55 protein-coding genes, 1 rRNA gene and 2 riboswitches are annotated in these 49,273 nt (G+C 48.6%); of the genes, 4 read left to right on the plus strand and 52 right to left on the minus strand.

Annotated elements, in window-relative coordinates; all coding sequences use genetic code 11:
- Positions 1 to 220, plus strand: a 220-nt coding sequence (locus tag ACESLK_RS22645) for a hypothetical protein (RefSeq protein ID WP_373231983.1), incomplete at its 5' end; no start/stop codon positions are given.
- Positions 221 to 356: 136 nt separating this feature from the next.
- Here the strand turns inward: ACESLK_RS22645 and ACESLK_RS22650 are convergent.
- The 26 genes from ACESLK_RS22650 to pth form a co-directional block, all read right to left on the minus strand.
- Entirely contained in the window at positions 357 to 809 is a 453-nt protein-coding gene (locus ACESLK_RS22650) for a S1 domain-containing RNA-binding protein (protein WP_373231984.1), read from the minus strand.
- Positions 810 to 922: 113 nt separating this feature from the next.
- Positions 923 to 1,243, minus strand: a complete 321-nt coding sequence (locus ACESLK_RS22655) for an FtsB family cell division protein (protein ID WP_373231985.1) — start codon at positions 1,241 to 1,243, stop codon at positions 923 to 925.
- Between the two features lie 139 nt (positions 1,244 to 1,382).
- Positions 1,383 to 1,976 (minus strand): spore cortex biosynthesis protein YabQ, encoded by a 594-nt coding sequence (gene yabQ / locus ACESLK_RS22660; protein WP_373231986.1) that lies wholly within the window; start codon positions 1,974 to 1,976, stop codon positions 1,383 to 1,385.
- Positions 1,973 to 2,254: a sporulation protein YabP gene (yabP, locus tag ACESLK_RS22665; RefSeq protein ID WP_373231987.1), complete on the minus strand. Its 282-nt coding sequence runs from the start codon at positions 2,252 to 2,254 to the stop codon at positions 1,973 to 1,975. Before yabP ends, yabQ begins: the two co-directional genes overlap by 4 nt.
- Before the next feature lie 111 nt (positions 2,255 to 2,365).
- Positions 2,366 to 3,430 (minus strand): lactonase family protein, encoded by a 1,065-nt coding sequence (locus ACESLK_RS22670; RefSeq protein WP_373231988.1) that lies wholly within the window; start codon positions 3,428 to 3,430, stop codon positions 2,366 to 2,368.
- Between the two features lie 70 nt (positions 3,431 to 3,500).
- Positions 3,501 to 3,779, minus strand: coding sequence for an RNA-binding S4 domain-containing protein (locus tag ACESLK_RS22675; RefSeq protein WP_373231989.1), 279 nt, complete (start codon positions 3,777 to 3,779; stop codon positions 3,501 to 3,503).
- 3 nt (positions 3,780 to 3,782) lie between these two features.
- The gene (locus tag ACESLK_RS22680; protein WP_373231990.1) at positions 3,783 to 4,055 is read right to left on the minus strand and encodes an HU family DNA-binding protein; all 273 of its coding nucleotides are present in this window, start codon (positions 4,053 to 4,055) and stop codon (positions 3,783 to 3,785) included.
- 186 nt (positions 4,056 to 4,241) lie between these two features.
- Positions 4,242 to 5,732, minus strand: a complete 1,491-nt coding sequence (yabN, locus tag ACESLK_RS22685; RefSeq protein ID WP_373231991.1) for a bifunctional methyltransferase/pyrophosphohydrolase YabN — start codon at positions 5,730 to 5,732, stop codon at positions 4,242 to 4,244.
- Positions 5,733 to 5,756: 24 nt separating this feature from the next.
- Positions 5,757 to 7,451 (minus strand): putative polysaccharide biosynthesis protein, encoded by a 1,695-nt coding sequence (locus ACESLK_RS22690; protein WP_373231992.1) that lies wholly within the window; start codon positions 7,449 to 7,451, stop codon positions 5,757 to 5,759.
- Positions 7,452 to 7,600: 149 nt separating this feature from the next.
- Positions 7,601 to 8,143, minus strand: coding sequence for a stage V sporulation protein T (gene spoVT / locus ACESLK_RS22695; RefSeq protein ID WP_373231993.1), 543 nt, complete (start codon positions 8,141 to 8,143; stop codon positions 7,601 to 7,603).
- A gap of 229 nt (positions 8,144 to 8,372) precedes the next feature.
- The gene (gene cbiQ, locus ACESLK_RS22700; protein ID WP_373231994.1) at positions 8,373 to 10,025 is read right to left on the minus strand and encodes a cobalt ECF transporter T component CbiQ; all 1,653 of its coding nucleotides are present in this window, start codon (positions 10,023 to 10,025) and stop codon (positions 8,373 to 8,375) included.
- Positions 9,994 to 10,341, minus strand: a complete 348-nt coding sequence (locus tag ACESLK_RS22705; protein WP_373231995.1) for a PDGLE domain-containing protein — start codon at positions 10,339 to 10,341, stop codon at positions 9,994 to 9,996. Before ACESLK_RS22705 ends, cbiQ begins: the two co-directional genes overlap by 32 nt.
- Positions 10,338 to 10,985: an energy-coupling factor ABC transporter permease gene (locus tag ACESLK_RS22710; protein WP_373231996.1), complete on the minus strand. Its 648-nt coding sequence runs from the start codon at positions 10,983 to 10,985 to the stop codon at positions 10,338 to 10,340. Before ACESLK_RS22710 ends, ACESLK_RS22705 begins: the two co-directional genes overlap by 4 nt.
- 3 nt (positions 10,986 to 10,988) lie before the next feature.
- On the minus strand, positions 10,989 to 12,137 hold the full coding sequence (locus ACESLK_RS22715; protein ID WP_373231997.1) for an agmatinase family protein: 1,149 nt from the start codon (positions 12,135 to 12,137) through the stop codon (positions 10,989 to 10,991).
- A gap of 23 nt (positions 12,138 to 12,160) precedes the next feature.
- Positions 12,161 to 12,970, minus strand: a complete 810-nt coding sequence (locus ACESLK_RS22720; RefSeq protein WP_373231998.1) for an ABC transporter ATP-binding protein — start codon at positions 12,968 to 12,970, stop codon at positions 12,161 to 12,163.
- 24 nt (positions 12,971 to 12,994) lie between these two features.
- On the minus strand, positions 12,995 to 13,870 hold the full coding sequence (locus ACESLK_RS22725) for an ABC transporter permease (protein ID WP_373231999.1): 876 nt from the start codon (positions 13,868 to 13,870) through the stop codon (positions 12,995 to 12,997).
- Between the two features lie 6 nt (positions 13,871 to 13,876).
- Complete coding sequence (locus tag ACESLK_RS22730; RefSeq protein ID WP_373232000.1) at positions 13,877 to 14,899, minus strand: ABC transporter substrate-binding protein; 1,023 nt, start codon at positions 14,897 to 14,899, stop codon at positions 13,877 to 13,879.
- 153 nt (positions 14,900 to 15,052) lie between these two features.
- A riboswitch (guanidine-I (ykkC/yxkD leader) is annotated at positions 15,053 to 15,178 on the minus strand.
- A 101-nt stretch (positions 15,179 to 15,279) separates the two neighbouring features.
- The gene (gene urtE, locus ACESLK_RS22735; RefSeq protein ID WP_373232001.1) at positions 15,280 to 15,987 is read right to left on the minus strand and encodes an urea ABC transporter ATP-binding subunit UrtE; all 708 of its coding nucleotides are present in this window, start codon (positions 15,985 to 15,987) and stop codon (positions 15,280 to 15,282) included.
- Positions 15,965 to 16,753: an urea ABC transporter ATP-binding protein UrtD gene (urtD, locus tag ACESLK_RS22740; protein WP_373232002.1), complete on the minus strand. Its 789-nt coding sequence runs from the start codon at positions 16,751 to 16,753 to the stop codon at positions 15,965 to 15,967. Before urtD ends, urtE begins: the two co-directional genes overlap by 23 nt.
- Positions 16,704 to 17,807 carry an urea ABC transporter permease subunit UrtC gene (urtC, locus tag ACESLK_RS22745; RefSeq protein ID WP_373232003.1) on the minus strand — a complete coding sequence of 368 codons (1,104 nt, stop codon included), beginning with the start codon at positions 17,805 to 17,807 and terminating at the stop codon, positions 16,704 to 16,706. The genes urtD and urtC overlap by 50 nt, the downstream gene beginning before the upstream one ends.
- Before the next feature lie 31 nt (positions 17,808 to 17,838).
- Positions 17,839 to 18,744, minus strand: coding sequence for an urea ABC transporter permease subunit UrtB (urtB, locus tag ACESLK_RS22750; protein WP_373232004.1), 906 nt, complete (start codon positions 18,742 to 18,744; stop codon positions 17,839 to 17,841).
- Positions 18,745 to 18,841: 97 nt separating this feature from the next.
- Positions 18,842 to 20,128 carry an urea ABC transporter substrate-binding protein gene (gene urtA, locus ACESLK_RS22755; RefSeq protein WP_373232005.1) on the minus strand — a complete coding sequence of 429 codons (1,287 nt, stop codon included), beginning with the start codon at positions 20,126 to 20,128 and terminating at the stop codon, positions 18,842 to 18,844.
- 308 nt (positions 20,129 to 20,436) lie between these two features.
- Entirely contained in the window at positions 20,437 to 21,513 is a 1,077-nt protein-coding gene (locus ACESLK_RS22760) for a peptidylprolyl isomerase (protein WP_373232006.1), read from the minus strand.
- Positions 21,500 to 25,021, minus strand: a complete 3,522-nt coding sequence (mfd, locus tag ACESLK_RS22765) for a transcription-repair coupling factor (protein ID WP_373232007.1) — start codon at positions 25,019 to 25,021, stop codon at positions 21,500 to 21,502. Before mfd ends, ACESLK_RS22760 begins: the two co-directional genes overlap by 14 nt.
- 243 nt (positions 25,022 to 25,264) lie before the next feature.
- Positions 25,265 to 25,495: an anti-sigma-F factor Fin gene (fin, locus tag ACESLK_RS22770; RefSeq protein ID WP_373232008.1), complete on the minus strand. Its 231-nt coding sequence runs from the start codon at positions 25,493 to 25,495 to the stop codon at positions 25,265 to 25,267.
- Between the two features lie 73 nt (positions 25,496 to 25,568).
- Positions 25,569 to 26,144 carry an aminoacyl-tRNA hydrolase gene (gene pth / locus ACESLK_RS22775; protein WP_373232009.1) on the minus strand — a complete coding sequence of 192 codons (576 nt, stop codon included), beginning with the start codon at positions 26,142 to 26,144 and terminating at the stop codon, positions 25,569 to 25,571.
- Between the two features lie 122 nt (positions 26,145 to 26,266).
- Between pth and ACESLK_RS22780 the strand changes: the two genes are divergently transcribed.
- Positions 26,267 to 26,461: a hypothetical protein gene (locus ACESLK_RS22780; protein ID WP_373232033.1), complete on the plus strand. Its 195-nt coding sequence runs from the start codon at positions 26,267 to 26,269 to the stop codon at positions 26,459 to 26,461.
- A 73-nt stretch (positions 26,462 to 26,534) separates the two neighbouring features.
- Here the strand turns inward: ACESLK_RS22780 and ACESLK_RS22785 are convergent, their stop codons facing one another.
- The 15 genes from ACESLK_RS22785 to ACESLK_RS22855 form a co-directional block, all read right to left on the minus strand.
- Positions 26,535 to 27,179 carry a 50S ribosomal protein L25 gene (locus ACESLK_RS22785; RefSeq protein WP_373232010.1) on the minus strand — a complete coding sequence of 215 codons (645 nt, stop codon included), beginning with the start codon at positions 27,177 to 27,179 and terminating at the stop codon, positions 26,535 to 26,537.
- 54 nt (positions 27,180 to 27,233) lie between these two features.
- Complete coding sequence (locus ACESLK_RS22790; protein ID WP_373232011.1) at positions 27,234 to 28,190, minus strand: ribose-phosphate diphosphokinase; 957 nt, start codon at positions 28,188 to 28,190, stop codon at positions 27,234 to 27,236.
- A gap of 16 nt (positions 28,191 to 28,206) precedes the next feature.
- Positions 28,207 to 29,604, minus strand: a complete 1,398-nt coding sequence (gene glmU / locus ACESLK_RS22795) for a bifunctional UDP-N-acetylglucosamine diphosphorylase/glucosamine-1-phosphate N-acetyltransferase GlmU (RefSeq protein ID WP_373232012.1) — start codon at positions 29,602 to 29,604, stop codon at positions 28,207 to 28,209.
- A 148-nt stretch (positions 29,605 to 29,752) separates the two neighbouring features.
- Entirely contained in the window at positions 29,753 to 30,037 is a 285-nt protein-coding gene (gene spoVG / locus ACESLK_RS22800; RefSeq protein WP_035119511.1) for a septation regulator SpoVG, read from the minus strand.
- A gap of 107 nt (positions 30,038 to 30,144) precedes the next feature.
- Positions 30,145 to 30,543, minus strand: coding sequence for a RidA family protein (locus tag ACESLK_RS22805; protein WP_373232013.1), 399 nt, complete (start codon positions 30,541 to 30,543; stop codon positions 30,145 to 30,147).
- A gap of 44 nt (positions 30,544 to 30,587) precedes the next feature.
- Entirely contained in the window at positions 30,588 to 31,418 is an 831-nt protein-coding gene (gene purR, locus ACESLK_RS22810; protein ID WP_373232014.1) for a pur operon repressor, read from the minus strand.
- A gap of 92 nt (positions 31,419 to 31,510) precedes the next feature.
- Entirely contained in the window at positions 31,511 to 32,374 is an 864-nt protein-coding gene (ispE, locus tag ACESLK_RS22815) for a 4-(cytidine 5'-diphospho)-2-C-methyl-D-erythritol kinase (protein WP_373232015.1), read from the minus strand.
- Positions 32,375 to 32,507: 133 nt separating this feature from the next.
- A complete protein-coding gene (locus ACESLK_RS22820) occupies positions 32,508 to 32,690 on the minus strand; it encodes a small, acid-soluble spore protein, alpha/beta type (RefSeq protein ID WP_373232016.1) in 183 nt (60 codons plus the stop codon).
- A gap of 133 nt (positions 32,691 to 32,823) precedes the next feature.
- Positions 32,824 to 33,096: a biofilm formation stimulator Veg gene (gene veg / locus ACESLK_RS22825; protein WP_373232017.1), complete on the minus strand. Its 273-nt coding sequence runs from the start codon at positions 33,094 to 33,096 to the stop codon at positions 32,824 to 32,826.
- A gap of 149 nt (positions 33,097 to 33,245) precedes the next feature.
- Positions 33,246 to 34,124 carry a sporulation peptidase YabG gene (gene yabG, locus ACESLK_RS22830; RefSeq protein ID WP_373232018.1) on the minus strand — a complete coding sequence of 293 codons (879 nt, stop codon included), beginning with the start codon at positions 34,122 to 34,124 and terminating at the stop codon, positions 33,246 to 33,248.
- An 89-nt stretch (positions 34,125 to 34,213) separates the two neighbouring features.
- Positions 34,214 to 35,089 carry a 16S rRNA (adenine(1518)-N(6)/adenine(1519)-N(6))-dimethyltransferase RsmA gene (gene rsmA, locus ACESLK_RS22835; protein ID WP_373232034.1) on the minus strand — a complete coding sequence of 292 codons (876 nt, stop codon included), beginning with the start codon at positions 35,087 to 35,089 and terminating at the stop codon, positions 34,214 to 34,216.
- A 177-nt stretch (positions 35,090 to 35,266) separates the two neighbouring features.
- Positions 35,267 to 35,818 (minus strand): ribonuclease M5, encoded by a 552-nt coding sequence (rnmV, locus tag ACESLK_RS22840; RefSeq protein WP_373232019.1) that lies wholly within the window; start codon positions 35,816 to 35,818, stop codon positions 35,267 to 35,269.
- A 169-nt stretch (positions 35,819 to 35,987) separates the two neighbouring features.
- A complete protein-coding gene (locus ACESLK_RS22845) occupies positions 35,988 to 37,145 on the minus strand; it encodes a resuscitation-promoting factor (protein WP_373232020.1) in 1,158 nt (385 codons plus the stop codon).
- Between the two features lie 275 nt (positions 37,146 to 37,420).
- Positions 37,421 to 37,640: riboswitch (cyclic di-AMP (ydaO/yuaA leader) on the minus strand.
- Positions 37,641 to 37,817: 177 nt separating this feature from the next.
- Entirely contained in the window at positions 37,818 to 38,591 is a 774-nt protein-coding gene (locus ACESLK_RS22850; protein WP_373232021.1) for a TatD family hydrolase, read from the minus strand.
- 21 nt (positions 38,592 to 38,612) lie between these two features.
- Positions 38,613 to 39,908, minus strand: coding sequence for an HD domain-containing protein (locus ACESLK_RS22855; RefSeq protein WP_373232022.1), 1,296 nt, complete (start codon positions 39,906 to 39,908; stop codon positions 38,613 to 38,615).
- 320 nt (positions 39,909 to 40,228) lie between these two features.
- On the opposite strand from ACESLK_RS22855, the gene ACESLK_RS22860 reads away from it, so the two are divergent.
- Positions 40,229 to 40,483: an AbrB/MazE/SpoVT family DNA-binding domain-containing protein gene (locus ACESLK_RS22860; protein ID WP_256762250.1), complete on the plus strand. Its 255-nt coding sequence runs from the start codon at positions 40,229 to 40,231 to the stop codon at positions 40,481 to 40,483.
- 106 nt (positions 40,484 to 40,589) lie between these two features.
- Here the strand turns inward: ACESLK_RS22860 and rsmI are convergent, their stop codons facing one another.
- The 10 genes from rsmI to ACESLK_RS22910 form a co-directional block, all read right to left on the minus strand.
- Positions 40,590 to 41,525, minus strand: a complete 936-nt coding sequence (gene rsmI, locus ACESLK_RS22865) for a 16S rRNA (cytidine(1402)-2'-O)-methyltransferase (RefSeq protein ID WP_373232023.1) — start codon at positions 41,523 to 41,525, stop codon at positions 40,590 to 40,592.
- Positions 41,522 to 42,346, minus strand: a complete 825-nt coding sequence (locus ACESLK_RS22870; RefSeq protein WP_373232035.1) for a tRNA1(Val) (adenine(37)-N6)-methyltransferase — start codon at positions 42,344 to 42,346, stop codon at positions 41,522 to 41,524. Before ACESLK_RS22870 ends, rsmI begins: the two co-directional genes overlap by 4 nt.
- Before the next feature lie 159 nt (positions 42,347 to 42,505).
- Positions 42,506 to 42,868, minus strand: coding sequence for an initiation-control protein YabA (locus ACESLK_RS22875; RefSeq protein WP_373232024.1), 363 nt, complete (start codon positions 42,866 to 42,868; stop codon positions 42,506 to 42,508).
- An 88-nt stretch (positions 42,869 to 42,956) separates the two neighbouring features.
- Positions 42,957 to 43,757: a PSP1 domain-containing protein gene (locus ACESLK_RS22880; RefSeq protein WP_373232025.1), complete on the minus strand. Its 801-nt coding sequence runs from the start codon at positions 43,755 to 43,757 to the stop codon at positions 42,957 to 42,959.
- 2 nt (positions 43,758 to 43,759) lie between these two features.
- Positions 43,760 to 44,737, minus strand: coding sequence for a DNA polymerase III subunit delta' (holB, locus tag ACESLK_RS22885; RefSeq protein ID WP_373232026.1), 978 nt, complete (start codon positions 44,735 to 44,737; stop codon positions 43,760 to 43,762).
- A gap of 30 nt (positions 44,738 to 44,767) precedes the next feature.
- Positions 44,768 to 45,211, minus strand: a complete 444-nt coding sequence (locus tag ACESLK_RS22890) for a YaaR family protein (RefSeq protein WP_373232027.1) — start codon at positions 45,209 to 45,211, stop codon at positions 44,768 to 44,770.
- Between the two features lie 23 nt (positions 45,212 to 45,234).
- Positions 45,235 to 45,564, minus strand: a complete 330-nt coding sequence (locus tag ACESLK_RS22895; protein WP_373232028.1) for a cyclic-di-AMP receptor — start codon at positions 45,562 to 45,564, stop codon at positions 45,235 to 45,237.
- Positions 45,565 to 45,679: 115 nt separating this feature from the next.
- Positions 45,680 to 46,327 carry a dTMP kinase gene (gene tmk / locus ACESLK_RS22900; RefSeq protein ID WP_373232029.1) on the minus strand — a complete coding sequence of 216 codons (648 nt, stop codon included), beginning with the start codon at positions 46,325 to 46,327 and terminating at the stop codon, positions 45,680 to 45,682.
- Between the two features lie 202 nt (positions 46,328 to 46,529).
- Positions 46,530 to 47,999 (minus strand): aminotransferase class I/II-fold pyridoxal phosphate-dependent enzyme, encoded by a 1,470-nt coding sequence (locus tag ACESLK_RS22905; RefSeq protein ID WP_373232030.1) that lies wholly within the window; start codon positions 47,997 to 47,999, stop codon positions 46,530 to 46,532.
- 185 nt (positions 48,000 to 48,184) lie between these two features.
- Positions 48,185 to 48,370 carry a sigma factor G inhibitor Gin gene (locus ACESLK_RS22910; RefSeq protein ID WP_373232031.1) on the minus strand — a complete coding sequence of 62 codons (186 nt, stop codon included), beginning with the start codon at positions 48,368 to 48,370 and terminating at the stop codon, positions 48,185 to 48,187.
- Between the two features lie 159 nt (positions 48,371 to 48,529).
- Between ACESLK_RS22910 and ACESLK_RS22915 the strand changes: the two genes are divergently transcribed.
- Complete coding sequence (locus tag ACESLK_RS22915) at positions 48,530 to 49,057, plus strand: transposase (protein WP_373232032.1); 528 nt, start codon at positions 48,530 to 48,532, stop codon at positions 49,055 to 49,057.
- Positions 49,058 to 49,153: 96 nt separating this feature from the next.
- Here the strand turns inward: ACESLK_RS22915 and rrf are convergent.
- A 5S ribosomal RNA gene (gene rrf / locus ACESLK_RS22920) occupies positions 49,154 to 49,270 on the minus strand.
- Positions 49,271 to 49,273: the final 3 nt, after the last annotated feature.

A 49,273-nucleotide genomic window follows, 5' to 3' on the forward strand; every position in this document is an offset into this window, starting at 1 on the left:
TGTAGTTTGCAGTATGCAAACTGCACGGCGGGTTATGGCGGGTTGGGGGACTGTAGTTTGCAGTATGCAAACTGCACGGCGGGTTATGGCGGGTTTGGGGGCTGTAGTTTGCAGTATGCAAACTGCACGGCGGATTATGGCGGGTTGGAGGGCTGTAGTTTGCAGTATGCAAACTGCAAGCCGGGTTATGGCGGGGGACTTCGTCATCAAATACAAGTAGTTACTTTTGGTGCTCGATGTGAGGCTCTAGGTACACATGGACACATCTCATCTACAGACTGCGATAAATCATATCATCCTAAACAGAACAAAACCGGACCAAGGGTCCGGTTCCAAATACATGAAACACTTATATCTTACGAGCGACGTCCGCCACGACCGCCTCGTTTGGATTCGGTGCTCTTCTTAAGATTAGAAATGCGTTCTTCGCTATCCTTGAGGAAGCGAGATAATTTATCGTCAAAAGAGGGTGATCTACCAGCACCGCCGCCCTGTTTATTGAATGGACGACCGCCGCCACGCTCACGTGGTCCACGTTGTTGCGGTTGTTGTGCTTGTACTTGCTCCGGCGGTTTATCTACAGCTTGACGAATGGACAGACCAATCTTACCGTCTTTATCCACATTAATAACCTTGACCGTAACCATGTCATTAATTTTCAGATGTTCATGAACATCCTTTACGTAGCTGTCAGCAATCTCGGAAATGTGAACAAGTCCTGTAACTCCACCCGTAAGATCTACAAATGCTCCGAAATGTGTAATACCGGTAACTTTTCCCTCTAATTTCGTGCCCACTTCGATGGTCATAAAAACCGATGTTCCTCCCTGAACCTAAATGTGCCCGAACTACATAAGTTCGGCTATGCCGATTATACCGACAAATGAAAGCAAGGTCAACCGACGTTCAACTAGAAAACGGCTTATGGATCATTTTTTTCAATAGTAATCGGGATCTCCCCGGGAAAACCAAGTCCTTGTTCTTTACGCGCGATTTGGCTGATGTATTCTGGATCATTCAACCGGGCAATCTCCTGCTGGAGGATCTGGCTCTTCGTCTCGGCATCGGTAAGCTTCTTTTTGGATTCCTGCAATTGACCAGAACGATCGCTTATCTGCAAATGTTGAGTGAAAAGAATATATACTGCCCAGCACATGAATAGAACAATGACAACCAGTAATAGCTTCAATCTTCTGCGTGCTCCTGTAATTGCAGGGGTCGCAGATAATGTACCAGAAGACATTCCGATGCCTCCTTTCTTATGTAACTAGGTCGTTTCCCCTTGTTACAAACGAAGGGACGAAATTATTATAGCATAATATGGATTGTTGAAAATATCCTTCTTACGATGCAATTGTCATAAAAATGTTGTCGAACCATTATTAAGGCTTTTTTTTCAATAAATCCCGGATTTGTCGCCAACGCTCCTGAAGGTGTTTAAAGAAACGAGTAATCGGCTCAAAGGTGCGCCGAATGGGTAGAAGCTTAGGCCACAGCCACCTCCCAAACGCAGATAACGGTCTAAGCAACAGCTTCCCTAGCCAAAGCAATAGAGCCGCAGTAATGATAAACAAGATATCAATCAGCTTGGCCAACAATCTGACAATCCAAAAAAATGGAGTCAGTAACATTGTATTAACCATCTTCCAGAGAAATTGAAACAGAGATTTTATAATATCTATGATTATTCCCGAAAGCTTGACCACTAAGTTACTAAACAGACCGAAATAACCCGTAACACCGATTCCAAGTCCCAAAAAAACATACAGCCGTACCTCGCCCTGATTGCTTCCAAGCAAAATGCTGAATACCCCGAGCGTAGCTGCTGCCCAATAAACTACGTCCAATGCAGGAAGCAGCCATCTGGCAACATGGAATCGGTGAGAAGCGACACGATAGACGTCAAAGACGATCCCCATGGCTAGTCCACACATCAACATAGACGCGATCGTCATCCATTGTGCCGCTGCGTTCACTTGAACATCTTCCCGAACAAGCCTTTCGACTTGGCCCCGGTATTCCCATCCAGATAAACGAGAGAGTGAATTGTCCCTTCAATCGAAACAAGCCCCTGCTCTAAGCTCAGGTTTTTCATATGAAGGTTTTGGCCTCGCACAGTTAGAAATCCGCATTCTGTTTCCAGTAGAAATTCCTCATTATCGAAACTATCCACGTTGCTGACTCCGGAGATATCCAATGTTTTGCGATTAAGCATCCGGATTTCCTGGTGCTTAGCGCCCTTCACGTGTTCCATGGCACGTCCCCCCTTACCTTTAAGACTAGCCTATGGACTAGAGGGACGAAATAGAACTTTCAAAGCATGGCAGTCGGGGATTTGACTTGCGCAGCAGTGAAAACCTTGCCATTAGCGGATATGTACACACACAGGTTTACTGATCAATAATTCTACACTGGCATAAATCGGGAGACCCGACTTGGGCTCAATGCTGAACAGCACAACAGAGTCCGATTGCTGATTCGCAGCCACAAGCCACCCGCCATCGGGTGTAATCGAGAAATTCCTTGGACTTTTCCCTCTAGTGGATACGAAACCCGCACCTTCAAGCTCACCCGAGGCTTCATTCAGCTTCATGACGGCAAGGCTGTCGTGACCCCGATTTGAAGCATATAGATAACGACCATCTGGAGATATAACCAGCTCTGCGCATGTGTTCTCGCCAGTGAAGGTGTCAGGAAGTGTCGTTAGACTCTCTTGCTTCTCAAGTACACCCGGCTGCTCATAAGTGAATCGGGTAACCGTACAATCCAGCTCATTCACGACATAAGCGGTTCTGCCGGATGGATGAAACTTGAAATGCCGAGGCCCAGCGCCGGGCGGCAAGCTTACTGCATCGTGCCCAACCCATTGCTGTTCCGAATCGAGCGTATATACCATAATTTTATCTAAACCCAGATCAGGCACGAACAAAAATTGGCCGTCGAGACTGAATACCGCGGAGTGCGGATGAGCCATCTCTTGTCTGTCTGTGTTAGGACCGGATCCAGTGTGACGGAAGCGCACACTTGCCGGCCCGGGAATTCCATTCTCAGATACGGGATATAAAGTGACGGAAGGGCCCATGTAATTCGATACGGCTATGTACTTCTCGGCACCATCCAGCATGACATAACAAGGGGCACCGCCTAAGGTTTGATGCGAGGAAGCTTCACGCAAGGTTTCCGAGGAATCCCCAGGCAGCTCGAAGGTCACAAGTTCGCCCGTCGGGTTGCCATCGGTTTCTAGAACTTCGCTAACAACATGCATATAGCGGCCTTTGGAGTCCGTAGTCAGAAAGGAAGGATTATCGATTCCGCTATATTCGGACACTTTGGTGAGCTTGCCCGCTTGCGTATCAAGCTGCAGCTTCGTTATACCTACTTCATTTCGCTTCGCATATGCACCGATCCAGATGTCGAATAGATGAGTCATTCCTTGAACCTCCTTGAATCTAAAAAACCCCACTCTATGGCGGGGTTGAATTTCACTACCTTGAGCTTGCTCACAAGAACAAATCGTCCTCTTTCTTGCGGGCTTCTTCCTTCAAAATGGTGTAAAGCCCTTGGATGTCCTCTTTGCGATTGGAATCCGTCAACCGTTCAACCTGTACGGTTAATGTTCGCTGTCCGAATTGTATGTCCAGCACATCCCCAATCTTGATTTCGCTGCTGGGCTTTGCCTCTTTACCGTTGAGAAGGACGCGTCCTTGATCGGACACGTCCTTCGCGACGGTGCGGCGCTTAATGAGCCGCGACACCTTCAGAAATTTGTCCAGACGCATGAATTACTTTACAGCGTCTTTCAATTTGTTGCCGGCTTTGAAAGCAGGTACTTTGGAAGCCGGGATCGTGATGGCGTTACCTGTTTGCGGGTTGCGGCCTACGCGGCCCGAGCGGCTGCGAGTTTCGAATGTGCCAAAGCCGATTAGTTGTACTTTGTCTCCGCTAGCAAGAGCGTCAGTTACTTCGCCCAAGAAGCCATTCAATACGGATTCTACGTCTTTCTTCGTCAAGCCGCTTTTTTCTGCGATGTTGTTGATCAGATCGGTTTTGTTCATGGTACTAAATTCCTCCTAAGGGTCATAACCTAAATTTCGTTCCGCAAGGGTTGAAGCCGTTGGAAACGTTGGTTTTTTATACACGAAGTTTACTATTCTGCCCTTTGTTAAAAAAATCCTGCCAAATTAGAAAATATTTTCTCGAAATAGGTAGAAAGTTGGGGTTTTTCGGCGGAATATCGGTTTTTATGGCGCAATCGGCAGTTTTTTTGCTTCCTGCCACCAGAATTCCATCTCTGACAAGTCAGTTTGCTCAAAAGTACGGCCGTTTATACGCAGCTGCTCTTCAATGTAACGGAAGCGTTTTGCGAATTTGCGATTCGTTCCCGCGAGCGCCTCCTCAGGATCCGCCTTGAGGAACCTTGAGGCGTTAACGACGGCGAATAGCAGATCTCCGAGCTCATCCTGCTGGCGCTCCTGATCTTCATGGGCGACAGCATGGCGCAGCTCCTTAAGCTCTTCTTCGATTTTGTCGAATACTCCTTCCAAATCCGGCCAGTCAAAACCTACTCCCGCTGCTTTCTTCTGAACTTTATGGGCGCGAGGCAGCGAGGGAAGATCTTTGGGAATGCCATCGAGAATGGATTGACGCTCGGGGACGCCCTTGCGCTTCTTCTCTTCCGCTTTCATTTGCTCCCAATTCTTCAAAGCTTCTTCCGCATCCCGGGCATTCTCCCCGCCGAATACATGAGGATGCCGGAAAATCAGCTTATCGTTGAGCTCCGCCAGCACATCGTAGACGTCGAAGGCGCCCGTCTCCTCTTCCATCTGGCTATGCAGAAGTACCTGAAGGATCACATCGCCGAATTCTTCCTTCATGCTGTCAGGATCATCGAGATCAATCGCTTCGATCGCCTCGAACGTCTCCTCGATGAAGTTCTTGCGGATAGACTGATGGGTCTGCTCTTGGTCCCAAGGACAGCCATTCGGGCTGCGAAGAACAGAAACGATCTCGTGCAGCCTTTCGAAGGAGCGGCGCCGAAGCTGGTCATCCGTGCTTGCGGGTATGTAAACGAGCGTAAGGTTTCCGTAGGCATCTAAGCGGTCCAGTTCATGAAGCGGCACCTGTTGGATATTCTCAAGCCCTGGCACTCCCAACGCTTGGCCCACGGTAACCGGGTGATCGTCCGGATAGACGCTCATTAGCGTCAGCTTCACCTCGGATGCGGTAAAGGCATCGTAGACTTGTCCGATGACGGTATGTAACCGAGGACGCAGATGCTCTCGCATTAAATCCCCCGCATCCAGAAGCTGGAACCCTTCGATCGGATCAAAGCCTAGACGGGTGAAGGATTGATCCAGAAAGCTTTCTCCGCCAAGAAGAGTTACGGCTATTCCTTCCTCCGGAGTGCGCTGACGAAGTAATTGTACGGTTCTTTCCGCGACCATCGGATGTCCTGGCACGGCATAAACAATGTTCTCGTCCGGATTTTTCTTTGCTGCTAAGATGAGCGCGCCGGTGATTGCCTCATAAACCTGCTCGAAGGAGTCGGATTGCTCATATATCGCGTCAAAAGCTTCGAAAGTAATGCTCCGCCGCTGCAAATCAGCAACCGCCGGATGATAGGCAGTGCGTACATAGCGATGGATGGATCGCTCCAATACCTTAAGCGTGCCTAGCGTTAATTGATCTTCTCCTCCGGAACCTAGTCCGAGGATCGTGATTGAGGGTGGCATATGATTACATCATCCTTCCCGGGATTATGAGACTTTATGGTTTCGATGTGCTGCCGAATGCAAACGGGTTAGCCAGCGTTCGATGCGGCTGCCGGATAAACCCGGCAGCTCGCGCCACTCCTGCGGAGCGATGGCGCCCAAGGCGACAAGCGCCGCTGCAAAGACGATGGCACCGACCATGACGCCGGGCAGGGCGACAAGGAGGGCCTGCAGGCGCTCGGGCAGGGCGGCGGTCAGCGCGCCCAGACCTAGCGCCAGTAAAGCGACCGCTGCCGCCATGGCGGCCAGCGCAGCGGCAGAGCGCCACGCGATGGCTAGTCGCGGGGCTGGCAGTTGGACGCGCTGGCGCAAGGACAGCGCGTTAAGCACGGCCGCGGCGGCGAAGGCCGCGGCCATGGCGGCGGCGGCGCCGACTATGCCGTACGCGGGCACCAGCACCGCGTTGAGCGTGAGCTTTAGCAGCGCAGCGGCGGCGAGGTTGACGGCGGGCGACCTCAGGTCGCCCATGCCCTGCAGCAACGCCGCGCTCACGGCTTGCAGCGTGCCGCCTGCTGCGGCAAGGGCAATGATAGCCATGGCGGCGGTACCGCTCCCGTTGGCGAATAACGCTATGTTGATCGGCGAGGCAAGCAGCGCCAATCCTACCGCAGCCGCCCCGCCGATCCACCACGCAAGGCGCATGGCGAACCGTGCGCGCGAGGTGAAGGCCGCCTCATCGCCGCGAGCCCGGGCCGCCGTTAGCGCAGGCACAAGCACTGCTGCCGCACCCGCCGCACCCATGATAACGAGCTGAAGCAGGGCAACGCCCCGATTGTATATACCGAACTGGGACAGAGATAAAGCTGTATCCATATCGTCTTGCTGCAGGAGCCGAGGAATAGAGAAAGCGTCAATCAACCCGAGCAAGGGAGCAACTATCGAAGCGATGGCAATCGGAAAGGCAACGGTGATTATCCGTTTCAGCAATGACCTTCGACTTTCAGGAAGCTTAACTAGCCGAATAGGCGAAGTCGCAGCGCCGAAGGTTTTTCTTGTACCGGCGGCCCGAATGAGAAAGGGCTTGTTACGCTTTCTGCCAGTGTAGCATAACATCGTAATTAGCCCTGCTATTGCACCAACCGCTAATCCACCGTGAACGGCAGCTGCCGTAGCCGACGGTGACCAAGCTTCTTGAATCGCCCAGAAAATCGCAATAAGCATAAAGGCGACGCGGGCGGTTTGCTCAATCAGCTGGGACAAAGCCGGGGGCTGCATTTGCATCCCGCCTTGACGGTAACCTCTTAACACCGCAGTCGCAGGGGCAACGAGCAGTGCTAACGATGACATTCGAATCGCTGGAGCCGCGGACTCCAAGCCAAGCAAATTAGCAAACCACTCTGCCCCAACCCATAAGATCACGAACATAAGAAGTCCACTCCAGCATAGGAGTCCTAACGACCAACGAACCACTCTTTGTGCACCAGACTCGTCACCGTTTGCAATCCTTTCTGCAACCAACACGCTAACGGCAACCGGAATCCCCGCGGATGCAAGCGTCAGCCACATGACGGATAGTGCGTACACAGCGCTATAAAGACCGAACACTTCATCTCCAGCCAGATTTTGCAATGGGATCTTCTGCATGGTTCCAATCAGCTTAGACAATAACGCCGCTCCCCCAAGCAGTGCCGCCCCTTGCCATAAAACCTTTTTCCCGATTTGATTCGACTCTTGTTCCATTCCCTTAATGCTCCCCATTTCGCCAGCTAGCTGAAACCCGCTCCATCTCTTGATGTTCTGATTATACCCTTTCTAATGCACGCAAAAAAGCTTCCCATGCGAACAGTCGTCCTTCGCTCGGGAAACTTCTCTGAGAGGTCTGTTTCAGCTTACTGCTCCATTTGTTTACCCAGAAAACCAGCAGCCGTTTCCACCATCTTGCTTTCCATATCCGCCATGGTTACCTGCTCGTCCTTACTGATCAAAACCACTGTACCAATAGGGTCTCCGCCAGTCACGATCGGTGCGGCAACGAAGGAGCTAAAGGTCTCATGAATATCGCGGAAAATCTCGTAAGTCCCCGAACCTGACTCCATAATGATTTTGCGATTGTCCATGCACGATTCCAATAAATTTCCAATTGCTTTGTCCTGATAATCTTTCTTGGAAGCCCCGGCAACAGCGATGAAGATATCACGATCAGAGATCATCGCAATGTGACCAGTGCTTTCAGATAAAGACTCGGCATATTCCTTGGCAAACTCACCTAACTCACCGATTGGAGAATATTTTTTAAGAATGACCTCCCCATCCCGATCCACGAAAATTTCCAGCGGATCTCCTTCCCGGATGCGGAGCGTTCGGCGAATTTCTTTCGGAATGACGACCCGTCCGAGGTCATCAATTCGGCGTACAATACCGGTTGCTTTCATAGCTGTGTTGCCCCACTTTCATTGGTGTATTAACGCTGCAGCTACCGGCGCAAATGACCTGCCGGTCTTTATGACGCACGTTAGAACAATCGGAAAAAGGTGACATTGAATCGTAAATGTAGTATTCAACCTCTCCCATTTTCTTATGCGTTCACCCAGCTACTTGTGGGAATATCCATTTCAATAAACCTCAAACTCGCAACCCGCCGTTGTTGTTCTACAACCCGCATTAGGGCCGTTTGCGCAATTTGATTCCATTAATTTCCTTTTTTGGTCCCACTTCCTTCAACGAGCTAATCGGCTCCGCAGCTGGAGCCGCGCTCTTCACCATCAGTTTCCAAATTATTTGCGCCGCCTGCCTTACTGTCCGCGGACGCTGATCTTCTGCTTCCCTAAGCAAGCGGAATGGACGCGCAAGCCGTGGCAGATGAAGCGAAGCCTGCTCCAGGAGCTCATCTTCGAACAATAGCTCGGTGGTGCCCGAGGCCAGCAGCTTGCCATCCTTGAGCAGCAGCACCCTGTCGGCCCACTCCGCCGCGAAATCAACGTCATGTGTCGCAACCATAATGGTCATTCCCATCAGATGCATGCTTTCCAGCAGCGCTTGAAGCTCATCGCGGCCTTTAGGATCCAAGAACGACATCGGTTCATCGAGAATAATAAATTCAGGCCTCATCGCAAGTACGCCCGCTATGGCAACACGTCGCTTCTGTCCATAGCTGAGCTCGAATGGGGACCGCCTTCTCATCTCCCTCATCCCGACACTGCCAAGCGCCGTTTCGACACGCTCCATCACTTCCTCTTCGCTGAGTCCAAGATTGCGGGGGCCGAAAGCCACATCTTCTTCAACAGATGTCGAGAAAATTTGGTCGTCTGGATCCTGATAGACGACTCCCACCCTTCGGCGAAGTCGATCTCCATTATCACGCTTCACGGCGTCTCCGAACAATCGGACTTCACCTGACTGTGAAAGCTCTAATCCATTCAGTAATGAGATGAGCGTCGATTTCCCCGCGCCGTTCGGCCCCATAAGGGCAACTTTGCATCCGACGGGAATGTCGAAGGACACTCCATTTAAAGCTTTAATATTCCCATAAGAAAAGGTCACTTCTCGAACCTGGACGGCAAGCCGCGATAAACCCGATCCAGCCCCCGGAACGGGAATGCTCGCCTCTGCAGCTTTCGATCCATTGTCAGAAATCAACGGTATCTCCCCCTCCAAGCCGCCTCTTGCCGACATCGCGATATAAATCCTTTGACTGCGCTGATAGGCCCGCAGGAACAACACTCCCACGAGTTGACCGAAGCGCCGGTAGGTCCTTGCACTCCATGCCCAGCCGTTAAGCTTCATGCCCCGAGCACGCTGCGCCCTGGACATGCTGACCGCTTCGTCCTTGATCAGAAAGAAATATCTCATCATCAGCATCATCAATTCCAATAAAATGGCCGGTACCCCAATAGAACGTAAGCTTCGGAGAAGAACAAACAGGGGGGTAACGGACAACAAATAGGTAAGTAATAAGTTGGCATTCACCAGTTTGAGCAAGATAACGCTTGCCCGCTGCACTCCTTCTTCCGTCGCCATGAAGCCTAGTAGCTGGAAGGCAGGAATTCCAGGTGTATGAAAAGGGATAAAAACAACCGCTCCTGCACCAAAGGGCAAGAGCAGCAGCATTCTTCCCAGTATGTTCTGAATCGGAATGCCGCACCAAAGCAGCACGAACAAGAACAACCCGGCCGCTGCGGATAGGACGGCGGGCTGCCATAGGATAACAACTGTGCACAAAAGGGCCAGAACCGTCCACAAACGATGGGACGGCTTGGCGATTAGAGGATTAACGCCTTCCGTCTCATGAAGGGTGATGATCGCTTTCCCCGACATTGTTGTCCTCCTCGCGGCGCGTCAGCGTCTTTGTCAATCCATACAAAACCAAGAACATCAAGGCAACCCCAACAATTCCCGCCAATCCAACCTTCAGAATCGGCACCTGAATGCCGGGCAGCTCATAGCCTTGAATCCATGCAATCCAGGAAGGTTCCTTAGCCTTATCGATAAAACCGTTATTTTCTGCCACCCTCTCCAGCCCATCGGGATGCGGGGAAGCGAAATAAGAGATCACTCCTGCTACAATTACGGTAAGAATAGCCATAATAAGCCATTTACGTTTATTGCTCGTTACAATCGGCGGTTTACTCATGACAAGTGTACCTCCTGTTGCGACCTCAGCCCATCCACAACATTGCGTTCCGTCAAATAAGCAACCACTAATGCAGTAATTAAGCCTTCGCCAACGCCGATGAGGCTATGCCACCCCGTCATCGCCTTAATTGCGATTCCTAGGGGGAACGTATTCGACCAAGCGAGCAGTAAAGCCACCCCGCAGGAGGCCGAGACGATAGAGCACCAACCAGCTAGAAACGTGGTGACTTTCATCGCGCGTCCTCGCAACAGGCTTAGCCCCAGACGATATACGCCATAACCCGCATATGATCCAATAACTCCGGTGCAGATAATGTTCGCCCCAAGAACCGTCAACCCGCCATCCTGGAAAACTAAAGCTTGGATAATAAGCACAGCGGACATAATGACAACTGCAACCGCCGGTCCGAACAGGATAGACGCCATCGTACCGCCGAGGAAATGTCCCGATGTCGCACCGGCAATCGGGAAATTAACCATCTGAGCAGCAAAAATAAAAGCACCTGTCAACGCAATCATGGGCACCTGCTTCCGAGACAGCGAGATCTTTGTTTTCCTAAGACTGTAGGCAACCGCACCAATCCCAAGCAACCCCGTGGTCACGCATGATTTGACGTCGAGAAATCCGTCCGGAATATGCATATATTACTTACCTCCGATTTTTCCGTTATCCACCATCGTCGCCAATACATCCAGAACGGCACGTGTCGCTAACAATGCTGTCGTATCACTGATGTCGTATGCAGGCGCAACCTCGACCACTTCCATGGCGGCAAGCCCTTCTTTGGCTACAAGATGCATGAGCTTCAATGCTTCTCGCGGCAGGAACCCGCCCGGCTCCGGCCAGCCGGTTCCCGGTACAAAGCCGCAGTCGATAGAATCGATATCAAAGCTTAAGTATACAGCCTTTGCACCCTTCCAGGCTACTTCTAATGCCATTTCAGCCACTTTCTCGATGCCCAGCGTTTCCACGTCATTGATAGTCATAATAGTCGTTCCGCGCTCGCGGCCGACCGTTACGCCGGCGCGCGGCACCTGCCAGCCCCCAATTCCGATCTGCACTAGGTTAACCGGAGGGGCGTTCTTGATATTGGTTGCATGGAACCATGGAGTCGTATGCATCCGCTCGTCCATATCCTTCTCTTGAATATCGATATGACGGTCCAAATGAATGATTCCGATGTTTCCTTCCACGTTCTCCGCGACCCCCCTTACGCAAGGGAATCCGATGGAATGATCTCCGCCCAGTATAATCGGCATCGTTCCTTTGCCCATGACATGGGAAACGGCTTTCGTAATTTGGTCAAAGCTTTTCTCGATGTTGGCAATGGTGAACACATCGCCAAGATCGCAGATTTTAAGCTGCTCCCGCAAATCCACGCCCATCTCATAATTATAAGTTTGATACAACGCCGATATGCGGCGAATCGCTTGCGGGCCGAACCGGGTTCCGGAACGGTAAGTGGTCCCGATATCGAAGGGAACTCCCATGACTGCGACATCGTATTCATCAACCTTATTTACGTCTTCAAGATACGGCATTTTCAGAAAGGTGTTGATTCCGGCGTAATGCGGCAGCTCCCCGCGGCTGAAGGTTGAGATAGTACGGTCTCCAATGCTATCGGCCGCCTCAAGGCCAAGCTTGAGATTACGCTGAATTTCTTCTTGCGCTCTCGTCTGCGGCAGCGTGCCTTCCTTAACGGCGGCTTGAATGCCGTGCAAATCTTCTTTATTAAAGCTAGCCTCATTCTGAATGCGGCGATAGTTCTGTCCATGGTTATCAAAGAATCCCATAATCGATAGTCCTCCAATATGCGTTAATTGTTGTCACGATGTTTAAGCAGAGCGGCAAGCTCCCGCTTTAGCTTCAGAAACTCGGGGTGCTCGCGAACCTCCGGCGTCCTTTCCGCAGGCAGAGCGACAGAAAACTCCTTTAGAATGCGGCCTGGCCCTGCGGCCATGACGACAATTCGTTGGGACAGGAAAATCGCTTCGTCGATATCATGGGTAATGAACAGAACGGTCGTCTTCTCTTTCTCCATAACGTCTAGAAGGCATTCTTGCATTTCCAGCTTCGTCTGTGCGTCCAAAGCGCCGAAAGGCTCATCCATAAGCATCACTTTGGGCCCGTTAGCAAGGGCCCTTGCTATGGCTACCCGTTGTTTCATTCCTCCCGACAATTGTTTCGGAAACCGGTTCGCGAACGACTCCAATCTAGTGATGCGCAAATAATGATTGGAGATGGCCCGGCGTTCCAGAATCGATATCCCTTTGAGCTTCGGGCCATACTCGATATTCTGACGAACGGTCAACCATGGAAAAAGCGTATAGCCTTGAAACACCATGCCGCGATTGGCACCTGGACCCACGACATATTCGCCATCCAGCCCTATCTCTCCCTCATTGGCTTCTTCCAATCCGGCTACAATACGCAGCAACGTGGATTTCCCGCAGCCAGACGGACCTAGAATGGTGACAAATTCATTCGCGCCGATTTCCAGATCAATATCATCGAGCGCACGGAAGGTTGTTTTCCCTGACTGGTATGTTTTTCCGACACCTTGTATGGATATTGCGCCTAGACCGATATCTTTGACAGCTGCCGCCGCTTCCGCCGTTTCACTCATGATGTCGTCCTCCTTCAAATAATTTCACGCCCATGGGTACAGCCGGCGGTTCAGGAAGGCAAAGATACGGTCGCTTATTAATCCGAGCAATCCAATAACAATGATCCCGACAAAGATTTGTTCCGTATTCATAAACCGCTGGGCTTTCATGATGGCGTAACCGAGACCGGTGTTGGCAGCGACCAGCTCGGCGACAACCAGATAAGTCCATGCCCAGCCCAGAATCAGCCTTAACGTATTGAGCAATCTCGGCTGCACGGCCGGAATGATGACAGTTTCGATCGCTTGCCAACGGCTCGCCCCCAGAGTGAAAGAAGCTTGGACCAGATCCTTAGAGACGAGGCGCGTATCGGAGGCGACCATTAACACTAGCTGGAAAAAACATCCAATGAAGATAAGCAGGATTTTGGCCCATTCCCCGATTCCCGCCCATACCATGATGAGCGGGATGAAAGCCACCGCTGGCATATAACGGATGAACTCCATCGGCGGTTCAACTAGCGCTTCCCCATAACGATAAGTTCCTGCGAACAAACCGATCGGGATGGCAACCAAGCAGGCGAGTGTAAATCCGGCAGAGACCCGGAAGACGCTAATGCCGATATGATGCCAGTAGATACTTGATCCGAGCTGATTGAATAAGCTGACCAACACTTTGTCCGGCGTAGGCAGGAAAATCGGATTAACGAACTCCCCATAGCTGAGCACGGACCAGAAAGCTAGCAGAATGAGAAAGGAAAAAGCTGCGGTCATCCCGAAACCGCGCTTCGGGATGTCCTCAAAGATTTGCATGGCATGCCGTTTTCTTCTCTTCGAGCCGGACGATGGAGGAACCAGAAGGCCTGGGTCCTTGAGAGCGATACCCGGCTGTCCCCCTGACGATTCAATCGGCTTACTCATGAGCGATCACTCCCCGGCTGCTTTTTGTACGAACTTCGGCTCCAATAAAGCGTCGACATCGGGAATTTCGCTAATCATTTCAAGCTTCTTGAGGAACTCGGCTGTTTTCTTACCCGTAAAGGAAAGCGAGGTGTATTCATCCCGTTGGCCAAAAGCAACAACGTTGTCCTCGCGAGTGAAAAGCTTAATGCTATCCAACCCTAGCTTGAAGTCTTCCGGAGTCGTCTCGGCTTTCTTCGCCATCAATTCAATGGATTCCGTCTCATTCTCCTTGAAATAATCCAATGCATCGAACCAAGCATCTATGATTTTCTGTACATCTTCAGGACGGTCTTCTATGACGCTCTCTTTAAAAACGAGTAAATCCGGAATGAGTCCCGGCGTTTCTTTCGAGGAAAAAAGAATTTTGCCATTACCCTCTTTGACAGCCTTCGTCTGGAACGGCTCCCACAGGACGGAAGCATCCGTGTTGCCCGCAATGAACGCTGGACCAGCGTCATTAACCGTCATGTTCGTATAGTTGATATCGTCCTCAGACATACCGTTCTGCTCCAAAGCGGTCAGCAGAAGCAGATGATCGACCGTTCCTAGCTCCGTTGCGACTGTCTTGCCCTTCAAGTCCTTTACGGATGTGATGTCAGGCTTGCTGACAATCGCATCTCCGCCATCGGAATTGTCATTGACAAGAACAGCTTTTAATTTGATTCCTTTGGAAGCGGGAGGAAGCGAATCGGAGAGCGTCTGACTGTTGGCATCGACTTTACCCGTAGCCAGCGCTTGTAAGGAATCACTGTAAACCGGGAACCATTCCAGCTTGACGTTTACTCTGTGTTTCTCGAAGAACCCCTTTTCCTCGACCAGGAACCAGAAGAACCAGCCCGGCCATGGGCTAAGCGCAATGGTAATCGGCTCGTCCGAACTCCCGGAGCTTTCTTTTTTGCCGCAAGCGGACAAAACACAAACAAACAGCAGTACAACGGACAAAGCGATGAACAGCGCGTTACGCGAACGTCTCCAACCTTGCTTCATGACTCTCCCACTCCTTTGTTTTTAACTCTTTAACAAGTAAAACGGCTTCGCCGTCCTTGGGACGGCAGTAGACGTTTGTATCAGACGATTCAGAGAAGGATAAACCTTAACCTATCCTACCTGTATCGTTAAACAGAAAAAGCCTGAGAGAGGGTCTCCCAGGCTTTTATCCTTCCGTGTGATATGGCGGAGGTCGTCGATTTCCAACTCCCTGCCTGCCATACGCCGTCTCTCGGACCAGCTTGACCTTCGGCCAACGGAACCCTAGACGACTTTCGTTCCCCAAATGCAGAACGTCTATGCAATTGTCACCTTTGTTTACATTGTACCAACACAATTGTAAAATCGTCAATGTTTATGTTAGGTATTATTACATATTATTATATCGTTAAATGCTTCATTATCGCAGGATCATCCAAATCCTCTCGTCCACCTTGCCACACAATAGAGCCTTTCTCCATGATATAGAAGCGGTCCCCAACACTTCGAACAAAATCAAGACTCTGCTCTACCAAGAGAATTGCCGTCTTCCCTTCATTGCGTATTGAACGGATAACATCCTGTATGTCATCTACAATCGACGGCTGAATGCCTTCCGTTGGCTCGTCGAGCACCAGTAATTCCGGTTCGGAAATAAGTGCACGCGCAAACGCAAGCTGCTGCTGCTGCCCGCCGCTTAAGTCTCCTCCACGCCTCTTGTACATCGTCGGCAGCACAGGGAATTTTTCGATGGCTTCAGGAGGAATCTCCCGACTTTTTCGCTTGGCAGAATCACGAACAGCCTCTAGGCCTAATCGCAAATTCTCATATACTGACAGCTGAGAGAATATCTCACGCCCTTGCGGAACATAACCAATACCTTTCTTAGCTCTTTCTCCAGGCGCACGCTTCGTCACATCAGTCCCCTTAAAGGTTATTGAGCCGCTGCGCGCTTTAAGCAGCCCCATAATGCTTTTCACTAATGTCGTCTTCCCTACGCCGTTGCGCCCCATGAGACAGACAACCTGACCTGGCTCCACCGCCAAAGAAACATCACGCAATATGACACTCTCACCGTAACCCGCTTCAAGCTGGTGAACTGATAACATCGTAATCCCGCCTTTTCTTGCCTAGGTAGACTTCCGCCACGCGATCGTCTCTTTGCACTTCGTCCATGGAGCCTTCCTTCAGCAATCGACCCTCGTGCATGACGGTTACCTTGCTTGCGAAATTACGGACAAACTCCATATCATGCTCTACGACAACAACGGTCCGCTTTTGGACAATCTGCTGCAGCAGCTCGCCGGTTTTATCGGTTTCCTTATCAGTCATACCTGCCACAGGCTCATCAAGAAGCAAGATCTCAGGCTCCTGCAGCAGCATCATTCCGATTTCCAGCCACTGCTTTTCCCCATGGGACAGAAGTCCAGCACGAAGCATTCTTTTATCCCCAAGCCCGATAAGCTCAAGCTCAGCGTCGATTCTTTGAACATCTGTCTTGGTCATAGATGCGCGCAAGGTTGCCCATACGCCGCGGTTCTGCGACATGGCAATCTCCAAATTCTCCTCAACGCTGAGACCCGCGAAGATCGAGGGTGTCTGGAACTTGCGCCCGATACCGAGCTGTGCAATCTCATGCTCCTTACGTCGCGTAACGTCAATAGTGCCCTTCTGGCCATAGAACGAAACCGTACCCGCAGCAGGCTTAACCTTGCCGCAAATGGCATCAAGCATCGTTGTCTTCCCCGCTCCGTTAGGCCCGATCAGAAACCGCAGCTCACCCGCGGCCAACTCTAAGCTCATGTCCGAAACCGCCTTGAAGCCATCAAACGATACCGTTACCTTTTGGCATGACAGAATTGAGGTTGATGTCATCTGAACTCCTCCTTCTAGCTAATGCTTGGCGCAGCTGTCGGATTAGACCGACAATTCCGCCGGGTAAGAACACCGTGACCACAATGAACAACGCACCGAGAAAGAACAGCCAGAAATCAGGATACGAGGCGCTAAGCTCACTTTTGGCTTGAGTCATAATAACGGCTCCAATAACAGCTCCAATTAAGGTTCCCCGACCGCCAATGGCGACAAGCAGCACCATCTCAATTGACGGTACGATCGCCATCATCGTTGGCGAAATGATCCCAACGTGAAGCACGAACAGCATTCCCGCAAGTCCCGCAAGCCCTGCGGATATGGCAAATACGGCCATTTGATACATAGCGGGATCGTAACCGAGAAACCGAGTTCTGTTCTCTCCGTCTCGAATGGCTCTTAACACCTTGCCGAACCGGCTTTTGACCAGAAATCTGCACAAAAGAAAAGCCGCTATAAGCGCGATAACCGTAGCCAAGTAAACCATTGTCTTACCGGTGTCGGATTTTAAGCTATAGCCAAAAAGCTTTGTATAACCCGTCAGTCCATTCGTCCCCCCGGTGTATGCTTGCTGCCCTACGAACAAAGTCACCGTAATGATAACGAGAGCTTGAGTCAGAATAGTGAAGTAAACGCCTCGAATCCGATTACGGAAGGTAAAGAAACCTAGCAACAGAGCCAAACACGCAGGAATGGCAATCCCCATCACTGCTGCGAAGGCAAAGCTCTTGAAGGGCTCCCAAAACCATGGAAGCTTCGTTAAGCCCATCCAATCCATGAAATCCGGAAGCCGCGAGCCCCCAGCCTCCAGCTTGAGATGCATCGCCATCGCGTAAGCGCCTAATCCGAAGAATACGCCATGACCCAAGCTCAAGATCCCCGTATAACCCCAGAGCAGATCCAAACCCAATGCGACTATAGCAAACGCAAGACATTTCGCCAGTAAATTCAGGCGGAAATCACTCAAGTACAGAGGCGCGGAGAACAAAACAGCCGCAGCCGCAGCGTAGCCGATTAACAGCCAGATACGGCGCGGAATAACGATAGTGGATAGCACCGCGATCACCTTCTTCCTTACGATAATCTGATTAATCGAGAGACCGGGTCCTCACCGCGAACATCCCCATCGGCTTCCACTGCAGGAAGGCGACGATGCACAGGAACACCAGCACTTTGCCAAGAGAGGCATCCGTCCACCATTCGAACAAGGTATTGAAAACCCCAATACCAAGAGCCCCAACAACCGTACCCACCAGCTTGCCAACACCGCCGAGTACCACAACCATGAAAGCATCAACAATGTAATAGGTTCCGATAGAGGGCCCGATAGGCCCGATCAACGTAAGCGCACAACCCGCAATACCGGCGATGCCGGAGCCAATCGCAAAGGTAAAAGCATCCACGCGTCTCGTCGAGATGCCGAGGCAGGCCGCCATGTCCCGGTTCTGCATGACTGCCCGCATCCGCCGCCCGGCGTTGCTCCGATAAATGTACAAATACATTGCAGTAAGACAAACAGCTACAAGAGCAATGATAAACAAACGCTTATAAGGAAGCACCACTCCCGAGAACAGCGTCAATCCTCCTTCTAACCAAGAAGGACTTGCCACTGCTACATTAGGCGCTCCGAAGATGGATCGCGCTAACTGCTGAAGCATGAGCCCGACTCCCCAGGTGGCAAGCAAGCTATCCAGAGGGCGCCCGTAAAGAAAACGAATAAGCGTTACTTCAAGTAAGTAGCCAATGGCAAATGCGATGATAAAGCTAATCAATATCGCTATAGGGAAGTAGGCGTCAAAAAAACTCTTAGGAAAAGCCGACTTGAAAACCTGCTGCGTCATATACGCTCCATAAGCGCCGATCATAATGAATTCTCCATGCGCCATGTTAATGACTTTCATTAACCCGAAGGTAATCGCGAGCCCAAGAGCGATAAGGAGTAGAATCGAACTAACGCTGAGCCCATTAAATAATTGCGATAACCATATTTCCATTGCGCTACCTCCTGATCCTATTGCCATAAGGGTATAAGCGAGGGGAAGCCCCGGTTTTCACCGAACACTTCCCCCAGCTCATGCAATGACTAATCTGCTATTTGTCGCTCAGGCCTTTAGCCCAATCATAGGTGGTAAGATATGGATCCGGTTTTACAGGTCCGCCGGAATTCCATAATTCGATGATTTGGCCGTCTTCTTTGATTTCACCAATTCGAACGGTTTTGTAAATGTGCTGATTCTCGCCATCGATCGTAACTTTTCCTTCAGGAGCATTGAACTCAATGCCTTTGGCGGCTTCCTTCACCTTATCAACCTCAAAGGAGCCTGCTTTCTCAGCAGCGGCAGCCCATAAGTAAACTGCCACGTAACCCGCTTCCATCGGATCGCTTGTCACGCTGTCGGCGCCATACTCTTTCTTGAAGTTCTCAACAAACACTTTATTCTCCGGCGTATCTGTCGTTTGGTAATAATCCCAAGCTACCAGGTGACCGGTTAAGTACTCAGGTCCGATTCCTTTTACTTCCTCTTCCGCAACAGAGACGGATATCGTCATCAGGTCAGCAGCGGTAATGCCAGCGTCCTTCAATTGCTTGAAGAAGGCCACGTTGCTATCGCCGTTGAGCGTGTTATACACAACATCCGGCTTTGCTTCTTTGATTTTCGCAATAATCGTCGTGTAATCGGTGTGTCCAAGCGGAGTGTACTCTTCTGCTACCGTCTCTCCACCTTTGGCAGCTAATTGCGCCTTGATGATTTTATTGGCGGTACGCGGGAATACATAATCAGATCCGAGCAGGAACACCTTTTTCTTGCCCTTCTCGAGAAGGAAGTCTACAGAAGGAATAATTTGTTGGTTAGTAGTCGCGCCTGTGTAGAAAATGTTAGGGGATGATTCCAGTCCTTCATATTGAACCGGGTACCAAAGCAGTCCGTTCAATTCTTCGAATACAGGGAGCATCGCTTTTCGGCTCGAGGAAGTCCATCCTCCGAATACCGTTGCGACTTTATCTTCTGACAGAAGCTTACGAGCTTTCTCTGCGAATGTCGGCCAATCGGAGGCGCCATCCTCCACTACCGCTTCGATTTGTTTACCGAGCACGCCGCCCTTAGCATTAATTTCTTTAATAGCCATAAGTTCAGAGTTCTTGACCGTAACTTCACTGATTGACATTGTACCGCTAAGTGAATGAAGAATACCTACCTTGACTGTCTCTCCACTCGCAGCCATCGATGATGCAGGTGCTGATGAGGCCGCCTCTGAAGCTGGTGCGGATGAGGAAGCTGAGCTGCCACCTTCATTATTGTTGCTGCCGCATCCTGCCAACACCAAACTTGCAGTCATTGTGAGCACAAGTCCTTTTAACCAATTCCGCTTGCTCATTCTTCCACTCCCCAATCTTAGTATGTTTTTCTCTCTAAAAAACCGAACGTTAGGTTCTCTCCATAGCCAAACCGTTCGTAAACTCATTATATTGTTATGTAAGCTTTCGTGTCAATATAACTGACATAATAAACCTTTAATCTCTGTTTTTCATTAATTTTTTTGTTTACATCGACATTTTGATGTTATATTTTCTTACATAACAACCTCTTGAAACCATTTATTGATGCAAAAAAGACGTGTTTGGAGCCGATCGATTATCTCGATCGAAAATCCAATACACGTCTTTGCTTGTATGCTTGTCCGAATTATTTAGCTGCAGGGGATGCGTCAGGCACTGGAGACGGTAACGCACTCGGGGAGCCAGTCGCGGTTGGCGATGGTTCTTCCGGAAGTGTAACCTTGATCTCCAGCTTGTCCTGCTCAGCGGTTAAGAAATCGCTAATTTTAGTATTAATAACCGTCCCAATAAGTTTATCTTTACTTTCTTTACTAAGCTTCTCATACGTCATTACTTCGCGATTTTCGACCTTCATGACGTGATAGCCGAATTGTGTCTTAACAGGTTCGCCAACTTTGCCTATTTCTTGCGTGTTAGCAGCTTCCTTGAATTCAGCTACCCAGCCGCCGGCAGCTTGCTTCTCATATAGGCCTCCATTGTCCTTGGAGCCCGTATCCGTGGAATATTCCTTCGCCAAAGCAGTCCAATCGCCGCCATTATCTAACTTCGCTTTAACCTCTTTGGCTAACTTCAGGGCTTCCTCCTCGGTTTTCAACTCCGCTTGCGTCTGCGGATCAACCGTTCCGATTAGGATATGACGAACGGAGACGATATTGAAATCAACTGGCGCTTTATCAAACTCCGCCTTGATTTCAGCCTCTGTAACGGAAGGCTTTAGTTCTTCGCCTTTTGCTGTATAATAACTTTGGAAAGCGGAATCATTCTCGAAGAATGCAACCGCTTCATTAACGGAAAGGTTATTATCATCCATATGCTTTTTCAATTCAGCCTGAGTCTTCATGGCTTCCTCCAATTGCGTTTTGAAGGTTGCAGACGCAGTTTCAGCAGCTTTCTTATCCTCATCGGAAACATTCTTAACCATTTCTTTAGTTACAATGTATTGCTGAATGAATTGCTCCTTGAACTGAGGTATAGACATATACATTGCCTTCTCTGGACTCATCAATGCCGCGTAAGCCGCATACTTGTCGAATTCAGTATCCGTAACTTCTCCACCCTTATAAGTGGCAATTACAGTTCCTTTACCGGCACCTGACGTGCCCTCTTCTTTCTTGCCGCAAGCGGAAATAAGTGCGACGAGCATGACCGCTGCCAGCATCAGTGTAGCGAGCCGGCGGTACGGCATGCGATTATGGTGCAACATCTTGCAGTTCTCCCTTCGATTTTGTCGCTTCTTTGTATTGTATCAGAAAGTCCTCCACGAGTGCCAACAAAGCATTCTCATCGAGTCCTCTGACCTTAAAGCGAATGAGTAATTGCTGGGCTGTAACCGCAGTAACCATTCTTCCTTGGAATTTAGACTCGAGCGCTTTAAGCTTACTCAAATCCAACTCCTCTCGGCGTCGTTCCTCGAGCTTCAGCGTCATTTCATCGCCTCGGCGAATAACAGACTCGACCCCATATTGACGGCCGTATACCTTCAGCCTAGCAACCGCCATGAGATTCAGAACAGCTTTAGGCGGATCACCGAAACGGTCGGTGAGCTCTTCGTACAGGTCTGAAACATCCTCAAGCGAGGATGCTGTAGCGACTTTCTTGTAAATCTCGATCTTCTGGATGCTATCATAAATATAATCAGGGGGCAGGTAAGCATCTACGCCCAAATCCAATTGCGTATTAACCGGCTGCGGAGGCAGCGCAACTCCGCCCATCTCCAGCTTACGGCTTTGCACCTCTTCCGCGAGCATCTGTGAATACATGTCGAAACCGACGGAAGCAATGAACCCATGCTGCTCCGCGCCTAGCAAATTACCCGCTCCGCGGATGGACAAGTCGCGCATGGCGATCTTGAAGCCCGAGCCGAGCTCCGTGAATTCTTTGATTGACTGTAGTCGTTTCTCAGCAACCTCAGTCAATACCTTGTCTCTCTGATACGTAAAATAAGCATAGGCTATCCGATTGGAGCGTCCGACACGTCCACGAAGCTGATAAAGTTGGGAAAGCCCCATTTTATCCGCATCATGAATAAGGAGGGTGTTAACATTCGGAATATCGACGCCGGTCTCGATAATACTCGTACTAACTAGAACATCGTATTCTCCATCGAGGAAATCCAGAATCGTCCTCTCTAGCTCTTGTTCTGACATCTGGCCATGCGCGACTGCTACGCGCGCGTCCGCTACAAGAGCACTGATCTGCTCCGCCATCTGATAGATGCCTTGAACCCGATTAAATAAATAATAGACCTGTCCATCCCGTGCCAGCTCGCGCTCTACAGCCTCCCGTATAAGAGTGGGGCTATATTCCACGACATAGGTTTGGACAGGGAATCGATTCTCCGGGGGTGTTTCTATTACAGACAAATCCCGTACACCAAGCATGGACATATGAAGAGTGCGAGGAATAGGGGTTGCCGTTAGCGTCAGCACATCGACACTGGTCTTAATTCTCTTCAGCTTCTCCTTATGAGACACACCGAATCGCTGTTCTTCATCCACGATGAGGAGTCCGAGATCCTTAAATATAACATCCTGCGAGAGTAATCGATGCGTACCAATGACGATATCAACAGTTCCTGCCCTTACGGCTTTAATCGTTTCCATCTGTTCCTTGCGCGTCCTGAAACGGCTAAGTACTCTGATCTGGAAGGGATATCCTGCGAAGCGTTCCCTGAATGTCTCAAAGTGCTGTTGCGCCAATATCGTCGTCGGAACGAGTACGGCCACCTGCTTGCCTTCTATTGCTGCCTTGAATGCCGCACGGATGGCGACCTCCGTCTTTCCATAACCAACGTCGCCGCATAGCAACCGATCCATTGGTCTAGGTATTTGCATATCTTCCTTAATCTCTTGAATCGCTCTCAGTTGATCAACCGTCTCTTCATAAGGAAACAACTCTTCGAATTCCTGCTGGTAAGTCGTATCCTCCCCGAATCCGAAGCCTAACGTTGATTGTCTAGCTGCATATAGCTTAATTAAATCATCCGCAATATCCTGAACAGAAGAACGAACCTTGGATTTAATCCGATTCCAATCGGCACCGCCCAGCTTGCTAACCTTCGGCTCCTTTTCCTCAGAACCAATATATTTCTGTATGAGATCGAATTGCTCCACCGGAACGGAAAGCCTGTCTCCCGCGGCATAGACGATATGAAGATAATCCTTATGAATGCCTCCAACCTCTAGTGTTCCAATGCCCAGGTATTTGCCAATGCCATGGTTTTGATGCACGACAAAATCACCGACTTTGAGCTCGGTGTAGCTTTTAATGCGCTCCGCATTGTCAAGATGGCGATCGACTCGACGAGCTTTGCGTTGCTTCTGGGTGAACATCTCACCCTCGGTAATGACAACTAGCTTAATAGATGGGAGCTCGAAGCCGCTTTGTAGATTGCCTTGCAGGATGTCCGGAATATCAATCGAATAATCCTCCAGCACCCGCTTCATCCGTTCCGCACGTTCCGAATTGCCCGCCAGCATGAGAATTCTTGCCCCGCTTTTACGCCAGCGTTCCATTTCCGCTTTCAGTAGATTCATCTGTCCATGAAAGCTTTGCATAGAGCGACAAACGAAATTAACGATATTTTGCGGCTGCGTATGGGGAATCTGCCTAACGAACAGAGACATATAAACCGTCTGGAAGACTTTCGGATACAGCGCTTGCTCCGCAGATACTGCCAATACGAAACTAGGCAATGATTTGCCTTGCTGCAGCAGATGCGTTGTCCATTCCGACTCGTCACGCTCTAGCTGACGCGCGGTTTCACCGAGTCGATTCGGTTCATCCATAAGCATGACGGAATCCTTCGGAATGTAATCCAGTAAAGTCTGTCTTTCTGGGTAGAGCAAGGAAATGTATTTGTAAATTTCGGAAAAATAAACATATTGTCGTAAAAGCTCAATTTCCCGGGAAATTTCGGAGCTAAGACGTTCCTTCGCCTGCCGGTCAACCATTTTCTCTAACTGCTTCTCCAGTAAATCCTCAGCATGCTGAGACGCATTCTGGAATCTTCTCTCCGTCGCTATCCATTCCCGGCAAGGCCGAACCGTATACGCTTCCAGCTTATCGATAGAACGTTGATCATCCGGATCAAATGTGCGGATGGAGTCGAGCTCATCGTCGAACCATTCGACCCTATAAGCACATGCGGAAGCCAGCGGGAAGAAGTCGACGATCCCCCCGCGCACGCTCAGATGACCCTTCTGCTCGACGCGATCAACTCTCTCGTATCCCATCTCAATCATGCTGCGCAGGAACTGTTCCATAGGCAGTGTATGGCCAACATTTAAATCGATCCGAGCCCCAGCCATCGTCTGACGGTCAGGCTGGAACCTCCGAATGCCTGCAAACGGTACAACAACAACGCCACGAAAGCCTTCTGCAAGCTTTAACAGAACTTCTAACCGGCGTGCAGAAGTTTCGGGGCTCGAAATTGCGGTTTCAGCTGCAATTAGCTCGTTGGCTGGATAGAGAAGAACATCCTGAGGTGAAAGACACTCCTGCAGGTCGTCCGCCATCTTCTGCGCCGAGAACATATTGTGAGTAATGACAATAATGGGACGATTTATCTCCCTGTATAATGCGGCAATCGCTGCTTGACGTGCGGAGCCGGACAATCCGGCAACCAGCTGCTCACGCATTCCGCCCTTCAGCCCTTGTATGATACTAATTAAATCGGGATCCGTAACCAGCGATTGAATTAGCGGCTTCATGGCATTTCCCCTTCCCTTAAATCAACTATCATGAATCATAGCTAAATGGCATCGCCGTCAGTTAGACGGGACATAGGTATCTTTATATGATTCAGAAAAGTTTTGGTTAATATACGGCGTAATTCCGTTATTTCACCAAATCAGCCAGTTGACCTAAGCTGATCTCAGCCTTTCTAAATCATGAAAAAAGCCCCGGCACATGCCTAGGACTCCTTGAGGATGTCGGAACGTGAAGTTCAGCGACTATTGCAAGGGATTAGACAACAAAGCCAGCTCCGGATTGTTATCCAAAGTCTGGTTGCAATAATCGCATATCACCCGTACGGTCACGTCCCCGTTGGAATTATACGCTATTATACGCTTTCGCTCCTCAGGGGTCAAGAAATGTAAGCCTAGACGATACTCCGACACCTCAGCGTTCTCAAACCGGCCCAGAGTCGTGTTACAGTGTCGGCAAATATAGTTTACAGCCATATGTATGCCTCCTGAAGTTATGTTATGCGGCAGTTACCGCCACTCCCTTCAGTATTGCCGTAATCCTCCTATTTTAAGCATCGCTGCTCCGAGCGTTATACTTAGCCATCGTTTGCTCGAAAGAATGATTTAAGGAGAATTCGATCGCTTCACATGCGTCCTCCACCATACGACGCAAATCATCATACTCTGCTTTGGCAAAGGGCGAGAGCACATAATCCGAAATAACCATCCCAGGCTTAGGTCTGGAAATGCCTATCCGAACACGGTTAAAAACCTGGGTTCCAGTATGTTGGATAATAGACTTAATACCATTGTGCCCGCCCGGACTACCTTGATATCTGAGCCGAATCCGACCGACCTCTGTATCTAGATCATCATAAACAACAATAAGATCCTCCAGCTTTACTTTATAGTAGTCCATGAAAGCCCGGACGGACTCACCCGAGAGGTTCATGTAGGTCATGGGCTTAAGCAGCGCTACCTTCGCATCTCCCAAACGCGTTTCTCCGATGAGTGCTTTGCATTTATTCGTACTCACATCCATATTGAACCGTCGTGCTAATTCATCTATAACCAAAAAGCCCGCATTATGCCTTGTATTCGCGTAAGCAGTTCCGGGATTCCCCAGACCGACAATCCATTTCATGAATTCCTTCAGCCTCCATCTCATAATAAACAAAAAAAATTTGGATGATGCAACGATTTGAACTCGTCATGTGTCTTACTAGTACAAGACTTCAATAAAAAGGAGGGGACATTGAAGTGTACATGAACGGACAAATGATTTACGATGACCGGCATTTCTTGGATCATATGAGCTCAGAGGTACCTGTACAAATTTATTTCGGGCGGCGTCACAGCGATATTGGGTTCATCGAATATTATGGCAAAGAATTCGTTCAGGTCAACAACATTTTCTACAGCCGTAAGCAATTTACCTTTGTTTCTCGTCCCGGTTACTAATTGAAACTTATACTTTCTGATAGCGGGAAAAGGAGTCGCGCAGAAGCGCGACCCCTTGATGTTGTATAGATTCCTAATCCTTCTCCACTGCTTGTGCGGCATCCTCATGCTTTGCGTTTTCCTCGGCTTTATCATCCATAGCTTCCACTTCATCCTCCGCGATTGCTTTCTGAGGAGCCAGCACAGCAATGATCACCATACTCGGGTCTTGCGTGATTTCGATTCCTGATGGCACCTTCAGGTCGTTGATCGTTAGATTCTCACCCATCGCCAGATCGCTGACATCTACAGAAATGGAATCCGGAATGTCCTTCGGGTAACATTGAATCTCAACCTCATGCAGTACCATCTGAAGCATGCCGCCTTCTTTTTCTCCCGGTGAAGTTCCGGTTACTTCCAAGCGAGCAAGTGTTGTTATTTTTTCATTCATGTTAATCCGAAGGAAATCGATATGCGTGACCTGGTGGGAGATCGTGTCTCGTTGCAAATCTGTCATCATAACCGGATGCCTGCCCGCTCCAGGAATTTCTACCTCTACCACAGCGTGGGGATGGGTTCTAAGCATATTCATGAGTTCTTTATTATCTACGGATATATTGGCAGGTACATCTAAGCCCTTGCCGTAGATTACCCCTGGCACTTTACCCTCGGTACGGATTCGGCGCAATTCACTTCTAGTAGAAATATCGCGATGCTGAACCTGTAATGTCGTACTCATAAGAATACCTCCTCAAAATACGTATAGCCTATTGTTACCCTTATGGGGAATCGGCTAAACATGAGGCTCGAACAGTTTGCTAAGCGATTGCTGCTCGTGAATACGTATAATAGCTTCTCCCATTAGAGGAGCAACGGAAAGCACCTTTAGCTTGCTTATAGACGTGGCATCATGGATGGGTATCGTATCGGTCACAACAATTTCCATAATAGGTGAAGCTTCCAACCGTTCAATTGCCGGACCTGAAAGTACGGGATGCGTACAGCAAGCATAGATATCGAGCGCACCGGCTTCTTTCAACGCATTAGCGGCCAGCACAATTGTACCTGCCGTATCAATGATATCGTCGATTAGAATAGCGTTTCGCCCGGACACATCGCCGATGATATTCATGACTTCGACGACACCCGGTTCTGGTCGTCTCTTATCGATAATGGCAAGAGGCGCTTGCAATGTATCCGCTAATCTGCGAGCCCTCACTACGCCGCCATGATCAGGAGAAACAACGACCGGAGCAAGTAAGCCTTTTTCGTGAAAATAATCTCCTAAAATAGGCACGCCTAACAAATGGTCAACCGGAATATCAAAGAAGCCTTGGATCTGCATCGCGTGCAAGTCCATTGCGATAACACGATGGGCTCCTGCGGTTTCGATCAGATTAGCGACTAGCTTAGCCGTAATTGGATCTCTCGATCGAGCTTTACGATCCTGCCGGGCATAACCATAGTAGGGAATAACAACGTTAATCGTCTTAGCTGATGCACGCTTAAGGGCATCCACCATAACAAGAAGCTCGATTAAATGATCGTTAACGGGCGCAGAGGTAGATTGGATTAAGTAAACATCGCTTCCTCTAACGCTCTCGTCAAGCCGAATGTGAATTTCTCCATCACTGAACCGGCCCATGACGACATTACCCAGCTCCAGTCCGATGTAACGTGCAATAGCTTCCGATAGCTTCGGATTAGAGCTGCAGGAAAAAATTTTAAGTGTCGGGTCCGAATAGGACATCGTTTAACCGCCTTTGCTAATCGGTTTCTCTATCCTTCTTGGCTCGAGCACGAGCTCGAATTTTCTCAGCATAACCCGGTTTGTTGACTTGACGCTCACGAGCGATAGCCAAATCGTTATCAGCAACATTCTGAGTGATGGTTGAACCCGCGACGATATATGCTCCGCTGCCGATCTTAAGCGGTGCGATAAGATTGGCGTTGCTGCCCACAAATACGTTGTCGCCAATTTCGGTCTTTGATTTATTATACCCATCGTAGTTGGCTGTAATCGCACCACAGCCAATGTTGACGTTGGAGCCTACAACAGCATCCCCAACATAACTTAGATGCGGAACCTTGCTATTCTCGCCAATAACCGAATTCTTAATCTCGACGAAATCCCCAACCTTTACATGGTTTCCCAGCTTTGTTCCCGGTCGCAGGAAGGCGAACGGACCTATGTTACATCCTTCTCCAACCTCTGCGTCTTCTGTAACGGTCTGCCGAATGGTTGTTCCGTTACCGATAATTGTATTCGTTAACTCTGAAGCAGGACCAACTACGCAATCCTCGCCTATCGCTGTGTGTCCGCGTAGAATAGTGCCAGGATAGATGACCGTATCCGCCCCTATCGTTACCTCTGCGTCAATATACGTGTGCTCCGCATCAATCAACGTAACACCACTCGTCTGGTGCTGGGCGTTTATTCTCTGCCTCATATGGCGTTCCGCCTCGCCCAACGCTATACGATCATTAACTCCGATAGCCTCTGCCGGATCATCCACTAAACAAGCTGCAATAGCATTACCTTCTCGTTGCAGGATTCCGATTACATCCGTTAAATAATATTCCCCTTGATTGTTCTGGTTCGTAACCTGTTCCAATGCTTGGAATAGCTTGCGGTTATCGAAGCAATACGTACCCGTATTAATCTCACGAATAGCCGCTTCTTCCGGCGAGCAGTCCTTGTGTTCCACGATACGTAATACACCACTGTCCGAACCTCTTATGATCCGGCCATAACCAGTTGGATTATCTAACTTCGCTGTTAATATAGTCGCCGCTGCTCCCCGCCGTGCATGAAGGGTGATCATAGCCTCTACTGTTTCCGTACGAACAAGAGGAGTATCTCCGCAGATAACTACAGTTATGCCATCCTCCTCACCTAACATGGGTTTTGCTTGCATAACAGCATGCCCCGTGCCAAGCTGCTGAGCTTGTAATGCATATTCCACGGATTGTCCCAGTACGCTCTGCACGACATCCGCTCCGTGGCCAATAATCACAACAGAACGCTCACACGCAGCTCGATTTACCGTATCTAATACATGACTAACCATAGGCTTTCCGCATACGGGGTGAAGCACCTTGTATAATTTCGATTTCATGCGTTTACCCTGTCCCGCAGCAAGCACGATCGCCATCTTTTTCATCGGGTTAAATTGCCCCTTTCAAGTCCCTGTTCATCAAAATTCACAGCATAGAAAATGAATACTTTCCAAGTGTCTCAAGAAATCATAGCTTATTCTTATACAAATGAAAAGAGAGCCTGCAAGGGGCCCTCTTTTCAGAATTTCATTATTATGCCCCTTCGACCATTACTTCTTCATCCTGCGCAGCCCGCTCATATTCAGCCAATACCGCAGCTTGGATTTTCTCGCGAGTACCGGAGGAAATCGGGTGAGCAATATCCCGGAACTCTCCATCTGGAGTCCGTTTGCTTGGCATGGCCACGAACATCCCATTGTTGCCATCAATGACACGAATATCGTGTACTACGAATTCATTGTCAATTGTGATTGAAGCAATGGCTTTCATACGCCCCTCCGAATTGACGCGGCGGAGTCTCACATCTGTAATTTGCACTTGTGTTCACCACCTTTGCCTTCAGAAGACTTGGTGTAATATTCCACAAACCGATGCAAATTCCTTCTTAAATCTGGAAAAACTACTGTAAAATTTGAAATTATTTTTTAATAATTGTTGCTTTCGACATCAATCGCCGCGATCAATTCTATTTCGACAAAAACATCCCTTGGAAGCCTTGCCACCTCTACAGTCGAACGGGCTGGCGTATGCTCACCGAAGTAGGTTGCATATATCTTATTGAAATCGGCAAACTGGTTCATATCTTTCAGAAATACGGTCGCTTTAATGACATTCTGGAAGGTAACTCCCTCAGCCGCTAGAACTGCTTTCAGATTTGTTAACACTTGGTGAGTTTGCTGCTGAATTCCCCCGGTAACTAGCTCACCAGCAGGAGTCAGGGGAATCTGTCCGGATGTAAATAATAGTTGTCCAGCTCTTACAGCTTGCGCATAAGGTCCGATTGCTGCAGGTGCTTCTGAAGTTGAAACGATCTTAAGTGCCACTTAGCTAACCTCCCTGTGATATGTAGAGCTTATTGGATAGATCCTCAGTCATTTGTAAAAAAATTGCCCGGTTGCACCGTGATGTGGCGAGTTTTCAAATCAACCTCAGTTAAGCGTGCCAGTGACACATAATCATGTAACAAGCGCTCTTCAATATCCACCTCACCGGATTCAACGAATACACCGACTCCGGCGACAACTGCGCGGAATTCATGAAGTAAATCCACCATGCCCTGTATGGTCCCGCCAGCCTTCATGAAATCATCAATAATCAGAACTCGCGATTCTTCCTTCAGTGCGCGACGAGCAAGCGACATCGTCTGAATCCGTTTTGTTGAACCAGATACATAGTTGATGCTCACAGCCGAGCCTTCCGTTACTTTATGATCTCTACGTACGATGACTATCGGTAAATTCAAAAACAATGCAGTCGCATGAGCCAAAGGAATACCCTTAGTCTCAACTGTCATGATGACATCAATCTGCCGATCCGCGAATGCTGAAGCGAACATTCGTCCTACCTCTTGCATCATTGCAGGTTGACCTAATAAATCGGTCATATATAGATAACCGCCAGGTAGAAGTCGTTCTGGCTGCTCAAGCTCACGGCAAATCATAGTCATCTTCTCTAGAGCCTGATCCTTACGACATTTCGGAACGAATCTGACACCTCCGGCAGCCCCTGCCAAGGTGTTCAGTTCCCCGATGCCTTCATCCTCGAATACCTCTTTAATAATCGCCAAGTCTTCGCTAATCGAAGATTTGGCCGATTGATATCGTTCTGCGAAAGCTGTCAGGGAAATTAACGTATGAGGACGTGTTAATAAATATTGCGTCATTTCAACGAGCCTAGCGCTGCGTTTCAACTTTTTCACGATCCTCTCTCCCGTCCAAATCCGAATATTTTAGGAGTATCATAACATTTTTATACGGTTTTGAGCAAGATAGTCAAGAGGAACACGCAGCTCTATGTCAGCATTCTTACCACGTATACTTCTTTACAAAAACCTCTAAGCGCATTATATATCCTAGCAACTTTAATTTCCTTGGATACCAAACCAAATACAGTTGGGCCGCTGCCGGACATTAATACACCATCTGCACCTGCTTTTATCATACATTCTTTGATCTGTTTAACTTCAGAATACCGATTAAGCGTCACAGTTTCTAAAACGTTCCCTAGTGCTGAGCACATATCGGGAAAGGATTGCCGCGTTAAGGCAGCTCGCATGTCAGGAATAGAGGGATGCTCCTTTATATCATTCGCTCGCAGCTTTCCGTAGACATCCGCAGTCGATACGTTTATCGGCGGTTTTGCAAGAATAACCCAGCATTGCGGCGGCGGCGAGATGTTCTCCAGCTTCTCTCCCCGCCCTCGGGCGATAGCCGTGCCGCCGCGTACGCAGAATGGCACGTCGGAGCCAAGCTCAGCTCCCATATCTTCTAGCTCATCCGTAGAGAGCTCGAGCTTCCAAAGACGATTAAGCCCGCGCAATGTTGCAGCCGCGTCGCTGCTCCCGCCTGCCAATCCGGCTGCAACCGGAATTTGCTTATCCAGATGGATGTAGACACCCTTCTTGACCCCGTGCCGCTCCTTAATGAGCTTAGCCGCTTGGAACGCAAGGTTCTTCTCATCCAACGGAATAAAGCCCACTTGGCTGGACAGCACGATCTGATCACGCGGAAGCTCTTCCATCTCCAAGCGATCAGCTAAGTCCACCATTGTCATTATCATCTCTACTTCATGAAATCCGTCATCCCGCTTACGTAATACATCCAATAACAGATTGATCTTGGCAGGTGCTTTTTCATAGATCTTCGACAAACTCATCACCACTTCCTAGACGTCCTTCGGCCAAAAACCTTTACATATTATAACAAACCATGCCTCTAATTGCGAAAAAAAAGAGGTCGAATTCCTCGCGATAGGAACCCGCCCCTGTCTTACCTTATATTACTGCTTATTACGATTGCGGAGGTCGCGCTGCTGTCTGTTCAGCTATTTGAATCGCGCGCTTCACCATGTTCCCAGCATCCTTCGTACGGATTCCTCCCCAGCCTTCACGCTGGACAGTATCATAAAACCCAAGATCCTTAGCTAACTCGGCTTTGAATTGCTCGGACATGACACTTCTTCTGCGGCTCATTTTTCTGCCTCCTATGCGGTTAGTGACACCAAGCGGCGTTCACACATAGGATGCCTATTTTGGAGCCTGTACATGCAAAACGGGCAGCCGCGCGCTGTAAATGTGCGCGATGCTGCCCGTGCTATTAACCGTGTCAGTGCGAATAGTTGATACGAACCTGGCCCTCTTCATTGCACAGCATAACTTCCACGGATTCAGTCAAAATATCGGCGTAACTGTATGAAACCCGCTTAAACGCATGCTGTTCCTGGTCCAATTTAACGATGAACACCGATGGGTAGATCTCTTCTAATACTCCCGTGCGTTCGATGGTTTTGCGGCGTCCACCGTTGGCGCGGAGCATGATTTTGGAGCCGACGTGCGGTTCCAAGCTTCGTTTGATCTCTAGAAGCGCGTTTTTAGCCATGATCCACTACCACCTCTTTCCCTGTAAATTATAACTAAAAACAGGGGAGGTGTCAAATGAGTAGAATATTATATCAACGTTTCCGTTTTACTGTCAACGGTCATTTTCCTTATCGTTTAGGGCTTTTTCCAGATACCCCTTCTTTTTCGTCACACAACGTTCACATTTTGGTCAGATTTAGCGACTTTCATATTCGGGACACCTACGCGATATCGACCCATCGTTTCGATGCCTCCCACCCCTTGCCTTCCACTGATCGTATGAGCGATGACATCCGTTATATTGATCGTATCACGGAATGGTGTAAACGAGGCGCGTATGGCGACATAAACGGGATCGAGCGCATGGATCATAATCCGCCCAGGAGAGCTGGCGAAATTCGCCCCTGCCTGAAGTAGCGCTTCGAAATGGGATTGGCATGCGCCTGCGATGATCACGAGCGAATCGCGGTTGCGTTCATAATCTCTTGCAATATTTACCGCTTGAACGAAATTTAGAGAATTTTTGTAGCTGCTTAGCTGCTGAAGGTCCTCACGTTGCTTGAGAACTCCGTCATGACCGGTTATGACAACGATATCCGGATGAAACTGGGGAAGCATTCTGAGCAGCACCTGGGACATCTGAGACTCGTGACAATGAATACCCTCGGCTGGGACTCTCAGTTGGCCGTAAACCTGCATACTTTTTTTCAAATAGTTGGCATCCCCGTCTAAATGAAGAACCTTGCCAGGCAACTCAAAAAAGGGCTGCCGCCTATCATCAATAGCGGATATAAATCCCCCGCGCTCGGCCTGCCGCTTTCTTTCTTCATTCATCCTGCGCAGTGATTCATCCGCATGATCGCGCGCTTGGCGTGATACACCAAGCTCGTCCGGATTTCGCACCGTTTGTAGGTCCTCATAGGGTGAGTCGGCTAATAAGCGATAGTCCATCCCTCTAAGCACAGCTTGACGACCAGCGAATGCCGCAATTCGGAACAACACATCCCCGCCATAGGATTTGCGAACGACTAGATCCCCCTGCTTCATGGGCAAATCACCTCTTCGTCTATCCTATGGAATTAATGGACTCCGGGTGCGCGTCCGGGTGCGGGAGATATGGAGATTAAGGTTTTCTGTTAGTTCATCATTCCACTTTTCGTCAGCGCTTCGCTTACCCTTGCGAACTCATCCAAGGAGAGCGTCTCAGCTCGACGCTCTGGCTGAATACCGATTTGGAGCAGCAATTCAGATAGCTCTCCCTTACGTTCCTTGCCGGAGAATGCCGACAGGTTGTTAGCAAGAGTTTTGCGGCGCTGGGAGAATGCGGTTTGTACCACATGGAAAAACTTCGCTTCATCCGGAACGGATACAGCGGGTTCAAGGCGGCGCTTCAGCTTGATAACGGCCGAATCTACATTGGGAGCAGGAATAAACGCCTTTCCTGGAACGATGCATACTAGCTGAGGCTCACAGTAATACTGAACGGCAATGCTTAGGCTCCCGAAGTCTTTTCCGCCGGGGTTAGCTGCCATTCTCTGTGCGACCTCCTTCTGTACCATGACCACGATGTTCTCCAGAGGAAGTTTTTCCTCCAGCAGCTTCATGATAATAGGTGTAGTTACGTAATACGGAAGATTAGCGACTACACTTACGCCTTCACAGCTTGCGAATTGGTCCTGCCAAAGCTGCTTCAGATCCGTCTTGAGAATGTCTCCTTGTACAATACTTACGTTCTCGTAGGGGGACATTACTTCCTGCAAGATCGGAATAAGGCGTCTGTCGATTTCTACAGCCGTTACTTTGCCAGCAGCCTTAGCCAACTGCTCCGTAAGAGAGCCAATTCCAGGTCCAATCTCTAACGCTCCCCGAGATTCATCCAATCCAGCTGCTTCAATAATTTGGTCAAGTACATGACCATCGATTAGAAAGTTCTGTCCAAGACTCTTCTTGAAGGTAAACCTATGCTTGCGGATGATATCTCTCGTACGGCTGGAGGTGACGATTTCCTTCATGATATCCTTGGAAGGCTCCTGAGACGACGTGTTTTGTTTAGAAGACGACAATGGCTTGGCGGGTGGTGTGAATGGCTTGGATGGTCTGGCGGACTTAGACGTTTTGTCCGAGCTGGTCTTGCCTCCGAATCCATAGCTCTTTGCTCCTCCGCTTTTCCCTAACGATTTCTTCATGATCTATAATCCTTCCCGCTCCAGTTGCTCCAGCGCAGACAGAAACTCTTCCCGCGTAATCCGGAACATGAGACATCTTTTGTAGAATTGTTTACCGTTCGCATAACCTATTCCTAGAAGCTCTCCCATTCGCTCTCTGCGGCGTGCGGATGAAGCATGCACAATTAACCCCGTAGTCAGCAAATCGCTCCATTCGATCTCACTTAGGTCACCATCATCGCTATCCGGGCTGCGAACGCCCTCTAGCGCTCTACAGATCGCCTCATCAGAAGCATGCTCAACTCCGATTCCCCGTCTTCCTCTTGCTTCATCCTTTGTCAGAAAGGCATGCTTACAGCCTGGCACGCGTTCCGTCACGATCTTGCGGATACGTTCTCCCGGCGCGTCAGGATCGGTAAGAATGATAACGCCCCGCCTTGCTTGTGCGAGCTCAATGCGGCGCAGCACATCCTCGCCGATAGCCGAGCCGCCCGTTTCAATCGTATCGGCCCCTACAGCCCTCTGGACTGCTGTTGTATCATCTTTGCCTTCAACGACAATCATTTCTTTAATCATCTATTTTCATTCCGCCTTTTCAAGCCAATAATACAAGCGTATACGAGATTAAGGTAGACAGCAAGGAATGTGATGAATACAGCGGTGCAACGCAAAATCGGGAAGAAGCCCTTTTGGCCTCTTCCCGATCCTATCCTGCAACAGAATAAATCTTAACAATAGCGTCTGTTTAGTCCGCGGATGGCTTTACCGGACCGATTACGTAAACGGTATACCCGCTTTTTCTTCCAAACTTGTTAGCGCGTGACTCGCTATCGTAGTAGATATCGATTTTCTTGCCTTTAATCGCACTGCCTGTATCTTCCGCTCTTCTGAATCCGATACCTTCAATGTAAACCCACCAGCCAATAGGAATAACCTTAGGATCCACGGCGATTGTACGTCCTTCTTGAACGACAGATCCTGATGCGGTTATGCCATAACCGGCATCACCCTTGGATTTACCTGTCGAAGCAAAGCCCGCGGAGTAAGCAGTCATAGTAACATTGCTCAGCATTCGTTTAATCTTGACGGTTTTTCCGTTTAGTTGAACGGTTTTGGCTTCGGCAGCTGAAGGAGCCCCGTTATAAGAAAGCTTCACCACTTCCGCTTTCTTCTTGGTTCCAATCGCAACGATCTGCTGCACCGCTGGCTGTGCAACGGTTTTCTCGATCATTTCCTTGCTGACTAGCTTGCCATCCTCAAAGATTTTTTCTGTCTTGAATACGACAAGTCCGTTCTTGCCGGTCTTAACAACCTTTTGTTTACCGAACTCTAAATCTTTGTTTTTCTCCTCTACGACAGTGAATGCGATAGGGTACTCGGTCTCTACGACTTCTTTATGAACCCTTACGATAGATACGGTCATTCCCGCTTCCAAGGAACTGTTAAGCGCTGGACTTACCCGGTCATCGCTTCCTAGAGAAATATTCAGTTCCTTTATGACTCCCCCGACGGTGTCTTCTGTCGTATACGTTACATCCTGTTTGCCGTCCGCCTTAACTGTAACTCCTATTGCTCGATCGATGACGATCTGGCTTCCCTCATGGAGAGGATCCGTAGTCAATAAGGAGAGACGGTCATTCGGTCCAACGTGTATTTCCTGCTCTTCGAGAAAACCAAGTACATTCGAAGTACGGGTTTCGAGAACGGAAGCTACTCCGTTGTCAATGATCGTTATGTTTTTCATTGCTGCCTTCTCTAGCAACGACATAAACATGATCGTGATGGCAAAGACGAGAATTGCGCCTAAAAGTGCTGCGCGCAAATGCTCATGCTTCCATCGCAGTGCGAAAAGCTTGCCGGTCGGTCGTGGATCATGGGTTTCCTGGGCAGGAATAACTCCCATTTTCTCGCTCCTCCTTCATAGCCCCGCCGTCGACTGTGATGCATGACTGCTGTCTGACGCGACTAATCCAATTTTGGTTACGGCAACTTGCTTCAGCCCAAAAGTTAAGTTCTTCCGGCTTGAATTCAAGCGCCGCCTTATCCAGTTCGTGCAGTTGTTGCTCTATACACAAGCACCCAACACTCTTTTTTTCAACACAAAAAGCCATCGAGACAGAGGACCTGTTCGTGGCTTCCGCAGTAGAAGAATAAAAGAAAATAGCGCGGCACGAGGTTGACCTCTCTCTATAACGCTTGCGGGGTTAGCTGTCGGGTTCGGGCGAAGAGAGTTGCCCTATTCACTGCATGATATGACGAGTCACTCAGATAGAGCCGCGTCACTATCACTTGCGAAATTCACCCCAAGATTGCTCGGACCGCTTTGGACGTTAGTACTCGATCGTCGCCGCGTTGGGTCCCCCACTCTCCTGTTCAGGAGATTAAGCGTACTGGAAAAGGAATGTCATATTCGAACATCTGTTGTTGATGATAACCTCTACCTGCCCGTGGTGTAAAGAAGATGCATCGGACGAATTTCCCCATTTTTCCGGAAATTAACCAGTACTTTAGGATTACCCGCAACAAAAGCCAGTTTTTTCTACCTCAAAGTCTGTTTTCCTCTGTTGTTATCGGTTTATCTCGTTATGCTCAAACAGCGGCGTCCATTCTCACTCGTAATATTTGCCATTTCTTCCAATGTAACCCCTTTTATTTGAGCTGCCGTCTCTGCAACTATTCGAACATAAGCCGATTCATTTCTCTTCCCGCGATGAGGATGCGGTGTTAAATAAGGGGCATCCGTTTCAAGAAGGAGACGATCTAACGGAACACGTTCTAATACCTCTTTGGGTACTCTTGCGTTTTTGTAAGTTACGGGCCCGCCGAAGGAAATATAGAAGTTTAGATCCAGGCATTGCTGCGCGGATTCCCAGCTTCCTGAGAAGCAATGCATAATACCGCCTACTTCGGATGCTCTCTCTTCCTTCAGCAAACGCAGAATATCCTCATGCGCATCCCGATTGTGGATAATGATAGGTTTATTCAATCTCCGGGCTAATCGAATTTGTTCACGGAATACCGTATGTTGGATTTCTTTAGGTGATGTGTCCCAGTAATAGTCAAGTCCAATTTCGCCGATGGCCACAACCTTAGGGTGTCTGCTTAGCTTTTCAATCCAAGCAAGATCCTCTTCGAGCCTCATATGAATGGCATCTGTGGGGTGCCAGCCTACCGCAGCATATATAAATTCATATTGTTCTGCAAGTTCCATGGTTGAAGGAATCGTTTCGCGGTTAAAACCTATATTAACAATAGTGTCGATTCCCGCCTCTCGTGCACGAGAAATGACCTCTTCCCGATCGTTGTCGAACTTCGGAGAATCAAGGTGGGCATGGGTGTCGATTAGCATGTCGTTATTTGTCTCCTTCTATTATAGAGATAGTTTTTTACGTGTTTCAAAACTTAGGGAATGGGTATGTGGGAGTATGCGATCCTCTGGATAATAAAAGTAGTATTTTCCCCTTTGCAGCCCTGCAATAGATTGGATAATATCCGACTTCACGGATATCTCCGTTAATTGCTCCTGCTCATCCAGTAATAGGATCGGAGGCTTGTCATTCTCGTCCGGCAACGCTCCAGGCTTATAAACATCATAGGGTGAATCCATCGGGGTATCCACCTCCATGTGATAATCTGGATTTAAACCAATCCTTTGCCACTCCTGCCTGACTTTCTCGAGCCATGGCTGATCCTTCTGCTCCAAGGGAATATACTTATAAAGCATGCGGTTTAAGAACCGCTGGCATAAATCGGACAATAGCTCGTCCTTCTCTTCTGACCACTGTCCGAATGCAGTCTGCAGCATCGCTTCATCCAGCATTAAGTAATGGTGAAGGCCTATTGAGCCTTCCAATAATCCACGAATAGGCGGCAGCATAAATGAAAAGCTGTAGCCTTCCTGGCAAAGCTCGCTTGCTCTGCGCAGAATTTGTCGCAATACGATCTCCGAGCTGCGAGTCACTGGGTGAAAATAGACCTGCCAATACATCTGGTAACGCGACATTAAATAGTCTTCCACCGCATGCATTCCGCTTTCCTTCACCACAATTCGACCTTTAAAGGGTCGAAGCACGCGAAGAATGCGGTCTAAATCAAAGGTTCCATAATTTACACCCGTGAAATAAGCATCTCGCAGTAAATAATCCATACGATCTGCATCCATTTGACTCGATACAAGGCTGACTACAATCGGTTTCTCATATTTCTTATTGATGACGGAAGCTACTTTATCCGGGAACTGGGGATCGACCTCTCTCAATACCCGATTAACACCGGTATCACCTAATATGATGTCCTGTGTCCATTGCTCATGATGAGTATGAAAAATCTGCTCTAAGGAATGAGAGAATGGACCATGACCGACATCATGCAGAAGCGAAGCACAAAGGCTAAGCAATTTTTCTTCTTGCGGCCACCCAGCATATCTATTACGTTCAAATTGAGAAATGATTTTTCGAGTAATTTCATACACACCCAAGGAATGGGATAACCGACTGTGCTCTGCCCCATGGAAGGTTAGATAGGAGGTGCCTAATTGACGTATTCTTCTAAGCCGTTGAAACTCCGGCGTATTGATGAGTTTCCAGATGGTCAGATCCTGAACATAGATAGAATGATGTACAGGGTCCTTAAACACCTTTTCCTCTTGTAATTCGTCGTTAAGCATATTTATCACCTCGAATGGATTCAATATTCGACAAAATAACAGAATATGTGATGGTTTATGTCGAATTATGTCGTTAATCTATTTCCTTTAAGTCTAGCTGCACATTTCGGTCATGAAGTTCTCAATATCGCCTTGCATATTAGGGTTTCGAGGGATTATAAATCTTAAAGCTATCAAATATGGTTGACTTATTTGGGAATCGTTGGTACGATAGGAATCGGAAAACAGAGAACTTTGTCGAATACTGGCGAATACGGACAAGCTCTGGAAGTCGTGGTCCGTTTGATTTTATTTTAACCTTTTGAGAGGGGTAATACCAAATGATGAAATCCACAGGTATTGTAAGGAAAGTCGACGAGTTAGGTCGAGTGGTTATTCCCATCGAATTGCGCCGTACTTTAGGTATTGGAGAGAAAGATGCTCTAGAGATTTACGTAGACGGCGAGCGCATTATGCTCAAGAAATACGAGCCTGCATGTATCTTCTGCGGCAATGCAGAGAACGTAACTTATTTCAAAGGAAAAATTATTTGTCGAGAATGTTTGAAGGATTTGCCTTCACCTGTGACAAACTAAATAAAATAAGTTATAATAAAAAAGTATTCTGACAATTGTTAATTCTAACCTTTTCTATACTCCTTGAAAACCTCCCGACATTGCTATCGGGAGGCTTTTTTTTGCTCTAGTCCTCTTCCTGTTGATCAAGTAAGGACTGATAGACATCTCTGCGGGAAATCCCGCGATCTATTGCTGCAGACTTCATCGCTTCTTTGGGTTTAAGCTTAAGGGCTTCATAATGCTTTACATGCTGTTCAAGTGTTAGGGAAGACCACCAGGAGGAGGCTGCTTTTCCTTCTTCCCCCGATCCGCTCATCGTTTCATTATACCCTTCTAGGACAATACAGCATTCACCGAGCAACGAGAACTCTTCCACATGATTCAAGCAAGCCTGAACAGTTCCTCTTATCGCTTCCTCATGTCTTTTAGTAATCTCACGCACAATCGCCGCTCTACGTTCGCCCCAGCGCTCAGCGATCACTGCGAGTGTTTTTTTGATGCGGTGAGGAGATTCATAGAAGAGGATGGATCCACTTTCATTTTCTAACCCATCTAGAAGCTTATTTAATCCTTTGCGTTCTCGAGGCGGGAATCCAACAAACAGAAATCGTTCTGTCGGCAGACCCGAGATTATCAAGGCAGAAAGTGCTGCATTCGCTCCCGGAATAGGTACAACAGGAATACCCTGAGCCACCGCATCGCTTACCAAGTGTGCGCCAGGATCAGAAATCGCCGGCAGTCCTGCATCGCTGACTAGAGCAATACTCTGTCCTTCTGCAAGCAAACGAATAAGCTCGGGGCCGCTGGCTTCCCGGTTGTGCTCGTGATAGCTGACCAGCCGGTTCTGGATTTCGAAATGTGTCAGAAGCTTACGGGTTTGTCTGGTATCCTCTGCTGCAATCAGCTGAACTTCCTTTAATGTACGGATAGCGCGAAACGTCATATCCTCCAGGTTGCCAATCGGTGTCGCAACCAAGTATAAAGTTCCCGGCAGCTCACGGGGAGTGAAGCTGCGCTGTACCGTTGCGCTAGCTGCGTAAACTGATTCATCGATAGTCACCGTTTATTCTCCTCTCCGTGAGCTGGTTTGGATAAGTCGTGATCTCGTCCATTTTGACGCTTGAAATTCGGCAGCTCTGCGGCTTTTCCGTAGAATACAGCCAGCAATTCAGAAGTATAATCTCCGTCTTCCCCGTATACAAGAAGAGGCGGTAATAGTCGAACCTCCGGTCTGCCTTCTCGTGTTCCTTCTATTAATATCATATTCGCTTCCGCATCTTGGCGAGGATGGACAAACCGTATTCTCTTCGGCTCGATCCGGTACCTCCGCATTAAAACAATGATATCAACGAGTCGCGAGGGACGATGCACCATGGATATCCGTCCGCCCCGGCGAACCGCTCTCGAGCATGCCGCAATGACATCCTCAAGCTTGCAGCCAAGCTCATGACGCGCCATCGCTTGGTGATGGTTGTCTTTGTGATCGCCACTTTGCACCGGCAAGTAAGGGGGATTAACAGTTACAGCATCATATAGCTCGCCTTCGACGCTCCACTCGCGCAGGTCATTTTCTATAATATTGATTTTATGGTTTAGTCCATTTAGTTGTATGCTGCGGCGTGCCATATCCGCTAACCTCGGTTGAATCTCCACTCCGTCGATCGACGCCTCGGTTCGTGTGCTCAGCAGCAGCGGGATGACCCCGTTACCTGTACAGAGATCGAGCAACCGACCGCGCGGCGGTACTCCAGCAAACCTTGCAAGCAGCACCGCATCTAGTGAAAAGCTGAACACTTCAGGGCTTTGGATGATCTTCAACTCATGAGTGAGCAAGTCATCCAGTCGTTCCCCGGGCAGCAGAAGAGGTTCCTTTTCCTTCATTGAATGGGAATCCTTCAAGTAAAGCACTCCTCTATCTTTAATGAATGATACACGTTCCTAAGCTTACTTGATTCACCCTTCTATCGCAATGTTTAGTGTTCCGTGCAAACAAGAAAAAGCAGCAAGCCCGCTAAGGCTGCCGCTTCTATTTAAAAACCGTTATTTACTTAGAAAAGATAAACAGAACAAGCAATCGCCTTCCATACGTAAGTGACCATAATACACATTACAAATATGAAAACCCTCGTGGTATAGCCGGGCTAAGTTATCATAACCCTCTCCTACTCCCATAGCGGCAAGTGGTTTGTCTCCCTTGATGGCAGCCGGTTCTTCCGCCGTCTCTTGGGTCTGAGCGGGGTCTGTTTCCCGCTTCAGAACTTTTCTTAGCTGATGATTCTCGATCTGAAGCCTTTTATTCTCTTCCAATAGTTCTTTGATCATCAGCTTGAGAGCCCCGAAGTCGGCATGGATCGTGCCCATGTGCGATTCGAGTTCATTCACGCGAAGGAAAATGTCTTTCATAAACAACTATCCACCTCATGGCATCCGATTGTCTCGACTAATATGCAACTGTAGTCAGCGATGTCTCATCGAATACAGTCGTCATCAGTCATTTGAGGACTACATCGTCAAATGGCAACTCTTTCACTTTGCCAAGTTCGAACAACTGAACGTGTACGCTTCGGCTTCCTGCGTTTATTCCAACGACTTTGCCTTCGCCCATCGAAGTAACAACCAATCTGCCTACCGCAGGCAGCTCTTCCTTGGCGCTCTCGTAATTATCATGCTCATATTTCAAGCAGCACATCAGGCGGCCGCATAACCCTGAGATCTTCGTCGGATTTAGTGATAAGTTCTGGTCTTTAGCCATCTTAATGGAGACCGGTTCAAAGTCACCGAGCCACGAGGAGCAACACAGTACACGCCCGCACGGTCCTATTCCCCCGAGCATCTTAGCTTCGTCTCTCACGCCGATTTGCCGCAATTCAATGCGAGTCCGGAATACGCCAGCCAAATCCTTGACCAATTCCCGAAAATCGACGCGTCCTTCAGCCGTAAAATAAAAGATGATTTTATTTCGGTCAAACGTGTATTCCACGTCCACGAGCTTCATCTTAAGCGCATGGTCCTTGATTTTCTGCAGTCCAACGGTAAAAGCATTCTTCGCAGCTCCACGGTTCTCTTCCACTGCTTTGGCATCTATATCTCCCGCTACCCGTATAACCTTCTTGAGGGGCAGTACGACATCAGCTTCTCCTACCGTCTTCGGGCCAACAACGACTTTGCCGTATTCTACGCCACGCGCCGTCTCCACAATGACATGCTCATCCTTGGATACCGAATGCTCAGCGGGGTCGAAATAATAGATTTTACCCGCTTTCTTGAAGCGGACACCAACCACATCGTACAAATCTATCCCTCCCGCACGTTCACAAGAAATTGCTCTAGCGCCAATTGAGGCGGCACATGAGCCTTAATTCGCCTCGCTGCCGTCAACGCAGACTCCATCACCGATACCCATGAGCTTATGGACCTTGTCCAGGCCTGCTTAGAGATCCATTCTCCTTGATCCGGAAATACCATCTGGTTATGACGATCAGTCATGGCGTAAACCATATCTCTATACCACAAAGCTAACAGCCCCAACAATACGTCAACATGTTCAAGAAGATCCGTTTTGAATACTTGCTGCTGCGCTTGAAGCAGACTCGCGGTGAACTGGTTCGGATTTTCCCTACCTAATTGTATCACTACGTTTCGGATATCTGCAAACCAATTCTCTTCTACCAATAGTCTGCTTGCTTGAAGTCCGGATGCCAGATTGACGGCAGCTCGCGCTAGAAGCGCAGGTTTGCCTTCTTTAACGAGAACGGTTTCCAGTGCTTCCCGATCTCCCGAAGCAAACGCTATCAGCTGTGATCGCGATAATATCGTCGGAAGTACGGCTTGGGCGCTCGGTGCAAGCAGGATGGCGACTACAGGAGAGGGCGGCTCTTCCAGAAATTTAAGTAAGCTATTGCTAGCTTGTACGGTCATTGTCTCGGCGCCTTCTATAATATAAATCTTGTAGCCGGATTGGACGCTCCGATAAGATAACTCTCGCTGCAGCGTACGAATCTGATCAATCTTGACGTTTGCACCGTCCGGGGCAATCACATGCAGGTCCGGATGATTGCCGTGCAGCACCTTCCGGCACTCCAAGCATTCTCCGCAAGAATCATTACCCCCGCGCTCGCAGAATAGCGCTTGGGCAAAGGCTTGAGCCATCTCTCGCCGCCCGGATCCGCTTGGACCGGCGAACAGATAGGCATGTGCGATCTTTCCTGAGGCGATAGCGTTCTTCAGTAAGGCTTTCGCCCGATCTTGCCCCATTATTTGTTCAAAGCTCATCAAACGTACTCCTTTAGGAAACCCATCATGCTAAAAAACCAAATTAATCAGAATCCCACGGATTTCCCCTACTTTATGAAGGAGATCGATCCGTCCTTCTTCGTTCTGCAGCAGCTCTTCTCCCATGCTTACGAGCAACGAGTCTACTTCTTCGAGAAGCTTGTACCGCTTGCCGCGACCTCGACGATCCCAGCCTTTTGTTTCCTTCAGGGCAATTCCTCTGCGTACAGTATCCTCTAGGAATCCTTTAACCAGCTGTCTATAAAGCACGAGCTCTCTTATGGTCATCGAACGAGATAACCGATCACCTTGCAGACGAATGTCCTCAAGCTTACGTCGCAGCTCCTCGTGCGTCCTCTGCTCATCCTGCTGCTGCATAAGGTCGCCGAAGTTCTGCGCCTGTGTTGGCCGATTAGCAGACTCTCCTCGCTGCAGCGTCTTGCCAACAGGGTAAAACCCCGGTTGGATCTTCATTTCCGGTCACCGCCCATTGCCATTTAGAAGTGCTCAAACCGCTCTACTGGAAGCACGAACACAGCCGCTCCGCCTACCTGCACCTCAACCGGGAATGGAATATAGGAATCTGCTGCACCGCTGACGGGAGATACTGGCGTTACAAGCTGATCGCGTACTTTACAGTTGGCACGAATAACATCTAAAGCACTTTGAATCCGATCATCCTCCATGCCTATTAGGAAAGTCGTATTCCCTGCACGCAGGAATCCTCCGGTACTCGCTAACTTAGTCGCCCTGAATCCTTCCTTGATCAAAGCATTGGACAATCTGTTGCTGTCCTTATCTTGAATAACCGCAATAAGTAATTTCATTGTTCAGGCCCTCCTTAATCTCATAAAATGGGGTCTGTCTCTTCTTATTTAAATTGGACACTGTACCGCCAAAATCCTCTTTTTTAATCTCTTATCATATTTCTAATATGATAAGTCAAGATAGTTTACCCATTGAGACAAGAAACCGATCAAATACTTGTTTCACATCTTCAAATACTTCATCCATCTTTTGGTTCGCATTAATCTTAACGATCCGAGCAGGAAATCTTCTCACAAGCTCCAGATAACCCTCTCTTACCTTCCGATGAAAGGCAAGCGATTCTAAGTCTAATCGATTTATTTCGCGATCTGCGTTCTCATTTATACGTCTTAGCCCTACTTCCGGGTCTATGTCCAGATAAATCGTTAAATCAGGAAAGACATCTTCTATTGCGAACTCATTAATGGACAATACCTTATCGATACCCAATCCCCTCGCGTGTCCCTGATAAGCAAGGCTGCTATCGATAAACCTATCGCAAATAATAGATTTACCTTCGTTCAGTGTTGGCACTATTTTTTCTACATAGTGCTGCCTTCTGGCCGCCGCGTACAGCAGAGCCTCCGTCCGTCCGTCCATCTCTGTATTTTCTTTATCTAAAATAACAGACCTGATTTGTTCGGCGATGGCTATTCCACCCGGCTCTCGGGAAGTAATGATTTCGAGCCCTCTTGAATCAAGATATTCACTGAGCCTTGAAACAATTGATGATTTCCCTGCACCCTCGCCGCCCTCTGCCGAAAAAAAATACCCTCTCTGCATACCTCTAATTCCCCGATCAATTGTTGGATTGAAGAAAACTTTTTCTCTTTAGAATAGCACAAAAATATTTTTTACTAAATGCAGAGGTTAGCAATGAGATGTATAACTAGATCTCAGCGCACTCCGCGAGCTTTACTATACCATATGCGACTCCAGTTATAATGCTAATTACCCAGGTAATAAGGCCGAATAAACATAGCGTTTACTTTTTCATTTGAACTTGAATGCTGGCTAACTCGCTATCCTGCGCCCCTTGAATCTGAACTCCCGCACGTCGCCAATATTGCAGCTGTTCTATAATCTCTAAAGTAATAATTTCCCCAGGATATAGAATGGGTATACCCGGAGGATAAGGAATTATCCATTCTGCGGACGTAAATCCGCTGCAATTCTCGAGTTTTATCGACTTCGTTCTGTGCTCTTCTCGGCTAAATGCCACAGCCTCAGGGATTTTGCTGTCTGGAACAGGGCTGTTATCTGTTAGGGGTATTGAAGTTAGTCTCTTCGGTTGGTTATTTATTTGCTTTGCAATTTCTTCTAATGCGTTAATTAACGCTATACCATCCGCTTGTCTCGAGCCAATCCCGAATGCCATAACCACATACCTGGAATCTGACATTTCCGCCACACAATTGTGCCGAAGCAGCTCATTCCGCAGCTCCAAGCCGCTAAGCTTGGCAGATTCATCGAACAGAACCATTTTTAACGGGTCATAAGCAAGCTCACTATTCGCATATTGGCCATAACCTAAAGCCCGAAACGGTGTTTCCTTTAGTTGGTTAATCACATACTCCACCGCTTCAAGCGCAGGTTGAAACGCTGCCGCCCCTGCCGTATGGATCTGCTGCCTTGCAAGATCCAGTGAAGCCATTAACGGAAAAGAAGGGCTCGAACTCTGAACCATTCTAAGCGCTTGTTTAACCGCTGCCTTGCGGATAAGGTTGCCTTGCATATGAAGCATGGCACCCATTGTCATTGCCGAGAGCATCTTATGCGTTGACTGAACAACAAGATCCGCCCCAGCCTGTAATGCAGGACCTGGAAATGACGGATGAAAACCGAAATGCGGACCGTGTGCCTCATCCACTAATACAGGAATTCCACGATTATGCACGAGCTCTATAAGAGTTTTCAAGTTATGCCCCATCCCATAATAATTGGGCGAGGTAACGATGACCGCCTTGGACTCCGGATAGCGGGAAATTGCTGCTTCTAGGAGTGCTTCGCTCGGGACGGTAGCCAAACCTGATATCGAATCGATATGCGGCGGTAATAGAACGGCTTTGGCCCCTGCAATCATCAAACCATGAATAATCGATTTGTGGACATTACGCTGGACGATGAATATCTCTCCGGGATTACATGTTCCCAGAATCATCGCTAAGTTGCCTGCCGTACTGCCTCCGACAAGGAAACTGGTGTCCTCGGCCTGATAACAGTCCGCTGCAAGCTTCTGGGCTTCGGCTAAAGGCCCTTGAGGATGATGCAGGTCATCAGTATCCGATAACTCAGTTACATCCAGTGCAAGCAGCGCATCGAAGTGAGCGATTGCTTCTTCATTATGCCATGCTGCTTGCTGCTTATGTCCCGGAACATGGAACGCGTTCCCTTGTAACCGCTTATGTGCGACTAGCGCTTCGAACAACGGTGCCTTAAACTTGTTAAGCGACATATCCACACACTCCTAACACTCTTAACATGGCACATACAGGTTCCTTTCATTATAACAAACTACTTCGACAAGAATGCAAAAGCACTAACGCCTAAACGTCAGTGCTTCGTAAGTAATCTATATAAAAGAAGCAAATATAAAAAAGAGAAGAGTTGGATAGGTTAATACCTGTTCCAACTCCTAACTTATGTATGAAATCGAAGCCATAATTGCTTCATCTGATGGACAAAAAAAGGATATCTATCATCTTCTACCTTAGTATGAACCATTTCTGATTCGCAGGATGTACATATAAATTCGGTCACAATCGTGATTCCGTCTTCTTTCGGTTCGCCACAAACGATACATATTTTTCGTTCGGTTTGGTCCATGTGTATCCCTGCCTTTCCCTATGATGTTTTTAATATGCCCTAATTCTATGAAAATATACGTATTCATAGCAACAGATATATACTAAACATAATAATATTCACGCTTTCGTCCGATAGTAATGAACAGAGCGTTTTTTTGGTAATGGAGGAGATGGAAGCTTGAATACCCCGACAGCGACTCGTGATGCGACTTTCTATCATTATACGCTCATACGTAAAGTCGCACTTCGCCCTGAAAGTAAATATAGTTATATGGCGACAGCCTTATTGGTTATTTCAGCCTTATATTTGATATATGGATGGATTGGATTAATCTATTCAGCGGCCGCGATTGTTCTTACATTGCTCGTTCATGCACTAGTTTTACGCTTAACCTTACGTCGAGTAGATGAGCAGTCCGAGAAGAGATGGACCTTCCGTCTGGACTGGCCATGGATTGGGCCTTTGCCTATTATGGATACGCAGCTCTCCCTTTTTCGTCGTCTTCACTTTCATCTATTCTTAATTGGCTGTTGCGTTGCCGGACTATTCTATCCTTGGGCACATTCCTCTCTCGTTATTGCAATGGTCTATTGGCATTTATGGTTATTGACACCACGCATACGATTATTGATAACCCTGCGCCGCGAGCGCAGTGATGGTGTCATCCGCCTAGAATCGAAGGAAGTCTCTTACTATCATCAGTAACCTCAGTCACATGGGTGCTTAATCTTAATCAAACAACTTACGGTCTAAATAGACGCAAAAAAGCACCCAGCGATGGGTGCTTCTCTCTGTTCTCCGGCCTGGCAACGTCCTACTCTCCCAGGACCCTGCGGTCCAAGTACCATTGGCGCTGGAGGGCTTAACGGTCGTGTTCGGGATGGGTACGCGTGGAACCCCTCCGCCATCATTACCAGACCA

Source organism: Cohnella sp. (assembly GCF_041640265.1).
In the GTDB taxonomy this organism is placed as follows: Bacteria; Bacillota; Bacilli; order Paenibacillales; family Paenibacillaceae; genus Cohnella.

What these genes read in the sequence shown, in the direction of transcription:
- ACESLK_RS22650 (WP_373231984.1), bottom strand. Translation starts at nt 809, where the DNA reads ATGACCATCGAAGTGGGCACGAAATTAGAGGGAAAAGTTACCGGTATT.
- ACESLK_RS22655 (WP_373231985.1), bottom strand. Translation starts at nt 1,243, where the DNA reads ATGTCTTCTGGTACATTATCTGCGACCCCTGCAATTACAGGAGCACGC.
- yabP (WP_373231987.1), bottom strand. Translation starts at nt 2,254, where the DNA reads ATGGAACACGTGAAGGGCGCTAAGCACCAGGAAATCCGGATGCTTAAT.
- ACESLK_RS22670 (WP_373231988.1), bottom strand. Translation starts at nt 3,430, where the DNA reads ATGACTCATCTATTCGACATCTGGATCGGTGCATATGCGAAGCGAAAT.
- ACESLK_RS22675 (WP_373231989.1), bottom strand. Translation starts at nt 3,779, where the DNA reads ATGCGTCTGGACAAATTTCTGAAGGTGTCGCGGCTCATTAAGCGCCGC.
- ACESLK_RS22680 (WP_373231990.1), bottom strand. Translation starts at nt 4,055, where the DNA reads ATGAACAAAACCGATCTGATCAACAACATCGCAGAAAAAAGCGGCTTG.
- yabN (WP_373231991.1), bottom strand. Translation starts at nt 5,732, where the DNA reads ATGCCACCCTCAATCACGATCCTCGGACTAGGTTCCGGAGGAGAAGAT.
- ACESLK_RS22690 (WP_373231992.1), bottom strand. Translation starts at nt 7,451, where the DNA reads ATGGAACAAGAGTCGAATCAAATCGGGAAAAAGGTTTTATGGCAAGGG.
- spoVT (WP_373231993.1), bottom strand. Translation starts at nt 8,143, where the DNA reads ATGAAAGCAACCGGTATTGTACGCCGAATTGATGACCTCGGACGGGTC.
- cbiQ (WP_373231994.1), bottom strand. Translation starts at nt 10,025, where the DNA reads ATGTCGGGGAAAGCGATCATCACCCTTCATGAGACGGAAGGCGTTAAT.
- ACESLK_RS22705 (WP_373231995.1), bottom strand. Translation starts at nt 10,341, where the DNA reads ATGAGTAAACCGCCGATTGTAACGAGCAATAAACGTAAATGGCTTATT.
- ACESLK_RS22710 (WP_373231996.1), bottom strand. Translation starts at nt 10,985, where the DNA reads ATGCATATTCCGGACGGATTTCTCGACGTCAAATCATGCGTGACCACG.
- ACESLK_RS22715 (WP_373231997.1), bottom strand. Translation starts at nt 12,137, where the DNA reads ATGGGATTCTTTGATAACCATGGACAGAACTATCGCCGCATTCAGAAT.
- ACESLK_RS22720 (WP_373231998.1), bottom strand. Translation starts at nt 12,970, where the DNA reads ATGAGTGAAACGGCGGAAGCGGCGGCAGCTGTCAAAGATATCGGTCTA.
- ACESLK_RS22725 (WP_373231999.1), bottom strand. Translation starts at nt 13,870, where the DNA reads ATGAGTAAGCCGATTGAATCGTCAGGGGGACAGCCGGGTATCGCTCTC.
- ACESLK_RS22730 (WP_373232000.1), bottom strand. Translation starts at nt 14,899, where the DNA reads ATGAAGCAAGGTTGGAGACGTTCGCGTAACGCGCTGTTCATCGCTTTG.
- urtE (WP_373232001.1), bottom strand. Translation starts at nt 15,987, where the DNA reads ATGTTATCAGTTCACCAGCTTGAAGCGGGTTACGGTGAGAGTGTCATA.
- urtD (WP_373232002.1), bottom strand. Translation starts at nt 16,753, where the DNA reads ATGACATCAACCTCAATTCTGTCATGCCAAAAGGTAACGGTATCGTTT.
- urtB (WP_373232004.1), bottom strand. Translation starts at nt 18,744, where the DNA reads ATGGAAATATGGTTATCGCAATTATTTAATGGGCTCAGCGTTAGTTCG.
- urtA (WP_373232005.1), bottom strand. Translation starts at nt 20,128, where the DNA reads ATGAGCAAGCGGAATTGGTTAAAAGGACTTGTGCTCACAATGACTGCA.
- ACESLK_RS22760 (WP_373232006.1), bottom strand. Translation starts at nt 21,513, where the DNA reads ATGTTGCACCATAATCGCATGCCGTACCGCCGGCTCGCTACACTGATG.
- mfd (WP_373232007.1), bottom strand. Translation starts at nt 25,021, where the DNA reads ATGAAGCCGCTAATTCAATCGCTGGTTACGGATCCCGATTTAATTAGT.
- fin (WP_373232008.1), bottom strand. Translation starts at nt 25,495, where the DNA reads ATGGCTGTAAACTATATTTGCCGACACTGTAACACGACTCTGGGCCGG.
- pth (WP_373232009.1), bottom strand. Translation starts at nt 26,144, where the DNA reads ATGAAATGGATTGTCGGTCTGGGGAATCCCGGAACTGCTTACGCGAAT.
- ACESLK_RS22780 (WP_373232033.1), top strand. Translation starts at nt 26,267, where the DNA reads ATGAACGGACAAATGATTTACGATGACCGGCATTTCTTGGATCATATG.
- ACESLK_RS22785 (WP_373232010.1), bottom strand. Translation starts at nt 27,179, where the DNA reads ATGAGTACGACATTACAGGTTCAGCATCGCGATATTTCTACTAGAAGT.
- ACESLK_RS22790 (WP_373232011.1), bottom strand. Translation starts at nt 28,190, where the DNA reads ATGTCCTATTCGGACCCGACACTTAAAATTTTTTCCTGCAGCTCTAAT.
- glmU (WP_373232012.1), bottom strand. Translation starts at nt 29,604, where the DNA reads ATGAAAAAGATGGCGATCGTGCTTGCTGCGGGACAGGGTAAACGCATG.
- ispE (WP_373232015.1), bottom strand. Translation starts at nt 32,374, where the DNA reads ATGAGTTTGTCGAAGATCTATGAAAAAGCACCTGCCAAGATCAATCTG.
- ACESLK_RS22820 (WP_373232016.1), bottom strand. Translation starts at nt 32,690, where the DNA reads ATGAGCCGCAGAAGAAGTGTCATGTCCGAGCAATTCAAAGCCGAGTTA.
- veg (WP_373232017.1), bottom strand. Translation starts at nt 33,096, where the DNA reads ATGGCTAAAAACGCGCTTCTAGAGATCAAACGAAGCTTGGAACCGCAC.
- yabG (WP_373232018.1), bottom strand. Translation starts at nt 34,124, where the DNA reads ATGAAGCAGGGGGATCTAGTCGTTCGCAAATCCTATGGCGGGGATGTG.
- rsmA (WP_373232034.1), bottom strand. Translation starts at nt 35,089, where the DNA reads ATGAAGGAAATCGTCACCTCCAGCCGTACGAGAGATATCATCCGCAAG.
- rnmV (WP_373232019.1), bottom strand. Translation starts at nt 35,818, where the DNA reads ATGATTAAAGAAATGATTGTCGTTGAAGGCAAAGATGATACAACAGCA.
- ACESLK_RS22845 (WP_373232020.1), bottom strand. Translation starts at nt 37,145, where the DNA reads ATGGGAGTTATTCCTGCCCAGGAAACCCATGATCCACGACCGACCGGC.
- ACESLK_RS22850 (WP_373232021.1), bottom strand. Translation starts at nt 38,591, where the DNA reads ATGCTAATCGACACCCATGCCCACCTTGATTCTCCGAAGTTCGACAAC.
- ACESLK_RS22855 (WP_373232022.1), bottom strand. Translation starts at nt 39,908, where the DNA reads ATGCTTAACGACGAATTACAAGAGGAAAAGGTGTTTAAGGACCCTGTA.
- ACESLK_RS22860 (WP_256762250.1), top strand. Translation starts at nt 40,229, where the DNA reads ATGATGAAATCCACAGGTATTGTAAGGAAAGTCGACGAGTTAGGTCGA.
- ACESLK_RS22870 (WP_373232035.1), bottom strand. Translation starts at nt 42,346, where the DNA reads ATGAAGGAAAAGGAACCTCTTCTGCTGCCCGGGGAACGACTGGATGAC.
- ACESLK_RS22875 (WP_373232024.1), bottom strand. Translation starts at nt 42,868, where the DNA reads ATGAAAGACATTTTCCTTCGCGTGAATGAACTCGAATCGCACATGGGC.
- holB (WP_373232026.1), bottom strand. Translation starts at nt 44,737, where the DNA reads ATGAGCTTTGAACAAATAATGGGGCAAGATCGGGCGAAAGCCTTACTG.
- ACESLK_RS22890 (WP_373232027.1), bottom strand. Translation starts at nt 45,211, where the DNA reads ATGAAGATCCAACCGGGGTTTTACCCTGTTGGCAAGACGCTGCAGCGA.
- ACESLK_RS22895 (WP_373232028.1), bottom strand. Translation starts at nt 45,564, where the DNA reads ATGAAATTACTTATTGCGGTTATTCAAGATAAGGACAGCAACAGATTG.
- tmk (WP_373232029.1), bottom strand. Translation starts at nt 46,327, where the DNA reads ATGCAGAGAGGGTATTTTTTTTCGGCAGAGGGCGGCGAGGGTGCAGGG.
- ACESLK_RS22905 (WP_373232030.1), bottom strand. Translation starts at nt 47,999, where the DNA reads ATGTCGCTTAACAAGTTTAAGGCACCGTTGTTCGAAGCGCTAGTCGCA.
- ACESLK_RS22910 (WP_373232031.1), bottom strand. Translation starts at nt 48,370, where the DNA reads ATGGACCAAACCGAACGAAAAATATGTATCGTTTGTGGCGAACCGAAA.